46 protein-coding genes and 5 tRNA genes (1 of these 51 cut by a window edge) are annotated in these 57,671 nt (G+C 35.1%); 15 read left to right on the top strand and 36 right to left on the bottom strand.

Translation table 11 applies throughout. The annotated features are described in order from the left end of the window. The 5 genes from DFQ03_RS17995 to DFQ03_RS17975 form a co-directional block, all read right to left on the bottom strand. The coding region annotated (locus DFQ03_RS17995) for a beta strand repeat-containing protein (RefSeq protein WP_166637495.1) crosses the window boundary (this coding region is incomplete at its 3' end): on the bottom strand, positions 1-1,023 show 1,023 of its 1,827 nt. Its footprint begins 804 nt before the window's first position. A 732-nt stretch (positions 1,024-1,755) separates the two neighbouring features. Beyond that, on the bottom strand, positions 1,756-6,255 hold the full coding sequence (locus DFQ03_RS17990) for a beta strand repeat-containing protein (RefSeq protein ID WP_133674616.1): 4,500 nt from the start codon (positions 6,253-6,255) through the stop codon (positions 1,756-1,758). Positions 6,256-6,572: 317 nt separating this feature from the next. After that, the gene (locus tag DFQ03_RS17985; RefSeq protein ID WP_133674615.1) at positions 6,573-8,513 is read right to left on the bottom strand and encodes an OmpA family protein; all 1,941 of its coding nucleotides are present in this window, start codon (positions 8,511-8,513) and stop codon (positions 6,573-6,575) included. A 15-nt stretch (positions 8,514-8,528) separates the two neighbouring features. Further along, the gene (locus tag DFQ03_RS17980) at positions 8,529-9,482 is read right to left on the bottom strand and encodes a PorP/SprF family type IX secretion system membrane protein (RefSeq protein WP_133674614.1); all 954 of its coding nucleotides are present in this window, start codon (positions 9,480-9,482) and stop codon (positions 8,529-8,531) included. A gap of 12 nt (positions 9,483-9,494) precedes the next feature. Next, positions 9,495-13,502 carry an Ig-like domain-containing protein gene (locus tag DFQ03_RS17975; RefSeq protein ID WP_243834539.1) on the bottom strand — a complete coding sequence of 1,336 codons (4,008 nt, stop codon included), beginning with the start codon at positions 13,500-13,502 and terminating at the stop codon, positions 9,495-9,497. A gap of 376 nt (positions 13,503-13,878) precedes the next feature. On the opposite strand from DFQ03_RS17975, the gene DFQ03_RS17970 reads away from it, so the two are divergent. After that, complete coding sequence (locus DFQ03_RS17970) at positions 13,879-15,468, top strand: peptide chain release factor 3 (RefSeq protein ID WP_133674613.1); 1,590 nt, start codon at positions 13,879-13,881, stop codon at positions 15,466-15,468. Between the two features lie 32 nt (positions 15,469-15,500). On the opposite strand, the gene DFQ03_RS17965 is transcribed toward DFQ03_RS17970, so the two are convergent. The 25 genes from DFQ03_RS17965 to DFQ03_RS17845 all read right to left on the bottom strand — a co-directional run bounded on the left by DFQ03_RS17965 (position 15,501) and on the right by DFQ03_RS17845 (position 37,504). Next, positions 15,501-15,815, bottom strand: a complete 315-nt coding sequence (locus DFQ03_RS17965) for a DUF3467 domain-containing protein (RefSeq protein ID WP_133674612.1) — start codon at positions 15,813-15,815, stop codon at positions 15,501-15,503. A gap of 56 nt (positions 15,816-15,871) precedes the next feature. Beyond that, the gene (gene rpoC / locus DFQ03_RS17960) at positions 15,872-20,170 is read right to left on the bottom strand and encodes a DNA-directed RNA polymerase subunit beta' (protein ID WP_133674611.1); all 4,299 of its coding nucleotides are present in this window, start codon (positions 20,168-20,170) and stop codon (positions 15,872-15,874) included. Positions 20,171-20,233: 63 nt separating this feature from the next. After that, positions 20,234-24,043: a DNA-directed RNA polymerase subunit beta gene (gene rpoB, locus DFQ03_RS17955; protein WP_133674610.1), complete on the bottom strand. Its 3,810-nt coding sequence runs from the start codon at positions 24,041-24,043 to the stop codon at positions 20,234-20,236. Positions 24,044-24,175: 132 nt separating this feature from the next. Next, a complete protein-coding gene (gene rplL / locus DFQ03_RS17950) occupies positions 24,176-24,553 on the bottom strand; it encodes a 50S ribosomal protein L7/L12 (RefSeq protein ID WP_133674609.1) in 378 nt (125 codons plus the stop codon). Between the two features lie 51 nt (positions 24,554-24,604). After that, positions 24,605-25,120 carry a 50S ribosomal protein L10 gene (gene rplJ, locus DFQ03_RS17945; RefSeq protein ID WP_073247354.1) on the bottom strand — a complete coding sequence of 172 codons (516 nt, stop codon included), beginning with the start codon at positions 25,118-25,120 and terminating at the stop codon, positions 24,605-24,607. 25 nt (positions 25,121-25,145) lie between these two features. Next, a complete protein-coding gene (rplA, locus tag DFQ03_RS17940) occupies positions 25,146-25,835 on the bottom strand; it encodes a 50S ribosomal protein L1 (protein WP_133674608.1) in 690 nt (229 codons plus the stop codon). 18 nt (positions 25,836-25,853) lie between these two features. Next, positions 25,854-26,291, bottom strand: a complete 438-nt coding sequence (gene rplK / locus DFQ03_RS17935) for a 50S ribosomal protein L11 (RefSeq protein ID WP_027067854.1) — start codon at positions 26,289-26,291, stop codon at positions 25,854-25,856. 79 nt (positions 26,292-26,370) lie between these two features. After that, a complete protein-coding gene (nusG, locus tag DFQ03_RS17930; protein ID WP_133674607.1) occupies positions 26,371-26,922 on the bottom strand; it encodes a transcription termination/antitermination protein NusG in 552 nt (183 codons plus the stop codon). 8 nt (positions 26,923-26,930) lie between these two features. Continuing rightward, positions 26,931-27,119, bottom strand: coding sequence for a preprotein translocase subunit SecE (gene secE / locus DFQ03_RS17925; RefSeq protein WP_036155945.1), 189 nt, complete (start codon positions 27,117-27,119; stop codon positions 26,931-26,933). Positions 27,120-27,174: 55 nt separating this feature from the next. Beyond that, a tRNA-Trp gene (locus tag DFQ03_RS17920) sits at positions 27,175-27,250 on the bottom strand. A 100-nt stretch (positions 27,251-27,350) separates the two neighbouring features. Continuing rightward, positions 27,351-28,538, bottom strand: coding sequence for an elongation factor Tu (gene tuf, locus DFQ03_RS17915; RefSeq protein WP_036155947.1), 1,188 nt, complete (start codon positions 28,536-28,538; stop codon positions 27,351-27,353). Positions 28,539-28,593: 55 nt separating this feature from the next. Next, positions 28,594-28,665, bottom strand: a tRNA-Thr gene (locus tag DFQ03_RS17910). A 71-nt stretch (positions 28,666-28,736) separates the two neighbouring features. Further along, positions 28,737-28,809, bottom strand: a tRNA-Gly gene (locus tag DFQ03_RS17905). A 47-nt stretch (positions 28,810-28,856) separates the two neighbouring features. Then, a tRNA-Tyr gene (locus DFQ03_RS17900) sits at positions 28,857-28,938 on the bottom strand. Positions 28,939-28,965: 27 nt separating this feature from the next. Further along, a tRNA-Thr gene (locus DFQ03_RS17895) sits at positions 28,966-29,039 on the bottom strand. Between the two features lie 103 nt (positions 29,040-29,142). After that, positions 29,143-29,445, bottom strand: coding sequence for a ribosome hibernation-promoting factor, HPF/YfiA family (hpf, locus tag DFQ03_RS17890; protein ID WP_133674606.1), 303 nt, complete (start codon positions 29,443-29,445; stop codon positions 29,143-29,145). A 47-nt stretch (positions 29,446-29,492) separates the two neighbouring features. After that, on the bottom strand, positions 29,493-30,383 hold the full coding sequence (locus tag DFQ03_RS17885) for a tyrosine-type recombinase/integrase (protein WP_133674605.1): 891 nt from the start codon (positions 30,381-30,383) through the stop codon (positions 29,493-29,495). A 97-nt stretch (positions 30,384-30,480) separates the two neighbouring features. Continuing rightward, on the bottom strand, positions 30,481-30,675 hold the full coding sequence (gene rpsU / locus DFQ03_RS17880) for a 30S ribosomal protein S21 (RefSeq protein WP_036155953.1): 195 nt from the start codon (positions 30,673-30,675) through the stop codon (positions 30,481-30,483). A 100-nt stretch (positions 30,676-30,775) separates the two neighbouring features. Beyond that, positions 30,776-31,945, bottom strand: coding sequence for an acyl-CoA dehydrogenase family protein (locus DFQ03_RS17875; RefSeq protein ID WP_133674604.1), 1,170 nt, complete (start codon positions 31,943-31,945; stop codon positions 30,776-30,778). A gap of 10 nt (positions 31,946-31,955) precedes the next feature. Further along, positions 31,956-32,825 (bottom strand): ComEA family DNA-binding protein, encoded by an 870-nt coding sequence (locus DFQ03_RS17870; RefSeq protein ID WP_133674603.1) that lies wholly within the window; start codon positions 32,823-32,825, stop codon positions 31,956-31,958. Positions 32,826-32,833: 8 nt separating this feature from the next. Beyond that, positions 32,834-34,522, bottom strand: coding sequence for an alanine/glycine:cation symporter family protein (locus DFQ03_RS17865; RefSeq protein ID WP_133674602.1), 1,689 nt, complete (start codon positions 34,520-34,522; stop codon positions 32,834-32,836). 89 nt (positions 34,523-34,611) lie between these two features. Next, complete coding sequence (locus DFQ03_RS17860) at positions 34,612-35,619, bottom strand: potassium channel family protein (protein ID WP_133674601.1); 1,008 nt, start codon at positions 35,617-35,619, stop codon at positions 34,612-34,614. Positions 35,620-35,622: 3 nt separating this feature from the next. Continuing rightward, on the bottom strand, positions 35,623-35,850 hold the full coding sequence (locus DFQ03_RS17855; protein ID WP_133674600.1) for a PspC domain-containing protein: 228 nt from the start codon (positions 35,848-35,850) through the stop codon (positions 35,623-35,625). Between the two features lie 11 nt (positions 35,851-35,861). After that, complete coding sequence (locus DFQ03_RS17850) at positions 35,862-37,139, bottom strand: DUF2851 family protein (RefSeq protein WP_133674599.1); 1,278 nt, start codon at positions 37,137-37,139, stop codon at positions 35,862-35,864. A gap of 56 nt (positions 37,140-37,195) precedes the next feature. Further along, positions 37,196-37,504 (bottom strand): rhodanese-like domain-containing protein, encoded by a 309-nt coding sequence (locus DFQ03_RS17845; RefSeq protein ID WP_133674598.1) that lies wholly within the window; start codon positions 37,502-37,504, stop codon positions 37,196-37,198. Between the two features lie 139 nt (positions 37,505-37,643). Between DFQ03_RS17845 and DFQ03_RS17840 the strand changes: the two genes are divergently transcribed. The 13 genes from DFQ03_RS17840 to DFQ03_RS17775 all read left to right on the top strand — a co-directional run bounded on the left by DFQ03_RS17840 (position 37,644) and on the right by DFQ03_RS17775 (position 50,832). Then, a complete protein-coding gene (locus DFQ03_RS17840) occupies positions 37,644-38,090 on the top strand; it encodes a MarR family winged helix-turn-helix transcriptional regulator (protein ID WP_133674597.1) in 447 nt (148 codons plus the stop codon). Positions 38,091-38,099: 9 nt separating this feature from the next. Beyond that, positions 38,100-38,732, top strand: a complete 633-nt coding sequence (locus tag DFQ03_RS17835) for an NAD(P)H-dependent oxidoreductase (RefSeq protein WP_133674596.1) — start codon at positions 38,100-38,102, stop codon at positions 38,730-38,732. A gap of 29 nt (positions 38,733-38,761) precedes the next feature. Continuing rightward, a complete protein-coding gene (locus DFQ03_RS17830) occupies positions 38,762-39,343 on the top strand; it encodes a YceI family protein (protein ID WP_208295938.1) in 582 nt (193 codons plus the stop codon). Between the two features lie 253 nt (positions 39,344-39,596). Continuing rightward, a complete protein-coding gene (locus DFQ03_RS17825; RefSeq protein ID WP_133674594.1) occupies positions 39,597-40,994 on the top strand; it encodes an anthranilate synthase component I family protein in 1,398 nt (465 codons plus the stop codon). Between the two features lies 1 nt (position 40,995). Then, the gene (locus DFQ03_RS17820) at positions 40,996-41,559 is read left to right on the top strand and encodes an anthranilate synthase component II (RefSeq protein ID WP_133674593.1); all 564 of its coding nucleotides are present in this window, start codon (positions 40,996-40,998) and stop codon (positions 41,557-41,559) included. A gap of 35 nt (positions 41,560-41,594) precedes the next feature. Next, complete coding sequence (gene trpD / locus DFQ03_RS17815; protein ID WP_133674592.1) at positions 41,595-42,590, top strand: anthranilate phosphoribosyltransferase; 996 nt, start codon at positions 41,595-41,597, stop codon at positions 42,588-42,590. A gap of 50 nt (positions 42,591-42,640) precedes the next feature. Beyond that, entirely contained in the window at positions 42,641-43,426 is a 786-nt protein-coding gene (gene trpC, locus DFQ03_RS17810) for an indole-3-glycerol phosphate synthase TrpC (RefSeq protein ID WP_133674591.1), read from the top strand. Next, a complete protein-coding gene (locus tag DFQ03_RS17805) occupies positions 43,426-44,052 on the top strand; it encodes a phosphoribosylanthranilate isomerase (protein ID WP_133674590.1) in 627 nt (208 codons plus the stop codon). Before trpC ends, DFQ03_RS17805 begins: the two co-directional genes overlap by 1 nt. Continuing rightward, the gene (gene trpB / locus DFQ03_RS17800) at positions 44,049-45,233 is read left to right on the top strand and encodes a tryptophan synthase subunit beta (RefSeq protein ID WP_133674589.1); all 1,185 of its coding nucleotides are present in this window, start codon (positions 44,049-44,051) and stop codon (positions 45,231-45,233) included. Before DFQ03_RS17805 ends, trpB begins: the two co-directional genes overlap by 4 nt. A gap of 5 nt (positions 45,234-45,238) precedes the next feature. After that, a complete protein-coding gene (locus tag DFQ03_RS17795) occupies positions 45,239-45,805 on the top strand; it encodes a hypothetical protein (protein WP_133674588.1) in 567 nt (188 codons plus the stop codon). Then, on the top strand, positions 45,798-46,559 hold the full coding sequence (gene trpA, locus DFQ03_RS17790; RefSeq protein WP_133674587.1) for a tryptophan synthase subunit alpha: 762 nt from the start codon (positions 45,798-45,800) through the stop codon (positions 46,557-46,559). Before DFQ03_RS17795 ends, trpA begins: the two co-directional genes overlap by 8 nt. 536 nt (positions 46,560-47,095) lie before the next feature. Continuing rightward, positions 47,096-48,589, top strand: a complete 1,494-nt coding sequence (locus DFQ03_RS17780) for a M20/M25/M40 family metallo-hydrolase (protein WP_133674585.1) — start codon at positions 47,096-47,098, stop codon at positions 48,587-48,589. A 158-nt stretch (positions 48,590-48,747) separates the two neighbouring features. Continuing rightward, a complete protein-coding gene (locus DFQ03_RS17775; protein ID WP_243834538.1) occupies positions 48,748-50,832 on the top strand; it encodes a hypothetical protein in 2,085 nt (694 codons plus the stop codon). Between the two features lie 72 nt (positions 50,833-50,904). Here the strand turns inward: DFQ03_RS17775 and DFQ03_RS17770 are convergent, their stop codons facing one another. Together DFQ03_RS17770 and DFQ03_RS17765 are read right to left on the bottom strand one after the other, a co-directional pair. After that, positions 50,905-53,451 (bottom strand): phosphoenolpyruvate carboxylase, encoded by a 2,547-nt coding sequence (locus DFQ03_RS17770; RefSeq protein ID WP_133674584.1) that lies wholly within the window; start codon positions 53,449-53,451, stop codon positions 50,905-50,907. A gap of 296 nt (positions 53,452-53,747) precedes the next feature. After that, a complete protein-coding gene (locus DFQ03_RS17765; RefSeq protein WP_133674583.1) occupies positions 53,748-54,416 on the bottom strand; it encodes a uracil-DNA glycosylase family protein in 669 nt (222 codons plus the stop codon). A gap of 83 nt (positions 54,417-54,499) precedes the next feature. Between DFQ03_RS17765 and DFQ03_RS17760 the strand changes: the two genes are divergently transcribed. Further along, positions 54,500-54,628 carry a 30S ribosomal protein THX gene (locus DFQ03_RS17760; protein WP_076551090.1) on the top strand — a complete coding sequence of 43 codons (129 nt, stop codon included), beginning with the start codon at positions 54,500-54,502 and terminating at the stop codon, positions 54,626-54,628. Between the two features lie 2 nt (positions 54,629-54,630). On the opposite strand, the gene DFQ03_RS17755 is transcribed toward DFQ03_RS17760, so the two are convergent. From DFQ03_RS17755 to DFQ03_RS17740, 4 genes are all read right to left on the bottom strand, one after another. Next, positions 54,631-54,996, bottom strand: coding sequence for a hypothetical protein (locus DFQ03_RS17755; RefSeq protein WP_133674582.1), 366 nt, complete (start codon positions 54,994-54,996; stop codon positions 54,631-54,633). A gap of 45 nt (positions 54,997-55,041) precedes the next feature. Continuing rightward, positions 55,042-55,803 carry a peroxide stress protein YaaA gene (yaaA, locus tag DFQ03_RS17750; RefSeq protein ID WP_133674581.1) on the bottom strand — a complete coding sequence of 254 codons (762 nt, stop codon included), beginning with the start codon at positions 55,801-55,803 and terminating at the stop codon, positions 55,042-55,044. A 90-nt stretch (positions 55,804-55,893) separates the two neighbouring features. After that, positions 55,894-56,925: an RluA family pseudouridine synthase gene (locus DFQ03_RS17745; protein WP_133674580.1), complete on the bottom strand. Its 1,032-nt coding sequence runs from the start codon at positions 56,923-56,925 to the stop codon at positions 55,894-55,896. Further along, positions 56,926-57,516, bottom strand: coding sequence for a PASTA domain-containing protein (locus DFQ03_RS17740; protein ID WP_133674579.1), 591 nt, complete (start codon positions 57,514-57,516; stop codon positions 56,926-56,928). Positions 57,517-57,671: the final 155 nt, after the last annotated feature.

Raw genomic sequence — 57,671 nt, 5'->3', positions numbered from 1 at the left:
ACCAATTATATCAGTAGGATCTACGGCAATAGTATACTCCGTATTATTTCCTGTTACTAAAGGTGTAACATTGATTCCTGTCCCTTCTACAACTGTTGTAGTAAGCTCACTTGAAGTTATAATACCATCTAACTCTTCCAATGCAGCTTGTACATGATTTGCGGTGATGTTTCCTGCAGGTGTTACCTCAACTTCACCTGCAATTTGATTATCAGTAATCATTGTCCAGTTTGTACCATCATATACATATAACTCATTTGTTGCAGTATCTAAATAAGTTACTCCCGGATTATCATTTGCTGGCGCACCTACTGGAACTCCATTACCGCTTGTTGTAAGTTCATTGGTAGGATCAATGTCTAAATCCAAAGCATTATTTGCTGCTAAATCTGCTATTGCCTCTTCTACTGTTGTTTCATTTACCGTATCGCCATCTACATCTAATGGAGTAGTTAACAATACTTCCGTACCCTCTTGATTATCGGTATTTACCAACGCAGCTATATCTGCTAAAGGAACAGAAACAATAGCACTCTCAGAATCTATAATATCCAATGTACCATTTACACTATTTACTGTAAAAGTTACATTCGTAGTATTTGTATCTACTGCAGCAGCTATATCAGCTAAAGGAATAGAAACTGTATTTAAATCACTATCCGACAATATAAGGTTTACTCCATCTTCTGTTAAAGAAGCATTGGTGGTGTTATCATCAGTAGATGTCAATTCCCAAGAATCTCCATCCCAGAAATATATAGTTCCTGTATCTGTATTTACATATAGATCTCCTAAATCTGCACCTGCCGGAGTTGCGACCCCGGGTGCTGATACATCTGTACCTTGGAGTACCTCACAATTACATTGGTCTTCTAAGGTCACAGTTGTCTGCGCCATAGAGATACCTGATATTAGTAAAGTAAATAGTACCAATATAAATTTAATGGTATTACTTAGGGTTGTAATAGTTTGAGTTTTCATACTTTTAATATTCAATTTCACCTTCAAAAATTCGTTGGTCATATAGGTTTTTCAAAATGTTCTTTCCAGAATTATCCAATCCTTTTTTATGACAAGGCGGATCACTGGTATTCACATTACACAAATATTCATCATAAGTAGTGCTCACTAAAATAAATGTTGTGTAAGCCAATATTTACGCTATATATCTTTATAAAGGTGAGGTTTAGGTTTGTTAAATGTTTATGATTTTTAATTGTTTTTCATCGAAGATGCGCTGCTATCCGGATAGTTATAGCTACTGGAAAAAATCATTGAATTTTCGATTTTACTTTTCAAACGGCTAAAAAAATTGGATAAAGACAACGTGTTAAGAGATTGATTTCAATTCAAAATTTGATTCTTTTTCAACTATTTTCTTGATGTAGATACCCATCTTTTTTCATTACTATTACACGAAAAAAAATGAAAGTATTTTATTAGTTTTTATGCGGTCGGCAATTCGTTTGTTTGTAATTAGCGTTCTAACATTTACAAAAAGTCAGAATTCATAAATAAAATAATTGATTCTGTTGTCTTACCGCCAGCTAACAATAATCGATACGACTAACCTAGTTATAGTTTTATAATGCTAGAATTGATTTTTTGGAGTTAGAGTTACGCTGCATTTTGTCATACCGTTTATAACTTAAACCATCTTACACTGCTTGAAATCAAGATAGTGTTGTGCCAATTTCTGGAAATAAAAAAGTGTGCCTTATAAGGCACACTTTTTTATTTTTATTTGAAAGAGAATTAATTTCTCTTTATCCTGTATGTTATTCGTCTATTCGTAATGACAGTATAATTTTCAACTATACTAATAGGTGAAAATTCTGATGTTGAATTAGATAATGTAGCCGTGGATGTTATGTAATTACCCACATTTATAGGTATTGACATAGGTATTGAAAACTTAAACTTATTCGTATTATCAGTGTTGTTATCAAGATCAGTATATGGCGTTACCATTGAGAACAAATCTGCCGTACTACCCTCGGTAACGGTACCAATATAAACTTGCCCTTCACCGTAATCTGTAGATAAACCTAATTGATTATCCCCTTCGGTCGCTGTACCTTGATTTATATCGGTTAAAAATAGTTCAATTATAGCTCCGGGGCGCGACCATCCTTCTACCACTAAATTACCTCCTGACATAAATGCTCCTGATATTATAGGAAAGTTTAATAACCCGTTAGGACCTGAATCTGAATCACCTGAATCATTTAAAGTTACCCCATCTCCTATGGCGTCTGATGCATCTAAATCTATTCCTAGAGCAGGGTTTGCTGTACCATTTGCAAAAATTGAATTTTGAGATACTAAATTCCCTGAACTTGTACCTCCAGATAGTACTATACCCGATCCTCCGCTATTGGATATTATATTATTTGTAATCGAAGAATTATTGCCATGTAACCTAATTCCAGCATTTTCAACATTGCCTAAACAAATACCTCCATTCTGTCCAGAATTTGTTATCGTATTTTCGGATATTAAAATATTCCCGGCAATACCTTCACCGTCTATACCTAAAGCTGCAGAATTATTTATTAAATTTTGACTTATGACAATTCCTGTACCATCTGCCAATAAGATATTATCATCACATGCCGTTGCTCCATTTGCATCAAAATGATTATTTTGAATCAAAGTACTTATACCTCCATCTACGAATACTCCGGCATCAGTATTTGTTGATATATAATTAGAATCTACTATTGTTGTACCATCTGTAATCTCTACTCCAAAATTGATATTCCCTGCGCTACTTCCAGAGGCATTTACGCCTAATAATGTATTTAATATGCTTGCAGAACCTCCACTAACAATGATACCTGCATTATTATTAGCATAAATTGATGCGTTACGAATGGTTACACCGTCACCAAATAACCTTAAAACATCTCCGTTATTTTTATGAATCTGAATTTCGGGTCTGTTATAATCAGGCAGGGCAATACCCGATGTACCAACCACAGTACCTCCAGAACCAACCGTACCGGTATTAGAGTCTCCGGAATACGAAGTTTGTGTTCGACCATCAATTATTGTATTAGTTCCTGTTATTACACTAAGTGGATTTGCATTAGATATTAAAATATCAAATATTCCAGATGCATAATTAACATCCGCAGTTCTACCCAATACATCACCTGTTGGCGGAATCATGAATATTGATGTATCTTCTTCTGGGGCTGGATCAAAAATTGAATTAGCTTGAATATCGAGTACTGTTTCCTCCAAATTATTTGAATTGACAATAAATTGCTCTAAAGACCCTTGACCATTTTCATTGGTATTCACTATAGTATTAAAGTTAAAACCAAAATTAATATTAGTAACGCCATTACTATCTACAGTTGCTGAAGATACAGTTTGAGCGTTTGATAAAATACCTAAAGCAGCATCTTGTATTGCATTTGGAAACGCACCGCCAATTTCAGTATTTACCTCAGTAACAGCATCGGCATCACCATATGTTCTATGAGTCTGAACAGGAGTACAGGTGGTACAATTTAAACCACCCCCTCTATTAGATCGAACAGAAGAGTTAACCACTTTAACCAAATAATCTCCATCTTCCATACCCGCAAAAGTATATTGACCATCAACATTGGTAGTTTTACGATCGATAAAAGTTCCACTACTTTCGAATAATTCAACAATGACATCAGAAACTCCTATTCCAGATGAAGATGCTTGATTTCTACCTAAGCCACCAGGATAATTTATATCTTCAAATACGGTACCCGTTATTAGGTTAGAAGGTACTTTGATAACTACAGCCATATTAATTACATAATCTTGACCAACATTAACAGTTGCTGTCACTTCTGAATCCCCTGGGTCTATGTAAGTGGATAAATCATAAGTATCTAGGTCTAAACCATAGGTATTAGTTTGATTGTAGATTGTTGGAGTTGTTGTATTATCAAAAATTGTCCCATTATACGCATTATTCCCTGTTTGACCGCCGTCCCCAGTTAATGTGTAAGGTGTTCCTGTTTGATTGGTAATAGTCAACCTTTCAGGATTCGCCCCGCTTGACCCCAACGTATCGTCACCTTCCCAAGATAAAAAAGTTGACTTTGCACCTGAACCAGCTATAGCAAAAAAGGAATCTAAAGTAAATGGTGTGCCTGGTGAATTATTTTGAAGTCCATCAAAACCTTGATATAGGTTAATACTTACAGCAGGTAGCAATGGGTCTTCATAATAAATAAACAATGACCAACCACCCAATACTGTGGCAGAACCACAAAAATTATTTGAAGTATCGATTGTTAATCCAGAAAAATCAAAATCATTATTATTAATATCAGTAATACCACTTACTAAACTTGTAACGTCACTTATATAACCAAAAAAACTTAAATTATTATTATTTGCATTAAATGTTGTCTGATACACCGAACCTGCATTAACTGTTTGACCTTCAAATGTCACCTGTTCATCTCGAACATAACTAGAATGCGCCCAGTATAAATAAGCTGCCTTAATGGTACCAGTAGCTGGTATATCAGAAACTAATTGATTTGTAGAAGTTGCCTGTATTGCACATGGATTTGTTGCATTACCTGCAGTACGTAAACTACCACCAGTTGATACATAATCATAATCGCCTTCAAATTGCTTAAAAAGTGTTAATGGAACATTTGACAATATCTGAGAATTAATCGTTCCCTTACCAGTATCATCAAAATTAACCTGTGCATCTGGGGCATTAACCCCTGTAAACTCAATAAAAAAATCTTCATCAAATTCAGGTACCCCGTCATTTGTTATAGGTACTGATATTGTTCGTTGATTTCCTATTGCACCTGTAAAAGTAAGCGTACCTGATGTACTTGTATAATCACTTCCTGCTAGAGCTGAACCATTTGTTGTTATATAATCGACTGTGAAGGGTGTGTTTTGGAAACCTATTAAGAAGAAGTTACGACCATGGGCCGCCCTTGTTGATGATACCGTGAAAACTATATTACCACCATCTTCATCAATTGAGACATCATCGATAACTAGTCTTGGTCCTTCTGTATAACAAACTATATCTGCTTCAAAACCAGTACCGGTTCCATTATTATTAGATGTAAAACGAAATGTTAAACAACCAGTACCACCAGTAGATGCAATTGTTGATGGTATATTATCATTATCATACTGTCCAATCAATGGAGAACTTGTTGAATTACCATCATATACATATAAAAAATCGCCACCTGAATCTATATCAAAACTTGTAAAATCAACCACTACATAATCTTTACCTGGTTCAGGGCAAAGCGTGTGTGTCACATTTAAGTTATTACCATAATTACCAAGACCGCCTGGATCTAAAAATACCTTCCCGCATTCATTGGAGGTTGTACTATTTGTCATAGAAATAGAATCATCATCAATAATACTCGCTGTTCCTATATCTGAAATTACAACTGATGGATTTGATGTAGAGATTAACTGTAAAGTAAAAGTCTCTGTACTTTCAATAGTACCATCATCTAAAATAGGTATGGTTACCAAACTGCTTTGACCTGTATTTCCATTAAAACTAAGGCTACCAGAATTTGCCGTGTAATCAGAGCCTGCAGTTGCAAGACCATCTAAAGTTTGATAGTTGACGGTAAATGGACCAGATGCATTTAAACCTGTATGGGTTACCGTAAATGTCATATTACCCACATCTTCATTCACCGATACGTCATTTACCTGCATTACCGGACTTGGTGGTGGTTGGGTAGTCGCTATTTGAAAATTATCAATAAAAGCATATTGATTATTATTCCAGTTTGCATTTGTTTTTGCAAATCTAACAGTCGTATTCGCAGAAATATAAGGGGTTATATCTTGATTAAAAGTTCCAGTTGTGTTCCCAGTTACGGTACCAACAGAAGTATAACTGGCACCGCCATTACTAGAAACTTGTACATCTAAAGCAGTGGTCCCTGATAAATTTAGTGATTGCCAATTAAAACTTAAAGTTGCTGAAACTGAACCTGTTAAATTGGCTGATCTGCGAATTGTTTCTGACCATATATAATAAAATTCTAACCTACTACTACTTATTCTAAGGTATTGACTATTTGGTCCCAAATCTGTATCACCTGTCTCTACCCAATTAGTAGAGAAGCTAGAACTACCATTATTATTAGAATAAGACACACTACTAAAATTGTCTCGATAAGTCTCTTGCGCATAGAAACTTGTAGCACCTAATAAAAAAAGTAGATAATAAAACTGTTTAAAACTCATAACTTAAATAATGGGGATATTGATTTGCCAAATTATTCTGCAATCAATATCATCTGTAAAAATAACTAGGTAATTATTTTGTGACTAAAATTTGTTGTGAAGTATGGTTAATACCACATGAAAAGATAGATTGGTGCTGTTTAAATTCTAAATAATCGTTTAAAAATCGTGTAATTCGTCTATTAGAACACTAAAAAGCATAGCCACCTAGGGCGGTTTAAAATAAAATACTATGACGCGTATGTCATTAAAAACAAGTGAATTAAAAAAAGCAGCCTAGAAATAGGCTGCTTTTTTATTTTTAAATTAAGTATTATCTATTCCTGAATAATAAACTCTGATCTTCTATTAACATCATGCTTTAATGCAGAACATTTTACCCCATCTGAGCACTCATTCAGTAATTTAGCCTCACCAAAACCTTCACTGACCAATCTATCTTTTGATATCCCTTTTTTAATCATATAGTTAACAGTAGACTCAGCCCTTTTTTGCGATAACCAAAGATTATAAGCCGCTGGGCCTCTACTATCCGTATGAGAATTCACCTTTAATTTCAAACTTGGGTATTTCTCCATCGCTGCTATTACCTTTTCAATCTCTACTTCTGAAACTTTTTTAATGTCATACTTATCGAAATCGAAATAAATGGTACTTAACTGTAGTAGTTTTGCTAAATCATCACCGAAGCCTGCTGTAATATTATCTCTTTCTAAATAGAAATCAATAATTTTTGGTTTTCCATCAGATACTCCTATATATTCTTCAAAAGGTACATAACCTTCCATTAGAGCCCTAACAAAATTGCCTTTCGTACAATCTAACTCAAGACTGTAGTTCCCTTCAGAATCAGTTATTGTAGACAACAATTCTTCATTATTTTCATCTATAACCTTAATCGTGGCCCCTACCAATACCTCGTTAGAAATTTTATCTCTTACTGTACCAGTTACCTTTTGTAGACAATCAAAAACCAAAGGTCGTGTTTCTGTAAAGCTATATATATCATCATAACCTAAACCTTCCTCTCGATTTGATGCTACGTAGCCAGTTCTTAACTCCTCATCGAAAATAAAAGTAAAATCATCACTGTTACTATTTACAGGTTTACCTACATTTAAAACCTTACCTGAAAAATCTTGTCTTTTTATTTTAGTCGCAAAAACATCTAAACCACCTAAACCAGGATGCCCGTCTGAAGAAAAATACAATATTTCTTCACTTGTAATATAAGGGAAAGTCTCCCTAGCTTCTGTATTGATATTTGAACCTAAATTCTGAGGGGTACCAAATGAACGATCTTCATTAATAGCAACCATATACAAATCTGATTCACCTAATGTACCTGGCATGTCTGAGGCAAAGTATAATATCTTTTCGTCAGGACTCAAAGCAGGATTTGCAACAGAATAAGAGTCACTATTAAAAGGTAACTCTTCAATCTCACCCCAAATACCCTCATCAGTTAATACAGCTCTTAAAACTTTAAGTCTAACTATGCCTTTATCGTCTTTTACCGTTTTCCTCTTTTCAGAATTATTTCGAGTGAAATACATCGTTTGACCATCTTTAGTGACTACAGATGTAGATTCATGATAACGTGTGTTCACATTATCATCAAGTTTTTTTACATGATTGATTGAAGAACTATCTGCGTTTACTTCATATAAATCTAAAAAGTCTTTAGCATTCCACGTATGGCGATATCTCGCAAAATTGCCTGTATCTCTATCGGAAGAAAATATTAATCCTTCTTTATAGAATGAAGGCGCGAAATCTGAATACGGAGAATTATACTCAAACGGACCTAAATTGTATCTACCAGAATTATGCTCAATTTCTGACATGAAATCACGGTCTTCATTAAATGCGTTAGCTCGACCATCACTCTTGGTAATCTCTATAAATTTATTCATCACATCACCAGAAGCATCATAATCTCCCAAAGTTTTAAGAGATTGTGCATACTTAAAATAGTCTTCTGCTGTAACGTCTGCCAAATAATCTGAAACGAGTTGTTTGTACGTTTCCGCAGCATCTTTATAATCAGCATTATAATAGTATGAATTACCTAACTTTCTAAGTAAATCTGCCGATACATAACCCTTATCCAAGACTTTTTTATAAATATCTATTGCCGGACTAAAAGAATACGAATCGAACTTCTCGTTTCCTTTTTCTATTAGACGTTCTTGAGCTTTGGTTAATCCTTGAAAGAATAACAATACTACTAAAATAAATTTTACTTTATGTTTCATAAATAAGTTTGCCATTTAGAAAAAACGAGGTGAAACCAGTCTTTGGAACGATTTTACCAATTCATATCTTAAAAGAACTTCAAATGATCCATCGTTGAATTGAGTACCCCCTAAATCTGTTGTTTCTCTATCATAAGCTAAACCAATCATCAATTGATCTGATATTTGAAAACCTGCCATTGCACTTACTGCCGCATCCCATCTGTATGCCGCTCCAAAAGTAAATTTCTCGTTGAACATGAAGTTTGCCGAAAAATCGACCTGCAATGGTGCACCACCAACCACTTTAGTCAGTAAAGCAGGTTTGAACTTTAAATTTCCGTTTAAATCAAAAACATACCCTGTAATTAAATAGAAGTTAATTCTGTCTTTAGACAAAAACTGAGTATCATTTGCGTCTTGTTGTGAACTATCAAAATGCTCCGTTTCAAATAAATTTGGCGCAGAAAGACCTGCATAAAATTTAGTTGAATGGTAGTAAAGACCAACACCTACATTAGGGGAAAACCTGTTTTCTATATTATCAGTCCTTACAACTTCCTCATCAAAATTTCGAAGCTGACTAAAGTCTAAATTCATTAAATTACCACCTGCTTTTAAACCAAATGACAATTTACCTTCGGCAGACACGTCAATTGTGTAGGAAATAACTGCATCAAAATAAGTTTCTTGAACAGCACCTTCACCTATTTCATCATTAACAATCGAAACTCCATAACCAAGTTTACTATTTCTAATAGGAGACTGAATATTAAGTGTTTGTGTTGAAGGTGCTCCTTCCAAACCTACCCATTGTGATCTATGTAAACCTGTAAGACTCAACTGCCCCCTTGAGCCAGCGTAAGCAGGATTAATACTCATTGTATTAAACATATACTGTGTATACTGGGCATCTTGTTGGGCAACGGCGCTACCAAATATTAGCAACAATCCTCCAAACAGGATTAAAAACTTATTTTTAATATTCATATTTATAAACTATTATCTACTGATATACAGATATTCACTATCCACATTACTTTCTCCCTCAAAGGTAGTATAATCAAATATATAGAAATATATTCCGGCCGGAAGATATTCATCTACACCTAACGTAGACCTTCCTCTTGATCTACCATCGAATACATTATTTTGATTATTATAATTTTCACCTTCATAGACCGCAACTCCCCATCTATTAAAGATTTTTAAAGTGCTGTTACGAATTTTATCTACGCCTCTAATAAATAAAAATTCATTTCTACCATCACCATTTGGAGTAACCATTTGATTTACTTCAATAGCATTATCATCTACATCTGTAGGGTCATTGTTAACCACTGTAATTTCGACTGTTGCGGTATCACAGTTTCCATCAGTATCACATACCGTATACTCGATAGTCTCCGTTCCTTCAAAACCATCGTTTGGCGTATACGTAATAGTATCGTCAGAAATATCATCAGGTGTTCCGCCATCGTTAATCTCCACTGTTCCATTTGATGGATCGGTTACAGTTAATGTACCGTCGCCAGGAATACCAAAATCATTATCCAATATATCTATATCGATTGGAGTATCAACTGGAGTAGATACAGAATCGTCTACAACATCTAAAGCTACAGGTTCGCCTACAGTAATTGTTACAGTTGCGGTATCACAGTTTCCATCAGTATCACATACCGTATACTCGATAGTCGCCGTTCCTTCAAAACCATCGTTTGGTGTATACGTAATAGTATCGTCAGAAATATCATCAGGTGTTCCGCCATCATTAATCTCAACAGTTCCATTTGATGGATCGGTCACAGTCAATGTACCATCGGTAGGGATACCAAAATCATTATCCAAAATATCTATTTCGATCGGAGTATCAATTGGTGTAGATATGGAATCGTCTACAACATCCAACTCCTCCATTGGTGCATTATCAGGATCTAAATAATCAGGAGTACCATCATTATCGGTATCATCGTTGGTAGGATCACCATCGTTGTTGACATCCTCGTCCGGAGTATCTATTCCGTCGCCATCGTCATCAAGGTCTCTAAAGTTGACATCTTCCGTACCATCCGTATCAGGAAGATCGTTGGCAGGATCGTTTATCTCATCGTTAACGTCGAAGCCATCGTTGACATCAGAACCTTCATAACCATCATCAAGGCCGTCACCATCAGTATCGACACCTGTATAGGTCTGATCAGGGATACCGTCAAAGTTGAAGTCATTGCCCTCATTGTTATCGGGTACAGAATCATTGTCACTGTCCAAATCTATATAATCCTCATTGTCGGCACCATCAGTATTCACAGGTACAAGCCCATCAGGATATGCACTGTTGACTCCATCATTGGATGCATACGTTGTAGCATCGTCATCGTTTGGCGCTATATATCCGTCAGTGGTCTGTGCCTCTACATTATCTGGAATCCCGTCGTTATCGCTATCGATATCCAAATGGTTCGGTATTCCATCATTGTCCGAATCCAAAGGATCCGTCAAAGGGTCGTTGTCACCATCTAGATTAGGATCCTCGACACTATCCAATATACCATCGTTATCGTCATCTAGATCTGCGCTATCGGCAACACCATCGCCATCAGTATCTGGTCCCGGACCGTCAGGATCTAAATAATCAGGAATGCCATCATTATCGCTATCGTCGTTGGTAGGGTCGCCATCGTTGTTGACATCCTCGTCCGGAGTATCTATTCCGTCGCCGTCATCGTCCAGATCCCTATAGTTGACATCTTCGGTACCATCCGTATCGGGCAGATCGTTCGCCGGATCGTTTATCTCATCGTTTACATCGAAGCCATCGTTGACATCAGAACCTTCGTAACCATCATCAAGGCCGTCACCATCCGTATCCACACCTGTAAAGGTCTGATCGGGAATTCCATCAAAGTTGAAGTCGTTACCCTCATTGTTATCGGGTACAGAATCATTATCACTGTCCAAATCTCTATAATCCTCATTGTCGGCACCATCAGTATTCACAGGTACAAGCCCATCAGGATATGCACTGTTGACTCCATCATTGGATGCATACGTTGTAGCATCGTCCTCGTTAGGGGCTATATATCCGTCAGTGGTCTGTGCCTCTACATTATCTGGAATCCCGTCGTTATCGCTATCGATATCCAAATGGTTCGGTATTCCATCATTGTCCGAATCCAAAGGATCCGACAAAGGGTCGTTGTCACCATCTAGATTAGGATCCTCGACACTATCCAATATACCATCGTTATCATCATCAAGGTCAGCACTGTCAGGAACTCCGTCACCATCGGTATCTGGCCCAGGACTGTCAGGATCTAAATAATCAGGAATGCCATCATTATCGGTATCATCGTTGGTAGGATCACCATCGTTGTTGACATCCTCGTCCGGAGTATCTATTCCGTCGCCATCATCATCAAGATCACGGTAATTTACATCTTCGGTACCATCAGTATCGGGCAGATCGTTGGCAGGGTCGTTGATTTCATCGTTAACGTCGAAGCCATCGTTGACATCCGAACCTTCATAACCATCATCAAGGCCGTCACCATCCGTATCCACACCTGTAAAGGTCTGATCAGGGATACCGTCAAAGTTGAAGTCGTTACCCTCGTTGTTATCCGGTACAGAATCGTTATCACTATCCAAGTCGATATAATCATCATTGTCCGTACCGTCCGTATTAACAGGTGTAAGTCCATCAAGATATGCACTATTGACACCATCGTTTGAAGCATACGTTGGGGCATCGTCCTCGTTTGGCGCTATATAACCGTCCGTAGTCTGTGCCTCAACATTATCCGGAATGCCATCATCGTCGCTATCGATATCGAAATGGTTCGGTATTCCATCATTGTCAGTATCCAAAGGATCTGTCAACGGATCGTTGTCACCATCTAAATTAGGGTCTTCGACACTGTCCAAAATACCATCGTTATCATCATCAAGATCAGCACTGTCAGGAACCCCGTCCCCATCGGTATCTGGTCCTAGTGTATTATCAACATCAAGGTAATCAGGTGTTCCATCATTATCCGTATCGTCATTTGTAGGGTCACCATCATTATTGGCATCCTCGTCAGGTGTATCTATTCCATCACCGTCATCGTCCAGATCCCTATAGTTGACATCTTCCGTTCCATCGGTATCGGGCAGATCGTTCGCAGGATCGTTTATCTCATCGTTAACGTCGAAGCCATCGTTAACATTAGAACCTTCATAACCATCATCAAGTCCGTCACCATCCGTATCTATACCAGTATATATCTGGTCAGGGATACCGTCAAAGTTAAAATCGTTACCTTCGTTACTATCAAGAACAAGATCATCATCACTATCAAAATCCTGATAATCTGGTTTATTCGGAGGAGGTGTACCATCAGTATTTACTGGTGTCAAACCACCAATATATGCACTGTTAATACCATTATTAAAGGTATAAGTTGCGCTATTATCAAGGTTTGGAGCAACATAACCAGCGGTCGTTTGTGCCTCAACGTTATCAGGTATACCGTCATTATCAGTATCTATATCAAGATGATTCGGTTTACCATCACCATCTCTATCATCTACTTTTACACCTTCAGCGCTACCAGGAGATTTTTCATAAATATCATCTAAACCATTACCATCGAAATCAAATCCTGATGCTGGTTTATACGTATGGAAATTCTGCCCTTCTAAATTGTCTAGAATACCATCATTATCTGAGTCAATATCTAAATAATCTGCAACACCGTCACAATCAGTATCCGTAGGATTAGTCGTATGATTGTGATCACCATCTAAATTTTTATCTTCATTTCTATCTATTATACCATCACCATCATCATCAATATCTTCCGAATCTAATACGCCATCACCATCTGTATCAATAGTATATGCAGTCGATAAATGGGGTTCTAGATTATTAATAATAGAAAAAGATGACGTCAACAATAGAACTGTTAAAATAGCTAATGCCTTTAAAGAAAAGAAGTCACGTAATGTCAAATTAATTTTACCCATATGTGTTAGTGTTTTACTAATCACCACGGCATTTGGAAAAGTTTTTCAATGTTCGTTATAAGAAAGTGGGGCAGTCTTATTAAACGGCTCTAAGATAAATCATAATTGAATCAACTCAAATTCTTTTTCGATTAACCCAGAAATTAAATGGGTGATCGGCAGAAAAAGCAATTTATCATAATTAAGAATATTTAACATTCCAATTTTATTTCCGATAGATTCTTTATAAAAGATCACTGAATATTGAAAATACGCATCTTTAAAAACTTAAATTCCATTAAATCAATTACATATAAAAAATATAATTTAAGATTATCGTTCTAAAAACCTAAATGTTAAGAATAGAAATTATATTACTTTTGCACAAATTTTCTATATGACCTTTAAGCAAGAAATAGAACGCAGAAGAACCTTTGGTATTATTTCTCACCCAGATGCAGGTAAAACGACATTAACTGAAAAATTATTACTATTTGGTGGTGCGATTCAAGAAGCAGGAGCTGTAAAAAATAATAAGATTAAAAAAACAGCAACTAGTGATTTCATGGAAATCGAAAGACAAAGAGGTATTTCGGTAGCCACTTCAGTTCTAGCTTTTAATTACAAAGGCAAAAAAATAAACATACTTGACACCCCTGGTCACAAAGATTTTGCCGAAGATACTTTTAGAACTTTAACCGCAGTTGATAGCGTTATTGTTGTAATCGATGTTGCCAAAGGTGTTGAGGAGCAAACCGTTAAATTAGTTGAAGTTTGTCGAATGCGTAAAATACCCATATTGGTATTTATAAATAAAATGGACAGGGAAGGTCAAGATGCTTTTGACCTACTAGATGAATTAGAACAAAAGCTCGGACTTTCGGTTACTCCATTAAGTTTCCCTATAGGTATGGGTTACGACTTTAAAGGTATCTACAATATTTTTGAAAAGAATATTAATCTCTTTAGTGGTGACAATAAAAAGAATATTGAGGAGACTATAGCATTTGATGATGTAACCAATCCTGAATTAGAAAAAATTATAGGTAGCAAGGCAGCAACTGAATTACGAGAAAACCTAGAATTGGTTTGGGGTGTCTACCCGAGTTTTGATAAAGAACTTTACTTAAAAGGGGAACAGCAACCCGTATTTTTTGGTTCTGCATTAAATAACTTTGGAGTACGGGAACTTTTAGACTGTTTTATTCAAATTGCCCCTACTCCACGCTCAAAGAATGCAGAAGAACGCCTTGTAGAAGCTAACGAAAAAGAAATGACAGGGTTTGTCTTTAAAATTCATGCCAATATGGATCCCAAGCACAGAGACCGTCTTGCTTTTATAAAAATTGTCTCTGGAACATTTGAACGTAACAAACCATATCTACATGTTAGAAATGGCAAAAACTTAAAATTCTCTAGTCCGAATGCATTTTTTGCAGAAAAGAAAGAAATAGTAGATATCTCGTTTCCTGGAGACATTGTAGGATTGCACGATACAGGTAATTTTAAAATAGGAGATACTTTGACCGAGGGAGAAAGTTTACATTACAAAGGTATCCCTAGCTTTTCTCCTGAACACTTCAGGTATATTAACAATGCTGATCCTATGAAGTCTAAACAACTTAATAAAGGCATTGACCAATTAATGGACGAAGGTGTTGCTCAATTATTCACCTTGGAATTAAATGGTAGAAAAATAATCGGAACAGTAGGAGCTTTACAGTTTGAAGTTATACAGTATAGGCTGGAGCATGAATATGGAGCGAAATGTAGCTACGAAAACTTTAATGTGTATAAAGCCTGTTGGGTGGGTACTGAAAACAGAAAAACTGATGAATTCAAAGAATTTGAACGAGTAAAACAAAAATTCTTAGCTAAAGACAAAAAAGGACAACTAGTCTTTCTAGCGGACTCTTCATTTTCGTTACAAATGACTCAACAAAAATATCCGTCGGTAAAATTTCATTTTACTTCTGAATTTGAATAAAAAAAACCCAACTCTAAAAGTTGGGCTTTTTTTTATGCTTCACCGGTCGGACCAAAATTGATTGGTATCGAAGGTTGCTCATAATCTTTTATTGTTCCATTAGCTTTTTCAAAACGCTGAACATTATCATTCAATGCCTTTAAAAACTTTTTAGCATGCTGCGGAGTAAGAATAATTCTACTCTTGACCTTTGCCTTTGGGGCTCCTGGCATCATACTTATGAAATCAACTACAAATTCAGAAACTGAATGATTGATTATGGCTAGATTAGAATAAATTCCTTCTGCCATCTTCTCGTCCAATTCAATATTTATTTGCTTTTGATTCGGATTCTTATTGTCACTCATATTATAGTTTTATTAAAAAAATAACCCCCAAATAAAATTTGAGGGTTAATATAAAATTAGAATCTTAATGCCTCTTTTCTGGCCATTATTTCATCATATTCTTCTTTGGATCCAACGATAATGCTATCGTAGTCTCTCATACCCGTACCAGCCGGAATCTTATGACCAACGATTACATTTTCCTTAAGACCTTCTAAGGTATCAATCTTACCACTTACAGCAGCTTCATTCAATACTTTAGTTGTTTCTTGGAACGATGCAGCAGAAATAAATGATTTTGTTTGTAACGATGCTCTTGTAATACCCTGAAGAATTGGAGTAGCCGTTGCCGATACAGCATCTCTTGCTTCAACCAACGCCTTATCACCTCGTCTCAATAAAGAATTCTCATCTCTCAACTCTCTTGGAGTTACAATTTGACCTGGTTTAAGGTTATCAGAATCACCCGCTTCCATTACTACTTTCTTACCAAATATTTCATCATTTTCCTTAATGAAATCATCTTTATGAATCAATTGATTCTCTAAGAAGATAGTATCACCCGGATCTTGAATTCTTACTTTACGCATCATCTGTCTAACAACTACTTCGAAGTGCTTATCATTAATCTTCACACCTTGCAGTCTATAAACTTCTTGAACTTCATTTACTAAGTACTGTTGTACTGCAGAAGGACCTTTAATTGCTAAGATATCTTCTGGAGTAATTGAACCATCTGACAATGGCATACCTGCTCTTACATAATCATTTTCTTGTACTAAGATTTGATTAGAAAGTTTTACAAGATATTTCTTCACCTCACCTAATTTAGACTCAATGATGATTTCTCTATTACCTCTCTTAATCTTACCAAAAGAAACAACACCGTCAATTTCAGATACAACAGCTGGGTTCGATGGATTTCTAGCTTCGAATAATTCAGTTACTCTTGGAAGACCACCAGTAATATCACCTGCTTTTGCAGATTTACGTGGAATCTTAACCAAAATTTTACCTTCTTTAATCTTATCGCCATCATCTACCATAATGTGAGAACCTACAGGTAGGTTATACGAACGTAATGTTTCACCTTTAGCATCTTGAATCAATAATGTTGGAATCAACTTCTTGTTTCTAGATTCAGAAATTACTTTCTCTTGGAAACCGGTCTGCTCATCAATTTCAACTTGATAAGTTACACCTTGTTCGATATTCTCATAAGCTATCTTACCTGGGAATTCTGAAACGATAACACCGTTATATGGATCCCAAGAACAAATAACATCACCTTTAGTAACCTTTGCCCCGTTTTCAATAAATAATTGAGAACCGTAAGGAATATTACTTGTACTCAAAGTAATACCTGTTTTAGCGTCAACTACTTTTATTTCACTAGTTCTAGAGATCACAATTTCAGCAGGTTTACCGTCTGAACCTTCTCCAGTTACTGTTCTTAAATCTTCAATTTCAGCAACACCAGAGAACCTTACTTCTAGTTTATTATCTTCAGAAATGTTACCTGCAATACCACCTACGTGGAATGTTCTAAGTGTAAGCTGTGTACCTGGCTCCCCAATTGATTGAGCAGCAACAACACCAACGGCCTCACCTCTTTGAACCATTTTATTAGTAGAAAGATTTCTACCATAACATTTCGCACAAATTCCTTTTTCAGCCTCACATGTAAGTGCCGAGCGAACTTCGATTTTCTCAACCGGAGAACCTTCAACTCTCTTCACATCAACTTCCATAATTTGTTGACCAGCCTGAAGAATTAACTCTTCAGTCATTGGGTTATACACATCATGTAAAGAAACACGTCCTAAAATTCTTTCACCTAGAGATTCAACAATCTCTTCATTCTTTTTAAGTGCCTGAACTTCTACACCTCTAAGAGTTTCACAATCTTCAGTGTTAATGATAACATCTTGCGAAACATCAACCAATCTTCTAGTCAAGTAACCTGCATCAGCCGTTTTCAAAGCGGTATCTGCAAGACCCTTACGAGCTCCGTGAGTAGAAATAAAGTATTCAAGAATAGAAAGACCTTCTTTAAAGTTAGAAAGAATCGGGTTTTCAATAATTTCACCACCACCGGCAGTAGATTTTTTAGGCTTAGCCATCAAACCACGCATACCTGTCAACTGACGAATTTGCTCCTTAGAACCCCTTGCACCAGAATCAAGCATCATATACACCGAATTGAAACCTTGCTGATCCTCACGGATACGCTTCATAGCCAACTCTGTTAATTGAGCGTTAGTAGATGTCCAAACATCAATAACCTGATTATATCTTTCATTGTTGGTTATAAGACCCATGTTATAATTAGCCATAATACCGTCAACTTGAACATTGGCTTCACCAATCATGTCCATCTTTTCAGCAGGAATAATAATATCCCCCAAACTAAAGGACAATCCACCTTTAAAAGCGAATTCATAACCCATCGTTTTAATCTTATCCAAGAATGCGGCAGTAACTGGTACACTTGTTACCGCTAAAATATCTCCAATAATATTTCTTAAAGCTTTTTTGTTTAAAACTTGGTTAATATAACCAGCTGCTTCTGGCACGTGATTGTTAAATAATACACGACCAACAGTAGTAGGTATAATTTTATTAACCAACTCACCCTCCTCATTAAAATCTTTTGCTCTAACTTTTATTCCCGCATTCAGATTAACCATGCCTTCATTGAAAGCAATCTCAACCTCTTCTGCTGAATAAAAAGTTAAACCTTCGCCAATAATTGGAACTTCTGGTGTTGACTTACGCTCTTTGGTCATGTAATACAGACCCAAGACCATATCCTGTGATGGTACCGTAATAGGTGAACCGTTCGCAGGGTTTAATATATTCTGAGAAGCAAGCATCAATAATTGCGCTTCTAAGATTGCCTCTGGTCCTAATGGTAAGTGAACCGCCATTTGATCCCCATCAAAATCCGCATTAAATGCAGTACATGCCAATGGGTGAAGACGAATTGCTTTACCTTCAATTAATTTAGGTTGGAATGCTTGAATACCTAAACGGTGTAACGTAGGAGCCCTGTTTAATAATACTGGGTGACCTTTCAATACATTTTCTAAAATATCCCAAACTACAGGCTCTTTCTTGTCTATAATTTTCTTAGCGGACTTCACTGTTTTTACAATACCTCTTTCAATCAGTTTTCTGATAACAAAAGGTTTGTACAATTCAGCTGCCATATCTTTTGGAAGCCCACATTCATATAAGTTCAGTTCTGGTCCAACAACAATTACCGAACGTGCAGAATAATCAACACGCTTACCAAGTAAGTTTTGACGGAAACGACCTTGCTTACCTTTCAATGAATCTGAAAGTGATTTCAATGGTCTGTTAGACTCAGTTTTTACAGCAGATGCCTTTCTCGTGTTATCGAACAAAGAATCGACAGCTTCCTGAAGCATACGTTTTTCATTACGTAAAATTACCTCTGGTGCTTTTATCTCTACTAATCTTTTTAAACGATTGTTACGAATAATAACCCTTCTATAAAGATCATTTAAATCAGAAGTCGCAAAACGACCACCATCTAATGGAACTAATGGACGTAATTCTGGTGGTATAACCGGAATTACTTTCATAATCATCCATTCTGGCTCGTTTTCTCTATTTTCTTGAGATTCTCTTAACGCCTCTACAACCTGTAAACGTTTTAATGCTTCAGTTTTACGTTGCTTAGAAGTTTCAGTATTTGCCTTATGTCGTAACTCGAAAGAAAGTTCTTTAAGATTGATTCTACCTAACAAATCTATTAAACACTCTGCTCCCATCTTAGCTATAAACTTGTTTGGGTCAGAATCTTCTAAATATTGGTTCTCTTGAGGAATGGTATCAACAATATTTAAATACTCTTCTTCAGTTAAGAAATCCATTTTTTGAATTTCTTCACCTTCAGGACCTTTAGCAATACCTGGTTGAATTACTACATAACGCTCGTAGTAAATAATCATATCCAATTTCTTGGAAGGTAAACCTAATAGGTATCCTATTTTGTTCGGTAAAGAACGGAAATACCAAATATGGGCAACTGGTACTACCAAGTTAATATGACCTACACGGTCTCTACGTACTTTTTTCTCGGTAACCTCTACACCACAACGGTCACAAACGATACCACGGTAGCGAATACGCTTATATTTTCCACAAGCACATTCGTAATCCTTTACAGGACCAAAAATACGCTCACAGAACAAACCATCACGTTCTGGTTTGTGAGTTCTATAGTTAATTGTTTCAGGCTTTAAAACTTCACCTCTAGACTCTGCCAAAATAGATTCTGGCGAAGCTAATCCTATTGAAATTTTATCGAACCTTTTTACTGGGTTATTATCTTTTATTCTAGCCATAATAGCGTGCTGATAATGTTTTAATTTGTTTTACTTAATAGTTCTTGAATATAAAATATTGAACTATTCCTCAAGTCTAATATCCAAACCTAATCCCTTAAGTTCGTGCATTAAAACGTTGAAAGATTCTGGTAAACCAGGCTCAGGCATAGTTTCACCTTTAACGATAGATTCATAGGTTTTAGCTCTTCCGATAACATCATCAGATTTAACCGTTAAAATCTCACGTAAAGTTGCAGATGCACCATATGCTTCAAGTGCCCATACTTCCATCTCTCCAAAACGCTGACCACCAAATTGAGCTTTACCACCCAATGGTTGTTGTGTTATTAAAGAATATGGTCCTATAGAACGTGCATGCATCTTATCATCTACCATGTGACCAAGTTTCAACATATAAATTACACCTACTGTTGCAGGTTGATCAAAACGTTGTCCAGTTCCACCATCATATAAGTATGTATGTCCAAATCTTGGAATACCTGCTTCGTCGGTGTAAGTATTAATTTGATCTAATGTAGCACCATCAAAAATTGGCGTTGCATACTTTCTACCAAGCTTTAGACCTGCCCAACCTAATACGGTTTCATAAATTTGACCAATGTTCATACGAGAAGGTACACCCAATGGATTAAGAACGATATCAACCGGAGTTCCATCTTCTAAGAATGGCATGTCTTCATGACGTACTATTCTAGATACAATACCTTTGTTACCGTGTCTACCTGCCATTTTATCACCAACTTTCAGCTTACGCTTCTTAGCAATATAAACTTTAGCCAACTTCATAATACCAGCTGGTAACTCATCACCAACAGATATGGTAAACTTATCTCTTCTCAAGTTACCTTGTAAATCGTTAAGTTTAATTTTATAGTTATGAAGTAAATCTGCTACTAATGAATTTGTATCGTTATCTGTAGTCCAGCTTCCACCAACTAAGTGAGCGAAATCATCAACAGAATTTAACATTTTCATCGTATACTTCTTACCCTTAGGTAATACTTCTTCACCTAAATCATTAAGAACACCTTGAGAAGTTTTACCATTTACTATAGTAAACAATTTCTCAACAAGAACATCTTTCAATTCTTGGAATTTCACTTCGTATTCTAATTCTAATTTAGAAAGTTCCTCTTTATCTTCAGAACGTTTTCTCTTATCTTTTACCGATCTAGAGAATAATTTCTTATCAATAACAACACCTCTTAAAGAAGGTGAAGCTTTTAAAGACGCATCTTTTACATCACCAGCTTTGTCACCAAAAATAGCACGTAATAATTTTTCTTCAGGAGTTGGATCAGATTCACCTTTTGGAGTAATCTTACCAATTAGAATATCACCAGGCTTAACCTCTGCACCAATTCTAATCATACCATTTTCATCAAGGTCTTTGGTAGCCTCTTCAGAAACATTCGGTATATCATGTGTAAGCTCTTCAGCTCCTAATTTAGTATCTCTAACATCTAAAGAATACTCATCAACATGTATAGATGTGAATATATCTTCACGAACAACTTTTTCAGATATTACAATTGCATCCTCAAAGTTATAACCTTTCCAAGGCATAAAAGCTACCACTAAGTTTCTACCTAGTGCTAATTCTCCTTTTTCAGTTGCATAACCTTCACAAAGAACTTGACCTTTCTTAACTCTATCACCTTTTTGAACAATTGGTTTTAGGTTAATGTTCGTTCCTTGGTTAGTTTTTCTAAACTTAACTAAGAAATAAGTTTTGCTATCATCTTCAAAGCTAATCAACCTTTCGTTATCAGTTCTATCATATTTGATAGTAACTTTCTGAGCATCTACATACTCTATAACACCATCACCTTCTGCATTAATCAAGACTCTAGAATCTGAAGCAACTTGACGCTCTAAACCTGTTCCAACAATCGGTGATTGTGGTTTCAATAAAGGAACTGCCTGGCGCATCATGTTAGATCCCATCAATGCCCTGTTCGCATCATCATGTTCCAAGAAAGGAATTAAAGATGCAGATATAGATGCAATTTGATTAGGAGCAACATCAGTATATTGAATTTCAGATGGATCAACAACAGGGAAATCGCCTTCTTCTCTAGCAATAACCTTTTCCGCATCAATAGTGCCATCTTCTTTCATAGGAATGTTTGCCTGCGCAATTTTCATTCCCTCTTCTTCTTCTGCACTTAAATAAGTAAAGTTCTTATAATCAACAACAGAATCAGTTACTTTTCTATAAGGAGTCTCTAAGAAGCCCATAGGGTTTACTTTCGCAAACACAGATAATGAAGATATCAAACCAATGTTCGGACCTTCTGGAGTTTCAATAGGACATAAACGACCGTAGTGCGTATAGTGAACATCACGTACTTCGAAACCAGCACGTTCTCTTGACAAACCACCTGGGCCTAATGCCGATAACCTTCTTTTGTGCGTAATCTCTGCTAATGGATTCGTTTGATCCATAAACTGAGATAACTGGTTCGTACCAAAGAAAGAATTAATAACAGAAGACAATGTCTTAGCATTAATCAAATCTATAGGTGTAAATACTTCGTTATCACGAACGTTCATACGCTCACGAATTGTTCTTGCCATACGCGCAAGACCAACACCAAATTGAGAAGATAATTGTTCTCCTACAGTTCTAACACGACGATTAGAAAGGTGGTCAATATCATCAATCTCAGCTTTTGAGTTAATTAACTCAATTAAATATTTAATAATAGTTATGATATCTTCTTTGGTCAAGACTTGCTTATCCATTCCAATATCCAACTGTAATTTCTTGTTCATTCTATAACGACCAACTTCACCTAAGTTGTAACGTTGATCAGAGAAGAATAATTTATCGATTATACCACGTGCTGTTTCCTCATCTGGCGGCTCAGCATTACGTAATTGACGGTAGATATGCTCAACAGCTTCCTTTTCTGAATTTGTTGGATCCTTCTGTAATGTGTTATGAATTATAGCGTAATCAGATTGCGCATTATTTTCTTTATGTAAAAGAATAGTTTTTACATCTGCATCTATAATCTCAGCAATATGCTCTTTCTCTAGAATCGTATCACGATCTAAAACGATTTCATTACGCTCAATAGATACTACCTCACCAGTATCCTCATCAACAAAATCCTCATGCCATGTATTCAAAACTCTAGCCGCTAATTTACGACCAAGTACTTTTTTAAGTCCGGCATTAGAAACCTTCACTTCTTCCGAAAGGTCAAAAATCTCTAATATATCTTTATCACGCTCAAAACCAATAGCTCTGAACAATGTAGTTACCGGTAATTTTTTCTTTCTATCGATATAAGCATACATAACGCCATTAATATCGGTAGCGAATTCTATCCAAGAACCTTTAAAAGGTATTACTCTTGCAGAATATAATTTTGTTCCATTTGCATGAAATGACTGTCCAAAGAATACACCAGGAGAACGGTGTAACTGAGAAACAACTACCCTTTCTGCACCATTGATAACGAAAGTACCACTCGGCGTCATATAAGGAATCGTACCTAAATACACATCTTGTACAATTGTCTCGAAATCCTCATGTTCAGGATCCGTACAATACAATTTCAAACGTGCTTTTAAAGGAACGCTGTATGTAAGACCACGTTCGATACATTCTTGAATAGAATATCTTGGTGGATCTATGAAATAATCTAAAAATTCCAATACAAACTGATTTCTAGTATCAGTGATTGGAAAGTTTTCCATGAAGGTATTATAAAGACCTTCATTACCTCTTTCATCTGATTTAGTCTCTAGTTGAAAAAAGTCTTGGAAAGATTTAATCTGAATATCTAAGAAATCCGGGTAATCCGGTGTGTTTCTTGCGGAAGCGAAGCTTATTCTTTCAGTATTATTTGTGAACATCTACGGACAGTGTTTTGATCGTGAGTACTAAATGAGTAGTATACATCTTAATATACCTAATTCTATAAAAAGGCTTAGGTCTAACCGCAAAAAGCGAGAAGACCTAAACCAAAAGTAATATGGTTGTTGCTATTATTTAAGCTCAACTTCTGCTCCAGCTTCTTCCAATGATTTTTTGATACCTTCTGCCTCATCTTTAGTAACACCTTCTTTAACAGCTTTTGGTGCGCTATCAACGATATCTTTCGCATCTTTCAAACCTAAACCAGTTAATTCTTTAACCAATTTAACAACTGCTAATTTAGAAGCACCTGCTGCTTTCAAAATTACATCAAATTCAGTTTTTTCTTCTGCTGCTTCACCAGCTTCACCACCACCACCGGCAGCTACCGCTACTGCTGCTGCTGCAGGCTCAATACCGTATTCATCTTTTAATATATCAGCTAACTCGTTTACTTCTTTAACTGTTAAGTTTACTAATTGTTCTGCGAAATCTTTTAAATCTGCCATTTTCTATCGTTTAATAAAATTTTTAAAATATACTTAGTTTATTGTGCGTACTTATCTTTCAGATAATGTTTTTAGGATTCCAGCGATTTTTCCACCACCAGATTTAAGACCAGAAATAACATTCTTGGCTGGAGATTGTAACAATCCAATTATTTCACCAATCATTTCTTCCTTAGACTTAATGCTAACTAAAGCATCCAAGTTTTCATCACCTATGTAAATTGCTTCTTCAACAAAAGCACCCTTTAATAAAGGTTTCTTAGATTTTTTTCTAAAATTCTTTATCAATTTTGCAGGAGCATTGGCTACATCAGAAAACATAAGAGATGTATTCCCTTTTAATGTTTCTGGTAATTCGCCAAATTCTTTCTCTGAAGCTTCCATTGCCTTTGCAAGCAATGTATTCTTAACTACAGCTAGTCTAATATTTGCTTTAAAACAAGCTCTTCTTAAATCAGAAGTTGTACCTGCGTCTAAACCTGAAATATCAGCCACATAAATTGTGGTGCTATCTGCCAACTGCGTAGTCAAATCTTTTATAACCGTTGCTTTTTCTTCTCTTGTCATACTTTTAATTTTTAACTACCAGTTGTTAAACTGACTTTGGATCTAATTGCAAACTAGGACTCATAGTGCTAGACATGAAAATTGTTTTCATATAAACACCTTTTGCCGCTGTTGGCTTCATCTTATTCAAAGTATCTAACAACTCCCTAGCATTATCTGCTATCTTATCAGCAGAAAAAGAAGCTTTACCTATCGCAGCGTGTACGATACCAGTTTTATCAACTTTAAAATCTATTTTACCTGCCTTTACTTCAGATACAGCTTTAGCTACATCCATAGTTACAGTTCCTGTTTTTGGATTAGGCATCAAACCTCTTGGACCTAATACTCGACCTAAAGGACCTAATTTACCCATTACACTTGGCATTGTGATGATAACATCAACATCTGTCCAACCGCTTTTAATTTTCTCCAAATACTCATCTAAACCAACATAGTCAGCACCTGCTTCTTGAGCCTCTGCTTCTTTGTCTGGTGTTACCAAAGCCAAAACCTTAACATCTTTACCGGTACCATGAGGTAGTGTAACTACACCACGTACCATTTGATTAGCTTTTCTTGGATCTACACCCAAACGAACCGCTAAATCTACAGATGCATCAAATTTTGTATTGGTTATCTCTTTAATTAAAGCTGAAGCTTCTGTAACAGAGTATAATTTATCTTTCTCTATTTTAGAATGCGCTTCTTTTTGCTTCTTAGTTAACTTTGCCATTTAATTACTTTTAAGATTTTAAAAAGGTTTCTTTCCTGCTACCTTCATACCCATAGAACGTGCAGTACCCGCTATCATACTCATAGCAGATTCTACTGTAAATGCGTTAAGGTCAACCATTTTATCTTCGGCGATTGCCTTGATTTGGTCCCAGGTAACACTACCTAATTTTACTCTGTTAGGTTCGCCAGATCCTTTTTTAATCTTAGCCGCTTCCAATAGCTGAATTGCCGCCGGTGGAGTTTTTACAACGAAGTCGAAAGACTTATCCTTGTAAACGGTGATAACAACTGGTAAAATTTTACCTGGTTTGTCCTGCGTACGAGCATTAAATTGCTTACAGAATTCCATTATGTTAACACCAGCAGCTCCTAAGGCAGGTCCAACCGGTGGCGATGGATTCGCTGCACCTCCCTTAACTTGTAGTTTAACTACTTTACCTATTTCTTTTGCCATTGTTTAAAATTAAATTGAAAGTGTGTTTACGGAAGCAACACTACTTTAATTATATGTATGTAACACTTACTCTAAATACTTATACTTTTTCTACTTGCATATAACTAAGCTCCAAAGGTGTTTTTCTTCCGAAAATTTTCACCATAACTTCAAGCTTACGTTTTTCTTCATTTATCTTCTCAACAGTACCATTGAAGCCATTAAAAGGACCATCAATTACTTTTACCGTTTCACCAAACACAAATGGAATAGAAACACTATCTGTATTAACAGCTAGTTCATCTACCTTACCAAGCATTCTATTTACTTCATTTTTTCTCAAAGGAACAGGATCCCCTCCTTTTGTTTCCCCTAAAAAACCTATAACATTTGTTATAGACCTAATAATATGAACCATCTCTCCACCTAAATTGGCTTTGATCATGATATACCCAGGAAAATAAACTCTTTCTTTATTTATCTTCTTGCCATTTCTAATCTGAATAACCTTTTCAGTTGGAACAAGAACATCTTCTAAATAGTCAGAGAAACCATGACGCTCTACCTCACTCTCAATATATCCTTTGATCTTATTCTCTTGACCACTGACAGCTCTTACAACGTACCATTTTTTATCCAATACTTCTGACATAGTCCTATCTAGTTTAATACGAAGTTGAAATAAGATTTAATCACTTTACTAAAGACCGTATCTACTCCCCAAGTTGCCAAGGCAAAAAGGATAGAAAACACAGCTACAATAACCATCAAGTTAGATGATTCTGCACGTGATGGAAGAGTAACATTATTCCTCAACTCTTCAACGGATTCTTTTATATATGTGAACATTTAAATTCTTTTTACAATTTCAACAAATAGGATACCTATATTCCAAATTCTATTGTGGCACGGGAGGAGAGACTCGAACTCCCGACACCTGGTTTTGGAGACCAGTGCTCTACCAACTGAGCTACACCCGTATAAATAGCGATTATTAAATCACCTATTCTATTATTTGCATGTAAAGGTGTCCCGCTTGAGCAAGACACCCTTATATACAATACCTATTTTAGATTAAAATTAATCTATAATCTTAGTTACTTGACCAGCACCTACTGTTCTACCACCTTCACGGATAGCGAAACGAAGACCTACGCTTAATGCGATTGGCTGAATCAATTCAACTGTAATTGTTAAGTTATCACCAGGCATAACCATTTCAACTCCTGAAGGAAGTGCAATATTACCTGTTACATCCGTTGTTCTTACGTAGAACTGAGGACGATAGTTATTATGAAATGGTGTATGACGACCACCTTCTTCTTTTTTCAATACATAAACCTCAGCTTCAAATTTAGCATGCGGTTTAACAGAACCTGGCTTACAGATTACCATTCCACGGCTAATTTGAGATTTTTCAACACCTCTTAACAAGATACCTACGTTATCACCAGCCTCACCTCTATCTAATATCTTACGGAACATTTCAACCCCAGTAATAGTAGAGTTCAATTTCTCAGCACCCATACCAATAATCTCAACAGGATCACCAGTGTTAGCTATACCAGTTTCTATACGACCAGTTGCAACAGTACCACGACCAGTAATAGTAAATACATCTTCAACAGGCATTAAGAAATCCTTATCAACATCTCTTTTAGGAAGCTCGATCCAATCATCAACAGCAGCCATCAATTCCATTACAGTATCAACCCACTTTTGCTCACCATTCAATGCACCTAATGCAGAACCAGCGATTACCGGTCCATTATCACCATCATACTCATAAAAAGAAAGCAATTCTCTTACTTCCATTTCAACAAGCTCGATCAACTCCTCATCATCAACCATATCCACTTTGTTCATGAATACAACGATTCTTGGAATACCAACCTGACGACCCAATAAGATGTGCTCACGTGTTTGTGGCATAGGACCATCTGTAGCAGCAACAACTAATATAGCACCATCCATTTGAGCAGCACCAGTAACCATGTTCTTCACATAATCCGCGTGACCAGGACAGTCAACGTGTGCATAGTGACGGTTAGCTGTAGAATACTCTACGTGTGATGTGTTAATTGTAATACCTCTTTCTTTTTCCTCAGGAGCGTTATCGATAGAATCGAAACTTCTCAATTCAGAAAGACCTGCATTTGCCAAAACAGTAGTAATAGCAGCAGTCAATGTAGTTTTACCGTGATCCACGTGTCCAATAGTACCTATATTTAAGTGCGGTTTGGAACGATCGAAAGTTTCCTTTGCCATGTTTAATGTATTTTATTCTTAGTTTATATTAGTGTACAAATTTATACCTTAATTGAGCCAATGACGAGAATTGAACTCGTGACCTCTTCCTTACCAAGGAAACGCTCTACCCCTGAGCTACACCGGCGTAAAGTGTCGAACCCACCCAAAAGATAGATTCCTGCCTTCGCAGGGATGACATTACTGTCAAATTTATAGAGCGGGAGACCGGGTTCGAACCGGCGACATTCAGCTTGGAAGGCTGACGCTCTACCAACTGAGCTACTCCCGCTTATAATATTACAATATTTCAATAAAACCCTCTAAAAAATAGTATTGTGGGGAGAGCAGGATTCGAACCTGCGAAGACGTAGTCAGCAGATTTACAGTCTGCCCTCGTTGGCCGCTTGAGTATCTCCCCTCAAACTATTATTTTAAAGAACTTAAGAGCCGATGGAGGGACTCGAACCCACGACCTGCTGATTACAAATCAGCTGCTCTAGCCAGCTGAGCTACATCGGCTTATTTCACGACTTTTTCTGTCATAAAAAAGCCCGCTATTTCTAACGGACTGCAAATGTATAGTATTTTTTGTTTATTCAAAACAAATTTTGAAAAATTTTTATCAAGCTTGTAATCTTAATTTCTCTTTTTGTTTTATTAGCCTGCGTTCCAACGAACTACAGGCTGAGTCTACAGCCTCTTCAAATGATTTACATTGTTTTTTTACTATAAATTTATCTTTTGGAACCGTAATTTTTATTTCAACTATTTTATTCTCTTTGGCACTTGTATTCTCAACTTTCATATAAACATCAGAGCTAATCACCTTAGAATAAAAGGTTTCCACTTTATCAAGCCTATTTTGAAGGAAATTAATCAACTCATCGTTTGCATTAAAATTTACCGATTGCGTATTTACTTTCATACTCAGAAAATTTATGGCTTTAAGAATTTAGCCTGATTCTACAATTATTATTTGTTTCCTCTTGGATGAGCCCTTGCATGAACCTTTTTCAATTCCACAATACTGTTATGTGTGTACACTTGGGTAGAAGCCAAACTAGAATGACCCAACAACTCTTTAACAGCATTCAAATCTGCACCTTTATTCAAAAGATGCGTAGCAAAGGTGTGCCTAAGAATGTGCGGACTCGTCTTCACCTTTGAGGACACCTCTCTAAAGTACTTTTTTATTAATCTATAAACAAGAGTTTCATACAATTTATTACCTGATTTCGTTAAGAACATAAATTTATTGTCAATCACCTCATTCAGTTTTTTACGCTCTAAGAGATATTCATTAAATTTTTCTTTGCTTTCTGCTAGCATCGGTATAATTCTCTCTTTATTACGCTTACCTAAGACTTTAATAGTCATTGTTTCAAAATCTACATCTGACACTTTCAATGCTATAACCTCTGCCCTACGCATACCGGTAACATACAGAACATGTATTAGCAATTCATCTCTTATACCCTCAAAATCATCTTTATACTCTATTTGCGATAGCACATTTTCCATTTCTATCTCAGAAAAAGGAATCTCGACTTTCTTTGCAGTCTTCAAAGCCTTATGCTTATTCAACGGATTAATTTCTGTTACCTCTATTTTTTGAAGAAACTTGAAATAAGCTTTTAATGACGATACTTTTCTATTTATAGATCTATTGTTGATTTTTCTTTCCGACAAATTAACAATCCAAAATCGAACTATGTCATATGCTACAATATCAATATCGTTGATATCATAATTTGAAAAGCAGAAACCACTAAATTCAAGAATATCATTCTCGTACGCCCTCGCAGTATGCTTAGAATAATTTTTCTCTAACGTTAAATAAGAAATAAACTCTGTCAAAAACATATTCTAAAGGTATCAAAGTTTTGTGTTTGTTGAAATTTGGACAAAAAAAATCCCGCAAATTGCGGGATTTTCTATTTTCTATTTTCTATTACAAAGTCTAAACTTCTTCTTGATCTCTTAGACCTTGAATATATTCTGCTTTTTGTATCTGTGCTCTACGAACAACTGATGGCTTATTGAACTGCTGACGCTTACGCAACTGTCTCATTGTACCTGTCTTATCGAACTTACGTTTGAAACGTTTTAAAGCTCTATCGATGTTTTCTCCTTCTTTTACTGGTATTATTAACATGGGCTACAACCTCCTTTCTTTATGATTAAGGCTGCAAATATAAGAACTATATTCAAATCGGCAACCTTTAAACTGATTTTTAAAATTTTAATTGAAATAGCTACACTGTAGCTGGTCTGTATTCTTTCTTATCTATGATGATTTTAGAAATGATTTCTCGTAAAATCTCTGATGTACCACCGCCAATCGGTCCTAACCTACTATCTCTAAAATTACGTGCCATTGGGTAATCTTCAATATAACCGTAACCACCTAAAAACTGTAAACATTCATAAGCTACCTCATCAGCAACTTTTGTAGATTTTAATTTAGATATAGTCGCCTCTTTAACTACATACTGACCTTTATCTAAACGATATGCAACAGAATAATTATATTCTTTACACATATCTATATCGGCATGTAGATCCACCACACGGTGTCTTAATGCCTGAAATTTATTGATAGACTTACCAAAAGCCTCCCTTTCTGACATATAATTTAAAGCATAATCTAAAACATGCTCTGACCTAGCGTGGGCGTTAACACCCATTACCAATCTTTCTAAGGAGAAATGCTCCATTATATACGAAAAGCCCATGTTTTCATCTCCCATAAGATTCTCCAATGGGATTTTTACATTATCAAATGCCAACTCGGCTGTATCTGATGCTCTCCAACCTAGTTTATTCAATTTATTTGCAGTTACACCTTCACTATTTCTATCTACTGCAAAAATGCTGATACCCTTATTACCTAACTCAGGACTTGTTTTTGCCGCTACAATCATGTAGTCTGCATATACACCATTGGTAATAAATGTTTTTGAACCATTTAATACATAATGACCACCCTGTTTTACAGCCGTGGTTCTCATCGCAGCGACATCACTACCACCAAAAGGTTCTGATATACAAAGACAACCGATTTTATCGCCATTAACACTTGGCCGCAAGTACTTTTCCTTTAAAAAAGAATCTGCTTCCTTATTTAAATGTGTCATTGCCAAGTATGCATGAGCCCACATTGCAGCTGCGAATCCGCCAGAATTTATCTTTTGTAATTCTTCTAAAAAAATAATGGTATAAAAAAGATCAAGTCCAAGACCACCATCTTCTTCAGGAGTTGCGAGACCAAAATAGCCCATATCACCAAATTTCTTCCAAATGAACCTTTCAATTGTTCCAGTTTCTTCCCATTTATCAATATGTGGGACCACTTCTTTCTGTAAAAAATCTTTTAGGCTGTTCCTAAATAATTGATGTTCTTCTGTGAAGTACATACTTTGCATAGCGTTTTTTTTATAATGACAAATATAAAGCAATTCTATTAATACGCTCTGCCGGAAATTCCTCAATTTTCACTAAATCGTTCAAAGAATTGATACTTCCGTTGAGATTACGATAATTTACTATGCTCTCAGCAACGTGTTTTTGCAGATATATCAATTTAGCCAATTCTTCTGCCGTTGCGGTATTTACATTTATTTTTATAATATTTGGTTTCGTTATCACCTTAAACTGCTTTAGAGCTCTTGCAACGACATCTACCTCGAGACCATAAACATCAAATAATTGGTCATCGATTAAAAAACCTCCCAAGCGGTCTCTAAATTTTATTATTCTAGCCGATAACTTCTCCCCTATTCCACTAATCTTTTTTAAATCTTCGGCTGTTGCCGTATTCAAATCTTTCCAAATAACGTTCTTAACCTTATAATTAGAGGTTGACGTATTGTAAGTTTTCCTTTTCTTATTTTGGGTCCATTCTGGAAATTTAAAAAATGGAGCGATAATTTTAAGCAATGAATCTGAAACTTTAGTAACGTTTTGAAATTCTAATGTAGTATTGACAAATTCATCTTTCGTTCTAAATTCATGTAATCTATCTATTTCCTCAACCGACATACCAAGTGTATAGCCTTTAAAATCAGTAATGAAATTCGGATTAAATGGATATACATGAACCGTATCCTTTTTAAGGCTAATAGTCCTTAAAGAATCGATTTCGGCCTGCACAACATTATCAGGTGCAAAAGGTGAAGACTGACCTGCTACATTAGTTTGATATAGATAATACCCTAATTGAACAATTATCAGAAAAAATAGCAAAAAGAAAATCCCACTTCGTTCTTGTTTATTCAACGTGAAGTGGGATTTAAATGAACTCATGTTAAATTTTAATCTTCTATAGCGTCATACTTCAATTTGATCGCATCTAGGTATCTGTTCAATTGCTTTTTCACTACTGGGAATAAAAAGAATAGACCTACCATATTGGGGAATACCATTGCAAATATCATGGCATCTGAGAAATCCCAAATAGATTTCATACTTGCTGCTGCACCAATAACAATAAACGTACAGAACAATAATTTATAAACCATATCTGCCGTTTTACCTCTTCCGAATAAAAATTTCCAAGATTGTAGTCCATAATAAGACCAAGATATCATTGTAGATACTGCAAATAATACCACGGCGATAGTTAAAAATACATTTGAATAAGGAATATATTCCGCAAAAGCTACAGCAGTAATACCAGCACCTTCGTAAGGAACACCATCAATTAATACAGAACCAGTACCATCACCACCATAGGTGAAGGCTCCTCCAAAATTAAAGATGATAATTACTATTGCTGTCATTGAACAGATAACAACGGTATCAATAAAAGGCTCTAATAATGCTACCAAACCTTCAGAAGCAGAATATTTTGTTCTTACAGCAGAATGGGCAATCGAAGCAGAACCTGCACCAGCTTCATTTGAAAATGCCGCTCTTTTAAAACCTACCAACAATACACCTATTAGACTACCCACTCCAATTGCAGTTGGTTTAAACGCCTCATCTACAATTAATGCAATAGCGTTATCTACTAATGAATAATTACTTATAATGATATACAAACAAGCAACAACATACATAACAGCCATGAATGGAACAACTTTTTCTGTTACTTGGGCTATACGCTTAATACCGCCTATAATAATAACACCTACAAGAATAGCTAATACAAGACCAACTATTGCCCCTGCAGCAGTACTTTGCCAGTTAAATAGTTCTTTTATAACGATTGTTGCCTGGTTAGATTGGGCAGCGTTACCACCGCCAAAAGAGCCTCCAATACAAAAAATCGCAAAAATTACAGCAGCAACTTTACCCAAATTTTTGAAACCTCTTTCTTTTAATCCTTTACTTATGTAATACATAGGACCGCCATAAACGGTACCATCTTCGCCTACATCTCTATATTGAACTCCTAGTGTACATTCAACAAACTTTGTTGACATACCAAGAAGACCGCAAACAATCATCCAAAAAGTAGCTCCTGGTCCACCAAGTGCAATTGCTAATGCAACACCTGCTATATTACCATTACCTACCGTACCTGAAACCGCAGTTGCCAAAGCTTGAAAATGACTTACCTCACCGTCTGAACTTTCATCTCTAATCGTATCAATGATATCACCATCAATAGCAAGATCATTCTCCATACTTACAAGATGATCCTCTATGTCAACATTCGATAAATCTTGACCTTGTGCTATACCATCTTCACCATAAAGATTCTGCGCACCATGTTTTTCAATATCTTCATACTTACCACGAACAGTATTAATGGCCTTTCCAAAAAATCTAATATTAGGAAAACCAAAATATAAAGTGAAGAACATAGCACTACCTACCAATAATACTAAAACAAATGGTATATCTGGGTCATGCCAAACATTGAAGAAAATAACTGCTGAGAAGAAATCTGAAATAGGCTTAAAGGCTTGATCTATTTGTTGATCTAATCCTACTTCTTGAGAAAAAATTAAAAAGGGAAATAAAAACGTAAACAGGGTTAGAAGTTTATACTTCATAAGTTTAAAATTTATTTTGAATTAGTTAGTTAGTCTAGCAATATCTTAAAAATAATGGATGCAATCAAATATAAACGACAGAAAGATAATTATTCGATATTGAACATTTCGTTCAATATCTTTATTTGTTCAGGTCTGCCCAATACTATGACCTTACTTTTCGGCTGTAATTTCATATCAGCTTCTGGGTTTATAATATACTCACCATCCGGAGAAATATAACCTATTATAGTACAACCGGTTTTTCTACGTAAATCTAAATCTCTCAACGAATTACAGTCTATTTGATTAGCAAAATCTTCAATAGCTACCTCTTCTAGATTAGTCGTATGCTCACCTTCCATTGAAAGCTTATCCATAAATGTGATAAGATCTGGCATAACCACCAAAGATGCCATGTGATCACCCCCGATTTTATCTGGCATAATAACTTTATTCGCTCCTGCCAAAAATAACTTCTTCTGAGAATTGACCAATGAGGCCCTACTTATAATGAAAAGATTTTTTTTCATTTGCCTGGCAGAAAGAACAACAAATAAATTTGCAGCATCATCGGGTAAGGTAGCAATTAAATATTGAGACCTTTCAATACCAGCTTCCATTAGTACATCATCATCATTTGCATCACCTTCGACAAATAAAACACCTTCTTCAAATCGTTCTATTACCTCTTTATCTTTCTCAATGACTACAAAGGGTCTTTTATAAGCTTTCAACCTTTCAGCAGCCTGCATACCATTTCGCCCAAAACCACAGACGATAACATGCTGATTTAAATTTTCGATGGCATTCTTCATTTTTTTCTTTTTTAGCAGTTCAACTGAGTTTCTAGAGAGTAAGTATTCGGTAACTATAGATATAGCGAAACCAACTATAAACACACTTGTAACAATAAGAATTATGGTAAATATCTTTCCTGCAGGTCCCATGGGTCTAACCTCTGAAAAACCTACGGTGGTTACCGTAATTATGGTCATATAAAAAGCATCGACCCAAGAATAGTCGGCAACAATTCTGTAGCCAAGTACACCGAATGTCAAAACCATTAGCATTAATGCCAATGCCAAATAAATTTTAGACCGAAATAATTGCATCATATATTACAAATCAAAAACAGAATTTCGTTTCGTATAAATCAAATCTTTTATTCTAAGCCAGAAAGCCAGAAATAAATAAAGTGCAAATCCGAAGCCTACGGTCACAAAAGTGAGATAAATGAACGATGTTCTTACAACTCTTGCCCGTATACCTAAACGTTCGGCAATTCTACCACAAACCTCATACCCTCTCTTTTGAAAATAATGCAATATTTTGTAAAATAGGTTCATGGGGTATAAAATTAGACTTTTACATTCATTAAAGAAGCCCCTACAGCACAATCTAAACATTTGTCTTTTGTACAATAGTTATTGTATAGCTGTAGATATGTTTGAGAATCTTTTGCGCTTTTAATTGATATTCCCAATTTACCAAAGTTAGCTATAATACTGTTTTCTTCTTTTTTAATTTCTGACATCATTTTTAGAAATAATTCATTTTCTAAACCTCCTTTATAACGGCTATAAGCAAACTTCAGCGGTATTATAGTGTTTATCACCAACAGGTTTAAGAATGAATTTGAAATTCCCTTTTTGCTCTTTTTTGAAATCTTACCGAAATTAAAATGAGTATCCCAATACTTGCTTGTTCCCGATTTTAAAATATCAGAAAAATTAGGCTCGTTATTTTCAATTAATGCATGAAATAAATTATTGTTATTAGCATATATAGCGCTTAACTGTGCTAATCTAATTGTAGGAAAATTTGATGGTCTCAACCTAAAAAATTCCGGAGACTTGAATACGGGACTCAAATTAAACTTATGATTTAAAAATTGATATTCCTTTTTCAACTCGCTATAATACTTATCGTCTTCTAAAGTGCTACCAAGTAAATTTGCTTGACCTAAAAACAAACTTTCCATTTGAAGGGGTTTATCATTTAATTTTCTAATTATTGAAAAGTCAATTGATTTGCCTATTTCTATAAATGCTTCTCTATTTATTTTAGACCCAAAAGTTTTTAAAAGCATTAAGAACAATACTTGCTCCCAGTCATTATTCGTATAATCTAATAGCTCTTTAATAAAAATCGATTTCTGTTCCAAACGCTCTACAAACAATCTATCTAACCAATTGTTTTTTATAAATTCATCAACTTCATTAAACTCATTTTCACAATTAATGAATTTGTAATTCTTACTATTAAAAAGATTTTGATAGGTATTTAGCACCATTAACGGTATATATTCTTTTAATGATAAAGTGGGAATTTCACTTCCATCTTTTCTGTATACCGAGATATCGTCTTCCCATACAACATGCAATATTACATTGTCATAATTAACATCATCTTGGTGATGATGCGCATACCAGTCTGAAGATTTTATATGAATTTCTACGTTACCAGCCCACAATTGCCCGTTCAATTCTATTTTAGAATTAAAAAAATCTGGTCCGCTTAAATGATTATGCATACCCGTTGAAACCACGTGTATCTCCTCACCAAAAGTAGATACGAGTTGGTTTATGGGATATTTTTTGTACTTCCATATAAAATGAAGCAAATCTTCCTTCATTTTATAAAAATAAAAAACCCGCAGTTAAGTGGGTCTATTTTCTGAAAGAAATAAAATTAAGCCGTTTCTCCTTCCCAATTCATAAAACCTCCCTGAAGGTTAAATGCTTTATCAAAACCTAAACTTTTCATTATCGCACATGCCTGACCACTTCTTGCACCAGATCTACAATACACGTAGTAGTTTTTTGTTTTGTCTAATTTCTCTAGGTCTGCTACAAACTCTTGACCTTTGTATATATCAATATTTATAGAATTCGGAATAATACCTTCTTCTATTTCTTCTTCTGTTCTTACATCGAGAATTACTGCATTAGTATCTTTCTCTAATTGTTCTTCCCAATCTTGTTGTGATAAATCTGCCATAGTATAAATTATATATTGTAAAAATAATCGATTTTTCTTTATCTGATTCTCTCCTATTTTTTTAACAAAAATTTAATCAATCTATTAAACAGAATATCAAAATTAGAATTACATTTGTATATACAATTATTGTATTGACATGAATGTAGAAGAAATTATTAAAACAAACCAAAGAATGCCGTTGCCAAAACGGACATTAATTCATATAGCATTGGTTGCAAATAAAATTGACGAAGAAATAGCAACGGTTCTCAAACCTTTTGACATTTCAATTCAACAGTTTAATGTTTTACGAATTCTAAGAGGGCAAAATGGCAAACCTGCTAATCTTTCTACTATAAATGAGCGCATGGTCACTAAAATGAGTAACACTACGCGCCTGGTCGATAAATTAATTTTAAAAGGCTTTGTCAATAGAACTGTTTGTATTAATAACAGAAGAAAGGTTGAAATAGTAATCACAGAAGGCGGCTTAAATATGCTGAATAAAATTGATAGAATACTTTTTGATGCAGAGAAGAGAATACTTAAAAACTTTGAAGAAACCGAATTACATGAACTCAATGATCTATTAAATAAATTTTAATTAAAAGCAATGAATAAAGTATTAGATAAATTAAACTGGCGTTATGCCACCAAAAAATTCGACAGCTCTAAAAAAGTGAGCACGGAGAATTTAGAAACCTTATTAAATGCAGGTAGACTAACAGCTTCTTCTTATGGTTTACAGCCCTATGAATTTTTTGTTATTGAAGATACCGATACCAGAACAAAACTTAGAGCGGCTTCTTATGATCAATCTCAAATAACAGATGCATCATATGTTATAGTTTTAGCTAATAAACCTACTTTTGACGTCACTATGATTGACGATTACATTGCCAACATCATGGCTATTAGAGGACTATCTAAAGATGACCTGGAAGGATTTTCGCAAACTATGAAATCTACTCTTTTAGGTCTATCTGATGCTCACAAGAATGCCTGGACATCTAACCAAGCCTATATTGTACTAGGTAATTTAATGACCATAGCCGCTGAAATGGAAATTGACACCTGCCCCATGGAAGGTTTTGATAAAGCTCAGTACAATGAAATTTTAGGTCTTACCGACAAAGGTTTAAATGCTGCGGTAGTTTTAGCTGTTGGCTATAGATCCGCTGAAGATGACACCCAAAATTACCTTAAGGTTAGATATTCTAAAGAACAAATTATTACACATATATAAATTAAACACAATCATTTAAAATTAGAAACATGAAAAAATCATTATTAAGTTTAGCATTCGTAGCTGTATTTGGATTTAATGCTACAGCCTCTACACCAATTGATGGCGAAAAAAAAGAAATTAAAGTTAGCGAGAGTACCGTTACTTGGAAAGGTTACAAAGTTACCGGAGCACACAATGGTAGCATCAACCTAAAATCTGGTCATTTAGAAATGAACGGAAAAAAATTAACCGGTGGCGAATTTGTTGTTGATATGACTTCAATTACCGTTACTGACTTAGAAGCAGGTCAAGGAAAAGAAAAACTAGAAGGTCATTTACAGTCTGCTGATTTCTTTGGTGTTGAAAGTAACCCAACTTCTAAGTTGGTTTTCACTACTGTTAAAGCGATGAATGATAACTCATATACTGTTACAGGAGATTTAACTATTAAAGGTATTACAAAGCCAGTAACCTTAGTGGTTTCTATGTTTGAAAATAAGGCTACTGCAACTGTTAAAGTTGATAGAACAAAATATGACATCAAGTATGGTTCTGGAAGCTTTTTTGATAACCTTGGAGATAAAGCTATCTATGATGATTTTGATTTAGTGGTTGACTTAGCACTATAATCGTTTTTAAAAATTCGAATTACAACAATTTAAAATCCCTTTGAGATATATTCAAAGGGATTTTTATTTTTGACTAGGTAAAGTTTGATAGTTTAAATTTCCTTTTTATATTTGATGCTCAATGAAAAATTTAATCGCAAATACTTGGTGGTGGAACAACTTACGAAAAACATCGTGAGAAAAGCATCATTGTAGTAAAACTATATAAAGGCTTGTCATCACGACAAGCCTTCTTTATTTTATAAAAGTACCTATGACCTATCAATTTAAGACATATCACAAAAAAATTCTTGCCGATACCATGACCCCGGTAAGCGTTTATTTGAAAATTAGAGACCGCTTTCCAAATAGTATTTTATTAGAGAGTAGTGACTATCATGCCAATAACAATAGCTTTTCTTATATCTGCTGTAACCCTATTGCATCTATTAAAGTGGATAAAGAAATAATTACAAAGCAGTTTCCTGATGGTGCAGTTGAAGAAATTCAAAATACGGCAGATACTAATGTTGTTGATATTATTGATACGTTCAGTAAAACATTCAAGGCCGATACAAATGACTTTAAATTCATTAATAATGGTTTGTTTGGCTATTTGGCTTATGATGCCGTACGCTATTTTGAAGATATAGATATATCGGTTAAAGATGACTCGGTTCATATTCCTGATGTTTACTATGCTGTTTATCAAAATATTATTGCAATAAATCATTATAAGAACGAAGCTTATCTTTTTGCCCATTGCTATAATACAGAGAATAACATTCCTGAATTGGAGCAACTGTTAAGTATTAGAAATTTTGCTACATATAATTTCAAAATAGAAGGCGATAGAGCATCTAATTTAGAAGATGAAGAATATAGAGAACAAGTTGAATTAGCTAAAAAACATTGTCAGCGTGGCGATGTGTTTCAATTGGTTTTAAGCCGTCGTTTTTCTCAAGGTTTTAAAGGTGACGAGTTTAATGTATATAGAGCGTTACGTTCCGTAAATCCGTCGCCTTATTTATTCTATTTCGATTATGGAGATTTTAAAATATTCGGTAGTTCGCCAGAAGCACAATTGATCGTTAGCGATGGTAAAGCTGAAATTCACCCTATAGCTGGCACTTTTAAAAGAACTGGAAACGATGAACAAGATGCACAACTTGCCAAAGAATTAAAGACCGACGATAAAGAAAATAGTGAGCATGTAATGTTAGTAGATCTTGCCCGTAACGACCTTAGTAGAAATGGTAGTGTGGTACAGGTAGAAAACTATAGAGAAGTACAGTTTTTCTCTCATGTAATTCACTTAGTTTCTAAGGTAACCGGAATGAAAAAAAGTGACACTTCTACCATGAAAGTGGTAGCGGACACTTTTCCTGCCGGTACCTTAAGTGGCGCTCCAAAACACATGGCCATGCAACTTATAGAAAAATATGAAAAAACAAGTCGCGGGTATTATGGTGGCGCTATAGGTTTTATGGATTTTTATGGAAATTTCAACCATGCGATTATGATCAGAACTTTTTTAAGTAAAAATCATAAACTACATTATCAGGCTGGTGCCGGATTGGTCGCTGCATCAAATCCAGAAAGCGAACTACAAGAAACATATAACAAACTAGGCGCTTTGACCAAGGCATTAGAAATAGCTGAAGACATATAAGATGAAGAAAATATTAGTTATAGACAATTACGATAGTTTCACTTATAACCTAGTGCATTATTTAGAAGAGTTAGGTTGCGAGGTTATTGTAAAACGTAACGACCAACTAACACTAGAAGAGGTTGATGCTTTTGATAAAATCGTACTTTCTCCTGGTCCTGGTATTCCCGATGAAGCCGGATTATTAAAACAAATCATCGAAAAATATGCACCTACCAAAAGTATATTCGGTGTTTGTTTAGGGCAACAAGCCATTGCCGAAGTATTTAGTGGCTCGCTAATAAACCTAGATGAAGTTTATCACGGTATTGCAACTAAAATAAAAATCACAAAAGATGATATTATTTTTGAAGGGCTACCAAATGAAATTGAAGTAGGCAGATACCACTCTTGGGTGGTGAATCCTGATTTACCAGAAGTTTTAGAAGCTACTTCTTTAGACGAAAACGGACAAATTATGTCGCTCCGCCATAAAACTTATGATGTAAGTGCGGTGCAATTTCACCCAGAATCTGTGCTTACTCCACAAGGAAAAAAAATGTTAGAAAATTGGTTGAACGCTTAAACTAGCCTTAACAACCAACTATATAGTATTACAAAATGAAAGAGACACTAAATAAACTTATAAACCACGAAATACTTTCTAAAGAAGATGCTAAACGCATTTTGGTAAATATTGCTAAAGGTGATTACAATACGAGTCAGATTGCGGCATTTTTAACCGTTTATATGATGCGTAGCATTACTATTGAAGAATTAGAAGGATTTAGAGATGCATTGTTAGATTTGTGCTTAGCAGTAGATCTGTCTGCCTACAACCCTATTGACCTTTGTGGTACTGGTGGTGACGGTAAAGACACTTTTAATATTTCTACTCTTGCCTCTTTTGTTACTGCAGGTGCGGGAGTAAAAGTTACCAAACATGGTAATTACGGTGTATCTTCTAAATGTGGCAGTAGTAATGTGATGGAATTTCTAGGAATAAAATTTAGCAACGATGCAGGCTTTCTCGAAAAATGTATCGATGAAGCGGGCATTTGTGTATTGCACGCCCCTCTATTTCATCCTGCCATGAAAAATGTAGCTCCTATTCGTAAAGATTTAGGCGTAAAAACATTTTTCAACATGCTCGGACCTATGGTGAATCCTGCTTTTCCTAAAAATCAAATGGTAGGTGTTTTCAACTTAGAGCTTGCCCGTATGTACGGATATTTATATCAAAAAACCGATAAGAATTTCACCGTTCTACATGCTTTAGATGGGTATGATGAAATTTCTTTAACAGGAAGCACTAAAACTATTTCCAACCATACAGAAAGCATGCTAAAACCATCTGATTTTGGTGTGAAACAAATTAAACAAAGTGATATCGTTGGCGGTGATGCTATTGATACTTCTGCGCAAATTTTCCTAAATGTTTTACAAGGAAAGGGTACCGAACCACAGAACAATGTGGTGTGTGCCAATGCCGGTATTGCTATTGCTACAGTAAATAAACTCACGCCTTTAGAAGGTTTTGAAAAAGCCAAGGAATCTTTATTGGGCGGACACGGATTAACTGCTTTGAAAAAAATACAAGGGTTGAGTAAAAATTAAAAAAAAGCTTGATTCGTCGAATTGACGAGGTTATAAAAAAGATATATTTTATGAACATTCTAGATAAAATAGTAGCCGATAAACGCAAAGAGGTCGAATTGAAGAAATCGATTATTCCGGTGTCTCAATATGAAGCTTCTGTGCTTTTTGAAAGGAATACTAATTCTATGGCTCAAGCACTTAAAAATAGTGATTCGGGTATTATTGCCGAATTTAAACGCAGGTCTCCGTCGAAAGAAAGTATTAATCAAAATGCAAATGTTGGACAGGTTGCCAAAGGATATGAGAATGCCGGAGTTTGTGGTATGAGCGTACTTACTGATATTAAATACTTTGGCGGGTCTATAGAAGATTTAGTTTTAGCACGTTCATCGGTTAATCTTCCGCTATTACGAAAAGAATTTATTATTAGCGAATATCAAATAATCGAAGCTAAAGCATATGGTGCCGATGTTATTTTGCTTATCGCTGCCATACTTACAAAGCAAGAAATCAAGACCTATTCTGAACTGGCTAAGAGCTTAGGATTAGATGTATTATTAGAGGTACATAATGAAGAGGAACTTCATAAATCTATTATGCCAAGTTTAGATATGCTTGGTGTAAACAATAGAAATTTAAAGACTTTTGAGGTTAGTTTAGAGACTAGTAAAACACTTTCTAAACTGATACCAGATGATTTTGTTAAAGTATCTGAAAGCGGAATTAGCTCTATTGACGCCATCAAAGAATTAAAACCATTTGGTTATGAAGGTTTCTTAATTGGTGAGAATTTTATGAAGACAGATAATCCAGGTAAAAGTGCGATTGAATTCATTAAAAACCTGCAGAACTAATGAAACTAAAGATTTGTGGAATGAAACTAAATACGGCTGAAGTTGCGCAATTGCGACCAGACTATTTGGGCTTTATTTTCTGGGAACATTCCTCTAGATTTTTTGAAGGCGAAATCCCCGAACTTCCGCTAACAATAAATAAAGTTGGAGTTTTTGTTAATGCAGAATTAGAATATATTATTGAAACAACGATTAAATATCAATTACAAGGGCTGCAATTACACGGTCATGAAACCCCAGATTACTGTGCTGAAATTGCATCCGAATTAAAAAAATTGAATCACAAAGTAGAACTCATAAAAGTATTCTCTATTAAAGAAGAATTCGACTTTGATGTATTGAAACTATATGAAAATGTGTGCGACTATTTCCTTTTTGACACTAAAGGAAAATTACCCGGTGGTAATGGATACACATTCGATTGGTCTGTTCTAAAAAATTACCCATCTACCAAACCTTATTTTTTAAGTGGCGGTATTGGTCCAAATAATCTTGATAAAATCAACGAATTTAGAAAAACAACTGAGTCTAAATACTGTTTTGCTATCGACATAAATAGCAAATTTGAAATAACACCAGGATTAAAAAATATTGATGAATTACAAAATTTTAAAGAATCGCTATGAACTATAATGCTGATGAAAAAGGATACTACGGTGAATTTGGTGGTGCCTTTATACCTGAAATGCTGTACCCAAATGTAGAAGAGCTTCGTGAAAATTATTTAAAACTGATGTATGAAGATTCTTTTCAAAAAGAATTTAATCAGCTCTTAAAAGACTATGTCGGTAGACCTTCTCCGCTATATTTTGCTAAACGCCTTTCTGAAAAGCACGGTTGTAAGATATATTTGAAAAGAGAAGATTTAAACCATACGGGTGCCCACAAAATCAATAATACTATCGGTCAAATTCTAATGGCACAAAAATTGGGCAAAACTAGAATTATTGCTGAAACCGGTGCTGGTCAGCATGGTGTTGCTACCGCTACAGTATGTGCTTTAATGGGCATGGAATGTATTGTGTATATGGGTGAAATTGATATTGCCCGCCAAGCCCCGAATGTTGCCCGTATGAAAATGCTCGGCGCTGAAGTTCGACCTGCAAAATCTGGAAGTAGAACATTAAAAGATGCTACCAATGAGGCTATCAGAGATTGGATCAATAACCCTGTAGACACCCATTATATTATTGGATCTGCTATTGGTCCGCATCCTTACCCAGATATGGTTACTCGTTTTCAATCTGTGATATCTGAAGAAATAAAATGGCAATTAAAAGAACATGAAGGGCGGGAAAATCCTGATTATGTGGTAGCTTGTATTGGTGGTGGTAGTAATGCAGCTGGTACGTATCACCATTTTTTACATGAACCTGAAGTTGGCATTATTGCCGTTGAAGCAGCTGGTAAAGGTGTTAATTCTGGCGAAAGTGCAGCTACATCTGCTCTTGGTAAAGTTGGTATTATTCATGGTTGTAAGACCATGTTAATGCAAACAACTGACGGCCAAATTACGGAGCCCTACTCCATTTCTGCAGGATTAGATTATCCTGGTGTTGGCCCAATGCACTCGCATCTTTATAAATCTGGTCGTGCAGAGTTTTATTCTGCTACAGATGATGAAGCTATGGCCGCAGGTTTAGAACTATCACAATTAGAAGGTATAATACCTGCTATTGAAACGGGACACGCTTTTGCAATTTTTGAACACAAAAAATTCAAAAAAGATGACGTTGTCGTTATCAGCCTTTCTGGTCGTGGAGATAAAGATTTGAACACATATATTGATTATTTTAAGCTAGCATAATATAATTGAACTACAAAGAAGAACTCATATCGTATTTGAAGAATATTGAAGGTAATCTTGACTCTGAATATGCAGAAGACATATCATCTTCAAGCGATGCATTTGGAGAAATCATGGTTATGTCTAATGATAAAGACTATCATAAAAAACTTCTCTCAATAATACTATTTCATCAAATGACTATAGAATTGATGAAAAGACTAATTATATATGCCAATTTTCTTGAAAAAATATGTTTATACCCAAATAAAAAAAAGCATGATAAAATAAAAGATGGAGCTAAATTTTCACAAGTAATGAGTCAATTCATCTCTTTAATTGAGTTTAAAAATAAAAACAAGCTCATTCAAGATATTTCCAAACTCAATAAATTGAGAAATAAATATGCACATGAAATAGCTTTTAAGCACAATATTTATGAATCAATGAATGAAATAGAAAAATTAAAACCGCATGAGTTCTTTCAATCTATATTTACTTCTTTCATCGAAAGTTTAAATGACTTAAGAATGCGAATACAGACTGCTAAAAACGAGGATAAAATTCAAAAAATTATCAAATTAGATGAATAGAATTACCACAAAATTAGAAGAAGGCAAAAAACTGCTTTCCATATATTTTACCGCTGGGTATCCGGCATTGAACGACACGGTTAAAATCATACAAGATATAGAAAAGAACGGTGTCGATATGATTGAAATAGGATTACCCTTTAGTGATCCTTTGGCAGACGGACCAACTATACAGGAAAGTTCTACAGCTGCTCTAAAAAATGGAATGACCACAGAAATTCTTTTTAAGCAGTTAAAGGACATTCGTAAATCGGTTTCAATTCCGTTAATCATCATGGGATATTTTAACCCAATGCTACAATACGGTGTTGAGGCTTTCTGCAAAAAATGTCAAGAAATAGGTATTGACGGACTAATTTTACCTGACCTTCCGCTTGATGTTTACCAAGATGAATACGAGGCTATTTTTAAGAAATACGGTCTCATAAATGTATTTTTGATTACACCACAAACGAGTAATACTCGTATTCGCCAAATTGACGATGCTTCAAACGGATTCATCTATATGGTAAGTTCAGCTAGTGTTACAGGTTCAAAATCGGGCTTTGGTCAAGAACAAGAAAGCTATTTTGAGCGTATTGCTGCAATGAATTTAAAAAACCCACAAATAGTAGGTTTCGGTATTAAAGACGAAGAAACATTTCAACAAGCTACGAAAACTGCTAAAGGCGCCATAATAGGTTCTGCTTTTATTAAGTATTTGACTGCTAATGGAACTGATAAAATTGCTGAGTTTACAAAACTAATACGTTAATTTGAAAGAGTTCATAAACAATTTTAAACTAATTATTATACTATGCTTAACCTTAGGGTTAGCACCGTTTTTTCCTGAACCTCATATTTGGGGGAAATTGAAATGGATTTTTGGTGGAGCAAAGGGAATGGTTTTTATGGATTGGTTTGATGTGGTATTACATGGCTTTCCGTTTATACTTTTAATTCGTTTTATTGTCATAAAAATTTTTAACTCAAAAGCAAGTAGTAAAATTTAGTATATCCATCATACAGAAATTGAACCAACTAAAAAGCTATTAGTTAATTCTATTTATTTAAAATTCTAAAAGAGATTGCCTATTCTGGACAACCTCTTTTTTTTTTTGACATAGATAGTTTTAATAAACGTAACCAGCTGACTTTGCCTTAACAAGATTAATGACATACTATTTCTAATTCTAACTTTAAGTCCGCTAGCTTTTCCATATAGAAAACCTTAACATTTACCACAATCTATTAAGCGTTCTTTTCCCCGCATTTTCCTTACATTTAAAGAATATATTCACGAGAACGAACATGAAAAAATTATTTACGCTTCTACTATTTTTATCTCTTTACTCTGGCTACTCGCAAGACTCTGTTCTTATAAAATCTAAAGTTGCCAATGCTATTGCCGAATTAAGAGAATTTGTTGCCATACCAAATGACGCCTTAAACGCAGACGATATAGATACTAACCTTTTCTGGCTTAGAAAAAAATTTACCGAACGTGGCTTCAATAGTACTATTCTAGAGACAGAAGGTTTACCACTTTTCTTTGCAGCTCTACCGATGGATGATAATAAACCTACCATCTTATTTTACATGCATTTAGATGGTCAATCTGTTGATGCAACAAAATGGGATCAGCCAGATCCTTACACAGTAGTACTAAAATCTAAAACCGATGATGGCTGGAAAAAAGAAGCTTTTTCAGATTTAGATGATGATATAAATTATGATTGGCGTCTTTTTGGTAGATCTACTTCTGATGATAAAGGACCTATTGTAATGTTCTTAAATGCAATTGACGCTCTTAAAAAAGACAATGTTGATATACCCTACAATGTAAAAGTAATTTTGGATAGTGAAGAAGAAAAAAGTAGCGCACCTTTACCGCAAGCTGTGCGCACTTATAAAGATTTACTTAAAGCTGACTTTTTAGTTATCAATGATGGTCCCGTTCATGTTTCAGGGAAACCAACCGTTGTTTATGGGTGTAGAGGCATCACTACATTATCGATTACCACTCACGGACCAATAAAACCTCAGCACAGTGGACATTACGGAAATTATGCCCCGAACCCCGGCTTTCAATTGGCGCAACTTTTGGCAACCATGAAAGATGCTGATGGTCGTGTCTTAATAAAAGGATATTATGACGGAATTACCTTAGATGAAGCTATATTAGAAATTCTAAAAAGTGTGCCTGATAACATCGAAGAAATCAATAAAAATTTAGCAATTTCCAATCCTGAAAAAGTAGGTAGTTTTTACCAAGAAGCATTGCAATACCCTTCTTTCAATATAAGAGGACTAGGTTCTGGATGGATCGGTGATCAAGCTAGAACCATTTTACCGGCTACTGCTACTGCAGAATTAGACATAAGGTTAGTACCAGAATCAGATGGCAACAGACTTAAAAAATTAGTAAAAGAGCATATTAAAAATCAAGGCTTTCATGTTATAAGTACAGAACCCACTATGGAAGACCGTCTCAAATATGATAAGATTGTTACCATTAAAGAAGGTACCGTTACAGATGCATTTCGTACCGATTTGAATAACCCGTTTGGTAATAGCATCGTTAAAACCATGGAAACTAAATTCGGAGAAAAACCCGTTCAAATAAGAATAATGGGGGGTACAGTTCCTATTTCTCCCTTTATCAATGAATTGAAGATTCCGGCATTTATTGTGCCTATGGTCAACCCAGACAACAATCAACACAGCCCCAACGAGAATTTAAAAATAGGTCAGATAGCCTATGGTATCGAAACATTTTATACGCTATTAAGTACCGCCAATTAAATCACTAAGAATCAATAAAAAATAGAGGGACCAAAATGGTTTCACTATTTAAACATCACGAAACTATCACAAGAGTTATCACAATAAGTTGATATTCTTGTGATTAGCTTGTTATATGATTTTTCTTCATTTGTCTGTAACCTAAAAAAACAGAACATATGAAAAATTTCAACTTTTTATCGATTTTAATTCTCTTGCTAATTATAGCAAGTTGTTCAGATGACGACAATGCCATTACAGATGTCATTGTTCCTGCATCTGGTGATATTGCTGGCGGACCCTTTACTTTTTGTGTAGATGGTGTACCAGATATGGTTGTTGACATCACCCTAAATAGCGAAAACTCTGAAGGTAACATGAGTACTTGGGTTATTACCGATGACCAAAACAACATTCTTGGTCTTCCACCAACTTTAGAAGCCGTACAAGGTGTAGATTTCGATGCAGCAGGCACTGGCACATGTCTTATATGGTACCTAAGATATGAAGAAGGTTTAGTAGGACTCGAAATGGGTTTGAACACCAACAACTTTGAAGGCTCATTTGATCTATCGAACTCTATTGAAGTTCAACGAAACGAAACAGCTTCAGGGCTTCTTTCTGGCGGACCTTATGAATTTACAGTAGATGGCAATGCCGATTTTGTAACCGAAATTTCAATAGATAGTGAAGAAGCACTAGGTAGCAATAGTACTTTTGTAATTACCGATGACGAATTAAATATTCTAGGACTGCCACCAACTTTAGATGCCGTTAAAGAAGTTGATTTTGATATGGCCGGTGCCGGTGTTTGTCTTATTTGGTATTTACGCTATGAAGATGGTTTGGTTGGTGCCGAAGCTGGTATGAACGCAGGTGAACTTGAAGGATGTTTTAGTTTATCCAACTCCATTCAAGTTACAAGATTAGATGCTGCAAACGCAGGAACTATTTCTGGCGGACCTTTTAACTTTTGTGTTGACGGTGAAGAAGATAATGTATATGGTATAACTTTAGACAGTTCAGAATCTACAGGTAGCAGTAGCAGCTGGGTTATTACTGATGAACAAGGTAAAATTTTAGGTCTTCCACCCACATTAGAAGCAGTAGAAGGGGTGAATTTTGATGCAGCAGGTGCGGGTACTTGCTTAATATGGTATTTACGCTATGAATGTGAATTGAACGGACTAGCTGTTGATATGAATGCAAATGACCTACAAGGTAATTTTAATTTATCTAATTCAATAGAAGTGGTTAGAAGTAAAACAGAAGCTGGTGTTTTAACTGGCGGTCCATATAAATTTTATGTAGATGGTGAAGCCGACTATGTAACTGACTTAATGTTAGACGCCTCTGAAGTTTCAGGAACAAATAGCACATGGGTAATAACAGATGAAGATTTGAACATTCTTGGTCTTCCTCCAACTTTGGATGCCGTAAAGGGTGTGAATTTTGATGCGGCTGGTGCTGGCACTTGCCTTATATGGTATTTGAGATATGAAGATGGTTTAGAAGGCGCCGAAATGGGTAAAAATGCAGCAGATTTAACTGGTTGCTTTGATCTATCTAACTCAATTGAAGTTCAAAGAGTACAAGGTGTAAATGCCGGTACGCTAGTTGGTGGACTATTTAGTTTCTGTGTGGACGGTGAAGTAGATAATGTATACGGTATTACGCTTGATAGTTCTAATGCCTCAGGTTCTCAAAATACATGGGTAATAACTGACGACCAAGGAAAAATATTAGGATTACCTCCTACTCTTGCAGCTGTAGAAGGGATTAATTTTGATGGCGCCGGTGCAGGAACATGCTTAATTTGGTACGCACGTTACCAAGGCGAAATTACAGGACTTGAAGTTGATATGAATGCAAACAATGTTACAGGTAACTTTGCTTTATCAAATCCGTTGACCGTAGTTAGAACTCAGCCAGAAGCTGGAACTATAACAGGAGGACCTTTTGAATTTATAGTCGATGAAACTGCTGATTTTGTAACTGGTATTGCCGTAGACAACGAAAATGCATCTGGTGTCAATAGCTCTTGGATAATTACTGATGAAACTGGTAAAATACTTGGTCTTCCACCAACTTTAGCCGATTTAAAATCGGTTGATTTTAATGCTGCAGGTGAAGGCACTTGTTTTATCTACTACATTAGATATGAAGATGGATTAACAGGTATGGAACCTGGTTGGACATTTGATGAATTCAATGGCTGCTTTGATATTTCAAACAATATAAAAGTGGTTCGCAAAGTTCATTAAACCAAAACGAATTCAATAAAAAAGGCTCTGTAAATAAATTTACAGAGCCTTTTTAAATTTTACTATAAGATATTATGCCGAGTTTCTACTTGCATTAATATTACCATAAAGAGATCGAGTTACAATTTTCTCATATAACTCTTTATACGCTGTACCCTCACCTATTCTTTGAAGTGCATATTGTTGTATCACTAATAGCGGTAAAACAATATTCTCTCTGATTTTAATGGACTCTCTAGAAATTGCTTCTTTTTGCATTAAAATTTCCATTCCTGATAATTTTAATAACATAGCTTTAGAAAGTTGATACTCTGCTAATAAAATCTCCCAAAAAGCTCCGTACTCTTTATTCTCTTTCATATAACTGGTCAATTCAAAATAACATTTTGAAAGACTCATCATACTATTCATCATTAAAGCTTGAAAGAATGGCACCTCATTGTAAAGCTTCTGAACTTCGGCAAATCTTCCGCTATCCTCTAAGTTTTTTAAAGCTGTTCCAATACCGTAATAACCAGGTACATTTTGTTTCAATTGGCTCCAAGAACCTACAAAAGAAATTGCACGTAAATCTGACAACTCTAATTTGGCTTTATTTCCTCTTTTACCTGGTCTACTACCAATATTAGCTTTTGTATAATACTTGAGCGTACTCATATTTTCTAAATATGGCATGAACTTATCATGATGCTTTAAGTCGTCATACTTTTTAAAACTCATTTCAGATAATTCTTCTATCAGTTCTCTATCTGAATCTGATATAACAATTTCCTTATCCAAAATTGTATTTGAAAGTCCGGCGGTCAATAACTGCTCACTGTTATAAATGAACTGCTCTTTTGTACCGTACGTACTGGTAATAGTCTGCCCTTGTATGGTAAGTTGAATTTCGTTATTCGCAACTTTATTTGTCTGTGCTGCATAAAAACGATGTGTTTTACCACCACCTCTTGCTGGTGGTCCACCTCTACCATCAAAGAAGATAGCCGCTATATCATGTTCTTCGCAAACTTCTGAAAGCTCTTCTTTAGTTTTCAAAATAGACCAGTTCGCTTTTAAGTAACCACCATCTTTTGTACCATCGGAAAAACCAAGCATTATAGTTTGCTTATCATTTCTATTCTTGATGTGTGCTTTATACTCTGGTAAATCAAATAAGAACTGCATTGTAGCTTTCGCATTATCCATACCGTTCATGGTTTCGAATAATGGTACAATATCAAAAGTAATATCCTTACCTGCCCAGCCACACCATCTAAATAATGCATAAACGAAAAGAATAGAGAATACATCTTCAGAATTACTGATGATATATCTATTACAACCCTCTTCACCATTCTTATCTTGTATGGTCTGTAATTGAAGTATGTTCTTAACCGTATCTTTTACAATATCTTCTTCATAATCATCTGCTACCAATTTTAAATCTTCATGTAAAAGAATATCAATCAATTTTTCTTCAGATAATTCACTCAGGTCTGCTTTAATCAATCCGTTCTTTTTCAAAACCTCGACGATTACCTTAGTATGCATACTATGGTCTTGACGAATATCAATCGTTGCAAAGTGTACTTTAAAAATTTTCACCTTATCAATAAGAAGCTCTAAATCTTTTAAATAAAGGCTCTGATATTTTTCTATAAGTATTAACCTGATTTCTTCTAATGGTACAATTAAATCTTCATAACCAATATCTTTAGAACTATCGAACATAGCGGTATAAAGATTAGATCTAAGCTTTTGTAACGGCTCTTGTACATCTTTAAAGGTCAGTTTATGCACTAGCCCTTTTAGGTCATTATAATAGCACTTCATTAAAGTTAAACGAAGCTCGTTCATTACATCTCTAGTAATATCTGCAGTTACAAATGGGTTACCATCACGATCACCACCTGGCCAGAAACCTAGTTTTACTATATCATGATTTTCAAATTGTTTTGACCCTACGCTACCTTTTATATATGCATACATTTCGCCAATAGCATCATAGTACACATGTCTTAATGTATAGATAATATTTTTTGCTTCATCTAAAGGTGTAGGCTTCTTAGCGTTTATTAAAGATGTAAGTCCTAATTGTTGTAAGCCAACATCAATCTCATCAATTTTATCTTCTAAGATTAATGTTCTAAGATTGGTGATTATATCTAAAACCGCAGGTGTGTAGAACTGTGTTGGGTGAGCCGTTAGCACAATTCTAGCACTAAAATTACTTAGTTTATCCCAAATAGTATCCCATGAATTATTTTTCTCAACTAATTGAAAATAATCTTTCAATGATAATGAACTAGAATGTTTTTGCAACTTCGGGAACGCAGCATCTTCTACACTATCATAAAGAACCACTTGGCGCTCTACATACTGTATAATACGGAACATAAAATCTATCTGCTCTTTTTCCGAATTAATTTCAACAAAATTTTCGAAAAAATTCTCTAATATTTCTTTCGGGTTAAGACCGTCGCTCAATCCTTTTTCAGATTGATTCAGTAATAACGGAATCAACATACCCACATTCTCTATATTCTCATAGGGTAGGTTTAAAAATAGACTGTTGTAGACGTTAAATTTATTTTGGACAGACTTCTTAAATTCTGCCAACCTTTCTTGTTGTTGCATATATCAAAAACTTTAAGCCGTATCATTACGGCAAACTTTCTAAAATTCGAACATAAATATCGCTATTCCAAAAGAAATTAGAGAATCATTTTTGTGAAATATCATATTCATAGAAGTATACCACAAAATAATGCGTATTGACAACAAATATTCTAAAATACGTGATATGCTATATATCTTTACGGTGTAAATAAATAATAAATTTTTTCATTTTCATATAGTGTTCTCGTAAAAGAGTCTTGTTTTAAAAGCAAGACTCTTTTTAGTTTTAAGAAGTTTTGAAAATTTATTTTATTTCAGAAGAAATCTTTATACTGAAGCACTCGAAAATCTACCGTATTAAAAGTTGCATCTTGCAGCTTCATCTTTTTATACTCCTTAAGACTACCCACTGCCCTATTTGCCGCCCCAGAAGGTGCAATTAAAGAGACCGTTTTAATCGTTTTACCAGTACTAGGATGAATGAATTCATGAATTCTAGGCACTTCATCAGAAATTCTAACTAATGATACCGAATACTCTTTTAAATGTTTTCTGAAAAAATACTCTGGCCCGTTTTTGCTGTTTCCTCCTGTAAACAAAAGCGTATGTACTTTGGTATACTTTTCTAAATAACTCAGAACATCTCTTAATTCAATATTTTGCATACCAATATCTGATGCATCTATTTTTTCACGTTCTGCAGAAGCTACTATATCACATACTCCAATTTTTCTATGCTTCAAAAATGCTTTGCGTTGTGCTATTGCCTCAACAGTTGTTTCAAACTTTAGGTTTAAATCGAAGATTTTATTTAGAATAGGCCATAGCTGTCCGTCTTTACTACCATAACAGAAATCGACATCACCGTCCTTCAACTCGCCCGTCGTAAAACGAGGTGGTGGCAAAGTACCTACAATTAGTTTTTCGGTACTATAGTCAATAAAAGGATTGTAAGGGTGAGTATGCTTAAATACGTATTGCATTATAGTTTTATTCTCTTGAGCATATAATACGCTCTAATGATTTCTAAATTACTAACTTTAAAAGAAACCTAAAAAAACTAGTTATGGGCAAGGGAGATAAAAAATCGAAAAAAGGAAAAATATCTAATAATTCTTACGGGGCAAGACGACCACGTAAAATTAAAAAGAGACCTACTGTAGAAGAAAAAATAAAAATCAATAAAAAGAAATAATTTTAATCATCTATTCTAAATGTCAACCCTACTTGATTTTCTTCATCTAAGCTAATTTCGTAGGTATAAAAACCTATAGGCAAAGAATCTGAAGATACCGCTGTAGGAATATAATTTAAACTAGTCGAATCGGTTAATATAGAAACAGCAGCATTTGCATATGCAGTTTCAAACTCTATATATTCTGAGAATTCACCAGCTGCAATATTCTCATAAACCGTATCTCTTTCTGCAATACGTACTTCGTTAAAAAAGAGTTTTGTACTATTTTGAATACGAATATTTACCAAGTTAACCTCATCATCTCTATCGGTACAAGAGAATAACAATACAACACAAATAACAGAAAGTAATAAAACCCTTTTCATAGACGTCTTTTATATAGCTAAGAACGAAAAAGACTAGATTATATTTTATCTGATAAACACTGGCTGATTTTCTTTTAAGGTATGCTCTTGACTAAATTCATAATCGTCTAGATTAAAGCCTTTAATATCTGTAAGTGTTTTTGCGTCTGAGTCTAAAATATACCTCACCATAGCACCTCTGGCTTTCTTCGCAAAAAAGCTAATAATCTTCAACTTATCATTTTTCCAATCTTTAAAAATCGGAGTAATAATTTCTGCTTTAATACGCTTTGGTTGTAATGCACTATAATATTCGTTACTCGCCAAATTAACGAGTAACTCACCATCAATCATTTCATCATTTAAATGATCAGTAAGTCTACTGCCCCAGTATTCATATAAGTTCTTCTTTCTGCCAATTTTTAATGAAGTACCCATTTCTAAACGGTAAGGCTGCATTAAATCTAGAGGTTTAAGCATACCATATTGTCCCGATAAAATTCTAAGACTTTCTTGTAGCTTATCCATTTTTTCTTCAGACAAGGTATACGCGTCTAAGCCTGTATATACATCACCACTAAAAGCATAAATTGCAGGTCGAGAATTCTCTGGTGTAAACGGTGTCGTAAAATCTTGATTACGCTGCCAGTTCAACTGCGCTAAATTGTCTGAAATAGACATCAATTCTGAAAGTGCCGTCGGCTTCTTTTTCTTCAGTATTTTATTAAGTTTTTCAGCATCTTCTATAAATTCTGGTAAAGTAAATTTAGCCATTGGAAGCTCACTTTCGTAATTCAATGACTTAGCCGGAGAAATAACAATTTTCATAGTGCAATTTTAGATGTCCAAAAATAAACAGGATAAATAGGAAGACCTACAAAAGATAAAAAAGAGTTTAAATAGCGGTATCGAAGAAACTTATTCTGTGCTATTTTTAGTATAACCTCGCCATTTTTCAATAGCACTGGTCATATCTTCTGGCACTTCAGAATCGAAACTCATATGCTCACCGGTTACTGGGTGTACAAAACCTAATGTCTTCGCATGTAAAGCCTGTCTAGGCAATAATTTAAAAGTGTTCTCTACAAATTGCTTGTATTTTGTAAATGTTGTTCCTTTTAAAATTTTCTCCCCACCGTAACGCTCATCATTAAATAACGTATGACCTATGTATTTCATATGCACACGAATTTGATGCGTTCTACCTGTCTCTAATTTACATGATACAAGTGTTACATAGCCTAACCTTTCTAATACCTTAAAATGGGTAACGGCTTCTTTGCCCTCTTCCCCTTCTGGAAAAACATGCATCTGTAAACGGTTTTTAGGGTTTCTACCTACATGACCAACTACAGTACCTTCATCTTCTTCTATATTACCCCAAACTAAAGCTACATACTCTCGTTCTGAAGTTTTATCAAAAAATTGTTTTGCCAAATGGGTCATAGCAGCTTCGGTCTTTGCTACTACCAACAAACCAGATGTGTCTTTATCTATACGATGTACCAAGCCCGGTCTCTCGTTACTATTCGCCGGTAAATTATCGGTATGAAAAATTAAGGCATTTATTAATGTACCCGAATAATTACCATGCCCCGGGTGCACCACCATACCCGCAGGTTTATTTACTACCATTAAAACATCGTCTTCATAAACAATATCTAAAGGAATATCTTCTGGCACTAACAGAAACTCATGTGGCGGATGCTCAAATAACACCTTAACCTCATCGCCCGCTTTGACCTTATAATTCGATTTTACGATTTGGTCATTAACCCAAACGTGACCGTCTTTTGCCGATTGTTGTATTTTATTTCTTGTAGCGTTTTCAATGAAATTCATTAAAAATTTATCTACACGTAATGGCTCTTGCCCTTTTGACGCTACTACCCTATGGTGCTCAAAAAGCTCTCCATCTTCATTCTCTGGCTGCACAATATTCTCCTCCATCTAATCTTCAGATTCCGATTTAATTACCGCTCTTTCTGTAATACTACCATTACCACATATCAACTCTATTTTAGAAGTTTTAGGTAGCTTATCGCCAGGCTTAATATACTTGCCTTTAAATTTTATTTGGTATACCATATCCTTACCCAATTCGTCTACATAGGTTACCCTTTGTACATCTAACCCTACTGCCTTCAACATAGAAGATGCGTTACGTTTGGTTACTTGAATAATTTTAGGAACGGTTACTTTTTTATATCCTGACGGATTAACAGTAAAATATATTTTTCTATTTTCCTTCACTTTTGATCCTGCCGTAGGGTTCTGTTCTATGATAGAAAACCTAGGATAATCTGGATTGTAATTTGCAGAATCAAGTACTTCATATCTCAAGCCTGCTTCTTCAATAGATTTTCTCATATCCATAACAGATTTTTTAGAAAAGTCTGGTACTTCTACGAACTCACCATGGTTGGTAGTACTGTTCAAGTATCTTAAAACAATAAAAATTGTAATGATCAACACCAAAACGGCAAGACCAAGCTGAATTAAAAAAGTCTTACTTTTTAAAAAATTAAAAAAATTTCTCATACATATTATTTGACCCGACAAATATAGTAAATGCCCTCATACCTTTTAGCAGCTTCGGTTTATAGTTACATCTTACATAATAAATTAATTCAATTTGCATGAATGCGGTTTGTTTTCTTTTTTATTTTATTTCAATGCTTCATCTTTGCTTTTAC

The sequence above is a fragment of the Maribacter caenipelagi genome, from assembly GCF_004364175.1.
Lineage (GTDB): Bacteria > Bacteroidota > Bacteroidia > Flavobacteriales > Flavobacteriaceae > Maribacter > Maribacter caenipelagi.
This window is presented reverse-complemented; position numbering and strand designations above follow the sequence as displayed.

Excerpts from the sequence above, each read along its gene's own strand:
- DFQ03_RS17990 (WP_133674616.1), bottom strand. The coding sequence starts at position 6,255 with ATGAGTTTTAAACAGTTTTATTATCTACTTTTTTTATTAGGTGCTACA.
- DFQ03_RS17985 (WP_133674615.1), bottom strand. The coding sequence starts at position 8,513 with ATGAAACATAAAGTAAAATTTATTTTAGTAGTATTGTTATTCTTTCAA.
- DFQ03_RS17980 (WP_133674614.1), bottom strand. The coding sequence starts at position 9,482 with ATGAATATTAAAAATAAGTTTTTAATCCTGTTTGGAGGATTGTTGCTA.
- DFQ03_RS17975 (WP_243834539.1), bottom strand. The coding sequence starts at position 13,502 with ATGGGTAAAATTAATTTGACATTACGTGACTTCTTTTCTTTAAAGGCA.
- DFQ03_RS17970 (WP_133674613.1), top strand. The coding sequence starts at position 13,879 with ATGACCTTTAAGCAAGAAATAGAACGCAGAAGAACCTTTGGTATTATT.
- DFQ03_RS17965 (WP_133674612.1), bottom strand. The coding sequence starts at position 15,815 with ATGAGTGACAATAAGAATCCGAATCAAAAGCAAATAAATATTGAATTG.
- rpoC (WP_133674611.1), bottom strand. The coding sequence starts at position 20,170 with ATGGCTAGAATAAAAGATAATAACCCAGTAAAAAGGTTCGATAAAATT.
- rpoB (WP_133674610.1), bottom strand. The coding sequence starts at position 24,043 with ATGTTCACAAATAATACTGAAAGAATAAGCTTCGCTTCCGCAAGAAAC.
- rplL (WP_133674609.1), bottom strand. The coding sequence starts at position 24,553 with ATGGCAGATTTAAAAGATTTCGCAGAACAATTAGTAAACTTAACAGTT.
- rplJ (WP_073247354.1), bottom strand. The coding sequence starts at position 25,120 with ATGACAAGAGAAGAAAAAGCAACGGTTATAAAAGATTTGACTACGCAG.
- rplA (WP_133674608.1), bottom strand. The coding sequence starts at position 25,835 with ATGGCAAAGTTAACTAAGAAGCAAAAAGAAGCGCATTCTAAAATAGAG.
- rplK (WP_027067854.1), bottom strand. The coding sequence starts at position 26,291 with ATGGCAAAAGAAATAGGTAAAGTAGTTAAACTACAAGTTAAGGGAGGT.
- nusG (WP_133674607.1), bottom strand. The coding sequence starts at position 26,922 with ATGTCAGAAGTATTGGATAAAAAATGGTACGTTGTAAGAGCTGTCAGT.
- secE (WP_036155945.1), bottom strand. The coding sequence starts at position 27,119 with ATGTTCACATATATAAAAGAATCCGTTGAAGAGTTGAGGAATAATGTT.
- tuf (WP_036155947.1), bottom strand. The coding sequence starts at position 28,538 with ATGGCAAAGGAAACTTTCGATCGTTCCAAACCGCACTTAAATATAGGT.
- hpf (WP_133674606.1), bottom strand. The coding sequence starts at position 29,445 with ATGAAAGTAAATACGCAATCGGTAAATTTTAATGCAAACGATGAGTTG.
- DFQ03_RS17885 (WP_133674605.1), bottom strand. The coding sequence starts at position 30,383 with ATGTTTTTGACAGAGTTTATTTCTTATTTAACGTTAGAGAAAAATTAT.
- rpsU (WP_036155953.1), bottom strand. The coding sequence starts at position 30,675 with ATGTTAATAATACCAGTAAAAGAAGGAGAAAACATCGATAGAGCTTTA.
- DFQ03_RS17875 (WP_133674604.1), bottom strand. The coding sequence starts at position 31,945 with ATGCAAAGTATGTACTTCACAGAAGAACATCAATTATTTAGGAACAGC.
- DFQ03_RS17870 (WP_133674603.1), bottom strand. The coding sequence starts at position 32,825 with ATGAGTTCATTTAAATCCCACTTCACGTTGAATAAACAAGAACGAAGT.
- DFQ03_RS17865 (WP_133674602.1), bottom strand. The coding sequence starts at position 34,522 with ATGAAGTATAAACTTCTAACCCTGTTTACGTTTTTATTTCCCTTTTTA.
- DFQ03_RS17860 (WP_133674601.1), bottom strand. The coding sequence starts at position 35,619 with ATGATGCAATTATTTCGGTCTAAAATTTATTTGGCATTGGCATTAATG.
- DFQ03_RS17855 (WP_133674600.1), bottom strand. The coding sequence starts at position 35,850 with ATGAACCTATTTTACAAAATATTGCATTATTTTCAAAAGAGAGGGTAT.
- DFQ03_RS17850 (WP_133674599.1), bottom strand. The coding sequence starts at position 37,139 with ATGAAGGAAGATTTGCTTCATTTTATATGGAAGTACAAAAAATATCCC.
- DFQ03_RS17845 (WP_133674598.1), bottom strand. The coding sequence starts at position 37,504 with ATGGCAGATTTATCACAACAAGATTGGGAAGAACAATTAGAGAAAGAT.
- DFQ03_RS17840 (WP_133674597.1), top strand. The coding sequence starts at position 37,644 with ATGAATGTAGAAGAAATTATTAAAACAAACCAAAGAATGCCGTTGCCA.
- DFQ03_RS17835 (WP_133674596.1), top strand. The coding sequence starts at position 38,100 with ATGAATAAAGTATTAGATAAATTAAACTGGCGTTATGCCACCAAAAAA.
- DFQ03_RS17830 (WP_208295938.1), top strand. The coding sequence starts at position 38,762 with ATGAAAAAATCATTATTAAGTTTAGCATTCGTAGCTGTATTTGGATTT.
- DFQ03_RS17825 (WP_133674594.1), top strand. The coding sequence starts at position 39,597 with ATGACCTATCAATTTAAGACATATCACAAAAAAATTCTTGCCGATACC.
- DFQ03_RS17820 (WP_133674593.1), top strand. The coding sequence starts at position 40,996 with ATGAAGAAAATATTAGTTATAGACAATTACGATAGTTTCACTTATAAC.
- trpD (WP_133674592.1), top strand. The coding sequence starts at position 41,595 with ATGAAAGAGACACTAAATAAACTTATAAACCACGAAATACTTTCTAAA.
- trpC (WP_133674591.1), top strand. The coding sequence starts at position 42,641 with ATGAACATTCTAGATAAAATAGTAGCCGATAAACGCAAAGAGGTCGAA.
- DFQ03_RS17805 (WP_133674590.1), top strand. The coding sequence starts at position 43,426 with ATGAAACTAAAGATTTGTGGAATGAAACTAAATACGGCTGAAGTTGCG.
- trpB (WP_133674589.1), top strand. The coding sequence starts at position 44,049 with ATGAACTATAATGCTGATGAAAAAGGATACTACGGTGAATTTGGTGGT.
- trpA (WP_133674587.1), top strand. The coding sequence starts at position 45,798 with ATGAATAGAATTACCACAAAATTAGAAGAAGGCAAAAAACTGCTTTCC.
- DFQ03_RS17780 (WP_133674585.1), top strand. The coding sequence starts at position 47,096 with ATGAAAAAATTATTTACGCTTCTACTATTTTTATCTCTTTACTCTGGC.
- DFQ03_RS17775 (WP_243834538.1), top strand. The coding sequence starts at position 48,748 with ATGAAAAATTTCAACTTTTTATCGATTTTAATTCTCTTGCTAATTATA.
- DFQ03_RS17770 (WP_133674584.1), bottom strand. The coding sequence starts at position 53,451 with ATGCAACAACAAGAAAGGTTGGCAGAATTTAAGAAGTCTGTCCAAAAT.
- DFQ03_RS17765 (WP_133674583.1), bottom strand. The coding sequence starts at position 54,416 with ATGCAATACGTATTTAAGCATACTCACCCTTACAATCCTTTTATTGAC.
- DFQ03_RS17760 (WP_076551090.1), top strand. The coding sequence starts at position 54,500 with ATGGGCAAGGGAGATAAAAAATCGAAAAAAGGAAAAATATCTAATAAT.
- DFQ03_RS17755 (WP_133674582.1), bottom strand. The coding sequence starts at position 54,996 with ATGAAAAGGGTTTTATTACTTTCTGTTATTTGTGTTGTATTGTTATTC.
- yaaA (WP_133674581.1), bottom strand. The coding sequence starts at position 55,803 with ATGAAAATTGTTATTTCTCCGGCTAAGTCATTGAATTACGAAAGTGAG.
- DFQ03_RS17745 (WP_133674580.1), bottom strand. The coding sequence starts at position 56,925 with ATGGAGGAGAATATTGTGCAGCCAGAGAATGAAGATGGAGAGCTTTTT.
- DFQ03_RS17740 (WP_133674579.1), bottom strand. The coding sequence starts at position 57,516 with ATGAGAAATTTTTTTAATTTTTTAAAAAGTAAGACTTTTTTAATTCAG.